At 57.9% G+C, this 57,671-nt stretch carries 48 protein-coding genes, 1 tRNA gene and 1 pseudogene (2 of these 50 running past the window's edge); 13 read left to right on the top strand and 37 right to left on the bottom strand.

The features are described from left to right. The 20 genes and pseudogenes from tssF to dapA form a co-directional block, all read right to left on the bottom strand. Nucleotides 1-1,320 carry the 5' portion of a type VI secretion system baseplate subunit TssF gene (gene tssF / locus JQ845_RS06630; RefSeq protein ID WP_203008786.1) on the bottom strand. 561 nt of this gene lie to the left of the window's left edge, so only the first 1,320 of its 1,881 coding nucleotides appear in the window; the start codon lies at nt 1,318-1,320; its stop codon lies beyond the left edge, outside the window. Further along, complete coding sequence (gene tssE, locus JQ845_RS06625; protein ID WP_161718306.1) at nt 1,313-1,801, bottom strand: type VI secretion system baseplate subunit TssE; 489 nt, start codon at nt 1,799-1,801, stop codon at nt 1,313-1,315. The genes tssF and tssE overlap by 8 nt, the downstream gene beginning before the upstream one ends. A 105-nt stretch (nt 1,802-1,906) precedes the next feature. Beyond that, nucleotides 1,907-2,377: an Hcp family type VI secretion system effector gene (locus JQ845_RS06620; RefSeq protein ID WP_203008785.1), complete on the bottom strand. Its 471-nt coding sequence runs from the start codon at nt 2,375-2,377 to the stop codon at nt 1,907-1,909. An 81-nt stretch (nt 2,378-2,458) separates the two neighbouring features. Next, a complete protein-coding gene (tssC, locus tag JQ845_RS06615) occupies nt 2,459-3,949 on the bottom strand; it encodes a type VI secretion system contractile sheath large subunit (protein ID WP_203008784.1) in 1,491 nt (496 codons plus the stop codon). A 10-nt stretch (nt 3,950-3,959) separates the two neighbouring features. Beyond that, nucleotides 3,960-4,472, bottom strand: coding sequence for a type VI secretion system contractile sheath small subunit (gene tssB / locus JQ845_RS06610; protein WP_127195858.1), 513 nt, complete (start codon nt 4,470-4,472; stop codon nt 3,960-3,962). 29 nt (nt 4,473-4,501) lie between these two features. Then, a complete protein-coding gene (gene tssA, locus JQ845_RS06605) occupies nt 4,502-5,512 on the bottom strand; it encodes a type VI secretion system protein TssA (protein ID WP_236010191.1) in 1,011 nt (336 codons plus the stop codon). Between the two features lie 564 nt (nt 5,513-6,076). Continuing rightward, entirely contained in the window at nt 6,077-6,544 is a 468-nt protein-coding gene (locus JQ845_RS06600) for a hypothetical protein (RefSeq protein WP_203008782.1), read from the bottom strand. Between the two features lie 28 nt (nt 6,545-6,572). Next, a complete protein-coding gene (locus tag JQ845_RS06595) occupies nt 6,573-7,313 on the bottom strand; it encodes a hypothetical protein (protein WP_203008781.1) in 741 nt (246 codons plus the stop codon). Nucleotides 7,314-7,324: 11 nt separating this feature from the next. After that, the gene (locus JQ845_RS06590; RefSeq protein ID WP_161718299.1) at nt 7,325-9,736 is read right to left on the bottom strand and encodes a TcfC E-set like domain-containing protein; all 2,412 of its coding nucleotides are present in this window, start codon (nt 9,734-9,736) and stop codon (nt 7,325-7,327) included. A gap of 176 nt (nt 9,737-9,912) precedes the next feature. Next, nucleotides 9,913-10,404 carry a CS1 type fimbrial major subunit gene (locus JQ845_RS06585; protein WP_203008780.1) on the bottom strand — a complete coding sequence of 164 codons (492 nt, stop codon included), beginning with the start codon at nt 10,402-10,404 and terminating at the stop codon, nt 9,913-9,915. A gap of 51 nt (nt 10,405-10,455) precedes the next feature. Further along, nucleotides 10,456-11,205: a molecular chaperone gene (locus JQ845_RS06580; RefSeq protein ID WP_203008779.1), complete on the bottom strand. Its 750-nt coding sequence runs from the start codon at nt 11,203-11,205 to the stop codon at nt 10,456-10,458. Between the two features lie 1,081 nt (nt 11,206-12,286). Next, a tRNA-Ser gene (locus JQ845_RS06575) sits at nt 12,287-12,376 on the bottom strand. Between the two features lie 195 nt (nt 12,377-12,571). Then, entirely contained in the window at nt 12,572-13,783 is a 1,212-nt protein-coding gene (locus JQ845_RS06570; protein ID WP_161720076.1) for a hypothetical protein, read from the bottom strand. After that, entirely contained in the window at nt 13,780-14,523 is a 744-nt protein-coding gene (locus tag JQ845_RS06565) for a fimbrial biogenesis chaperone (protein ID WP_203008906.1), read from the bottom strand. The genes JQ845_RS06570 and JQ845_RS06565 overlap by 4 nt, the downstream gene beginning before the upstream one ends. 146 nt (nt 14,524-14,669) lie before the next feature. After that, nucleotides 14,670-17,180, bottom strand: a pseudogene (locus JQ845_RS23240) (TcfC E-set like domain-containing protein). Between the two features lie 154 nt (nt 17,181-17,334). Then, nucleotides 17,335-17,820: a CS1 type fimbrial major subunit gene (locus tag JQ845_RS06555; protein ID WP_202210384.1), complete on the bottom strand. Its 486-nt coding sequence runs from the start codon at nt 17,818-17,820 to the stop codon at nt 17,335-17,337. A gap of 689 nt (nt 17,821-18,509) precedes the next feature. Further along, on the bottom strand, nt 18,510-19,223 hold the full coding sequence (gene purC / locus JQ845_RS06550; RefSeq protein WP_003446678.1) for a phosphoribosylaminoimidazolesuccinocarboxamide synthase: 714 nt from the start codon (nt 19,221-19,223) through the stop codon (nt 18,510-18,512). Between the two features lie 28 nt (nt 19,224-19,251). Beyond that, on the bottom strand, nt 19,252-20,010 hold the full coding sequence (locus JQ845_RS06545) for an MBL fold metallo-hydrolase (RefSeq protein WP_003446676.1): 759 nt from the start codon (nt 20,008-20,010) through the stop codon (nt 19,252-19,254). 4 nt (nt 20,011-20,014) lie between these two features. Next, a complete protein-coding gene (gene bamC, locus JQ845_RS06540; protein WP_003446674.1) occupies nt 20,015-21,130 on the bottom strand; it encodes an outer membrane protein assembly factor BamC in 1,116 nt (371 codons plus the stop codon). Nucleotides 21,131-21,147: 17 nt separating this feature from the next. Next, nucleotides 21,148-22,026 (bottom strand): 4-hydroxy-tetrahydrodipicolinate synthase, encoded by an 879-nt coding sequence (dapA, locus tag JQ845_RS06535; RefSeq protein WP_003446672.1) that lies wholly within the window; start codon nt 22,024-22,026, stop codon nt 21,148-21,150. A gap of 326 nt (nt 22,027-22,352) precedes the next feature. Here dapA and JQ845_RS06530 point away from each other — a divergent pair, with 326 nt between their 5' ends. Together JQ845_RS06530 and JQ845_RS06525 are read left to right on the top strand one after the other, a co-directional pair. Beyond that, nucleotides 22,353-22,913: a glycine cleavage system transcriptional repressor gene (locus JQ845_RS06530; RefSeq protein ID WP_003446670.1), complete on the top strand. Its 561-nt coding sequence runs from the start codon at nt 22,353-22,355 to the stop codon at nt 22,911-22,913. Between the two features lie 13 nt (nt 22,914-22,926). Continuing rightward, on the top strand, nt 22,927-23,400 hold the full coding sequence (locus JQ845_RS06525) for a peroxiredoxin (RefSeq protein WP_003446668.1): 474 nt from the start codon (nt 22,927-22,929) through the stop codon (nt 23,398-23,400). A 77-nt stretch (nt 23,401-23,477) separates the two neighbouring features. Here the strand turns inward: JQ845_RS06525 and queF are convergent, their stop codons facing one another. Both queF and copI read right to left on the bottom strand, forming a co-directional pair. Continuing rightward, nucleotides 23,478-24,308, bottom strand: a complete 831-nt coding sequence (gene queF, locus JQ845_RS06520) for an NADPH-dependent 7-cyano-7-deazaguanine reductase QueF (RefSeq protein WP_003446667.1) — start codon at nt 24,306-24,308, stop codon at nt 23,478-23,480. An 81-nt stretch (nt 24,309-24,389) separates the two neighbouring features. Beyond that, a complete protein-coding gene (gene copI, locus JQ845_RS06515) occupies nt 24,390-24,902 on the bottom strand; it encodes a copper-resistant cuproprotein CopI (protein WP_203008778.1) in 513 nt (170 codons plus the stop codon). A 149-nt stretch (nt 24,903-25,051) separates the two neighbouring features. Between copI and JQ845_RS06510 the strand changes: the two genes are divergently transcribed. Both JQ845_RS06510 and JQ845_RS06505 read left to right on the top strand, forming a co-directional pair. Next, nucleotides 25,052-25,732 carry a heavy metal response regulator transcription factor gene (locus JQ845_RS06510; protein WP_003446663.1) on the top strand — a complete coding sequence of 227 codons (681 nt, stop codon included), beginning with the start codon at nt 25,052-25,054 and terminating at the stop codon, nt 25,730-25,732. Then, complete coding sequence (locus JQ845_RS06505) at nt 25,732-27,099, top strand: heavy metal sensor histidine kinase (protein ID WP_328823157.1); 1,368 nt, start codon at nt 25,732-25,734, stop codon at nt 27,097-27,099. Before JQ845_RS06510 ends, JQ845_RS06505 begins: the two co-directional genes overlap by 1 nt. Before the next feature lie 229 nt (nt 27,100-27,328). Here the strand turns inward: JQ845_RS06505 and JQ845_RS06500 are convergent, their stop codons facing one another. The 3 genes from JQ845_RS06500 to JQ845_RS06490 are packed head-to-tail and all read right to left on the bottom strand — an operon-like array spanning nt 27,329 to nt 30,575. Continuing rightward, on the bottom strand, nt 27,329-28,573 hold the full coding sequence (locus JQ845_RS06500; RefSeq protein WP_060781737.1) for a lipoprotein-releasing ABC transporter permease subunit: 1,245 nt from the start codon (nt 28,571-28,573) through the stop codon (nt 27,329-27,331). Between the two features lie 60 nt (nt 28,574-28,633). Further along, the gene (lolD, locus tag JQ845_RS06495) at nt 28,634-29,317 is read right to left on the bottom strand and encodes a lipoprotein-releasing ABC transporter ATP-binding protein LolD (protein WP_165439647.1); all 684 of its coding nucleotides are present in this window, start codon (nt 29,315-29,317) and stop codon (nt 28,634-28,636) included. A 7-nt stretch (nt 29,318-29,324) separates the two neighbouring features. Continuing rightward, the gene (locus JQ845_RS06490) at nt 29,325-30,575 is read right to left on the bottom strand and encodes a lipoprotein-releasing ABC transporter permease subunit (RefSeq protein WP_003446647.1); all 1,251 of its coding nucleotides are present in this window, start codon (nt 30,573-30,575) and stop codon (nt 29,325-29,327) included. A gap of 94 nt (nt 30,576-30,669) precedes the next feature. Between JQ845_RS06490 and JQ845_RS06485 the strand changes: the two genes are divergently transcribed. Then, nucleotides 30,670-31,254, top strand: coding sequence for a PilZ domain-containing protein (locus tag JQ845_RS06485; protein ID WP_003446645.1), 585 nt, complete (start codon nt 30,670-30,672; stop codon nt 31,252-31,254). 31 nt (nt 31,255-31,285) lie between these two features. Continuing rightward, complete coding sequence (locus JQ845_RS06480; protein ID WP_003446642.1) at nt 31,286-32,008, top strand: glycerophosphodiester phosphodiesterase; 723 nt, start codon at nt 31,286-31,288, stop codon at nt 32,006-32,008. A gap of 42 nt (nt 32,009-32,050) precedes the next feature. Here the strand turns inward: JQ845_RS06480 and sthA are convergent, their stop codons facing one another. Further along, nucleotides 32,051-33,445: a Si-specific NAD(P)(+) transhydrogenase gene (gene sthA / locus JQ845_RS06475; RefSeq protein WP_003446640.1), complete on the bottom strand. Its 1,395-nt coding sequence runs from the start codon at nt 33,443-33,445 to the stop codon at nt 32,051-32,053. A 295-nt stretch (nt 33,446-33,740) separates the two neighbouring features. Here sthA and JQ845_RS06470 point away from each other — a divergent pair, with 295 nt between their 5' ends. Both JQ845_RS06470 and tcuC read left to right on the top strand, forming a co-directional pair. Then, nucleotides 33,741-34,304, top strand: a complete 564-nt coding sequence (locus JQ845_RS06470; RefSeq protein ID WP_161720064.1) for a chalcone isomerase family protein — start codon at nt 33,741-33,743, stop codon at nt 34,302-34,304. Between the two features lie 154 nt (nt 34,305-34,458). Next, the gene (gene tcuC, locus JQ845_RS06465) at nt 34,459-35,757 is read left to right on the top strand and encodes an MFS transporter (protein ID WP_003446635.1); all 1,299 of its coding nucleotides are present in this window, start codon (nt 34,459-34,461) and stop codon (nt 35,755-35,757) included. 452 nt (nt 35,758-36,209) lie between these two features. Here the strand turns inward: tcuC and JQ845_RS06460 are convergent, their stop codons facing one another. After that, nucleotides 36,210-37,673: a glyceraldehyde-3-phosphate dehydrogenase gene (locus JQ845_RS06460; protein WP_029612746.1), complete on the bottom strand. Its 1,464-nt coding sequence runs from the start codon at nt 37,671-37,673 to the stop codon at nt 36,210-36,212. Nucleotides 37,674-37,960: 287 nt separating this feature from the next. Here JQ845_RS06460 and mfd point away from each other — a divergent pair, with 287 nt between their 5' ends. Both mfd and JQ845_RS06450 read left to right on the top strand, forming a co-directional pair. Beyond that, nucleotides 37,961-41,410, top strand: a complete 3,450-nt coding sequence (mfd, locus tag JQ845_RS06455) for a transcription-repair coupling factor (protein ID WP_203008776.1) — start codon at nt 37,961-37,963, stop codon at nt 41,408-41,410. Between the two features lie 11 nt (nt 41,411-41,421). After that, entirely contained in the window at nt 41,422-44,124 is a 2,703-nt protein-coding gene (locus JQ845_RS06450; RefSeq protein ID WP_003446629.1) for a DEAD/DEAH box helicase, read from the top strand. Nucleotides 44,125-44,186: 62 nt separating this feature from the next. Here JQ845_RS06450 and nagZ read toward each other — a convergent pair whose 3' ends face one another. Next, nucleotides 44,187-45,185 (bottom strand): beta-N-acetylhexosaminidase, encoded by a 999-nt coding sequence (nagZ, locus tag JQ845_RS06445; RefSeq protein WP_177412936.1) that lies wholly within the window; start codon nt 45,183-45,185, stop codon nt 44,187-44,189. A 160-nt stretch (nt 45,186-45,345) separates the two neighbouring features. Further along, entirely contained in the window at nt 45,346-46,053 is a 708-nt protein-coding gene (locus tag JQ845_RS06440; protein ID WP_003446626.1) for a TetR/AcrR family transcriptional regulator, read from the bottom strand. 254 nt (nt 46,054-46,307) lie between these two features. Here JQ845_RS06440 and lexA point away from each other — a divergent pair, with 254 nt between their 5' ends. Both lexA and sulA read left to right on the top strand, forming a co-directional pair. Continuing rightward, entirely contained in the window at nt 46,308-46,916 is a 609-nt protein-coding gene (gene lexA / locus JQ845_RS06435; protein WP_003446624.1) for a transcriptional repressor LexA, read from the top strand. Nucleotides 46,917-46,926: 10 nt separating this feature from the next. After that, entirely contained in the window at nt 46,927-47,400 is a 474-nt protein-coding gene (sulA, locus tag JQ845_RS06430; protein ID WP_003446622.1) for an SOS-induced cell division inhibitor SulA, read from the top strand. A 75-nt stretch (nt 47,401-47,475) separates the two neighbouring features. Here the strand turns inward: sulA and JQ845_RS06425 are convergent, their stop codons facing one another. The 7 genes from JQ845_RS06425 to JQ845_RS06395 form a co-directional block, all read right to left on the bottom strand. Beyond that, nucleotides 47,476-47,709, bottom strand: a complete 234-nt coding sequence (locus tag JQ845_RS06425; RefSeq protein WP_003446620.1) for a hypothetical protein — start codon at nt 47,707-47,709, stop codon at nt 47,476-47,478. Nucleotides 47,710-47,827: 118 nt separating this feature from the next. Continuing rightward, nucleotides 47,828-48,349, bottom strand: a complete 522-nt coding sequence (locus tag JQ845_RS06420) for a DUF6586 family protein (RefSeq protein WP_003446619.1) — start codon at nt 48,347-48,349, stop codon at nt 47,828-47,830. 186 nt (nt 48,350-48,535) lie between these two features. Then, nucleotides 48,536-51,163 carry a type I DNA topoisomerase gene (gene topA, locus JQ845_RS06415; protein ID WP_003446618.1) on the bottom strand — a complete coding sequence of 876 codons (2,628 nt, stop codon included), beginning with the start codon at nt 51,161-51,163 and terminating at the stop codon, nt 48,536-48,538. Between the two features lie 114 nt (nt 51,164-51,277). Then, on the bottom strand, nt 51,278-51,514 hold the full coding sequence (locus JQ845_RS06410) for a DUF1653 domain-containing protein (protein ID WP_003446616.1): 237 nt from the start codon (nt 51,512-51,514) through the stop codon (nt 51,278-51,280). Nucleotides 51,515-51,600: 86 nt separating this feature from the next. Continuing rightward, nucleotides 51,601-52,776 carry an acetyl-CoA C-acyltransferase FadA gene (fadA, locus tag JQ845_RS06405; protein ID WP_003446615.1) on the bottom strand — a complete coding sequence of 392 codons (1,176 nt, stop codon included), beginning with the start codon at nt 52,774-52,776 and terminating at the stop codon, nt 51,601-51,603. 27 nt (nt 52,777-52,803) lie between these two features. After that, a complete protein-coding gene (gene fadB, locus JQ845_RS06400; protein ID WP_127195845.1) occupies nt 52,804-54,951 on the bottom strand; it encodes a fatty acid oxidation complex subunit alpha FadB in 2,148 nt (715 codons plus the stop codon). 341 nt (nt 54,952-55,292) lie between these two features. Continuing rightward, nucleotides 55,293-55,730, bottom strand: a complete 438-nt coding sequence (locus JQ845_RS06395; protein ID WP_003446613.1) for a hypothetical protein — start codon at nt 55,728-55,730, stop codon at nt 55,293-55,295. Between the two features lie 106 nt (nt 55,731-55,836). On the opposite strand from JQ845_RS06395, the gene JQ845_RS06390 reads away from it, so the two are divergent. Then, the gene (locus JQ845_RS06390) at nt 55,837-56,289 is read left to right on the top strand and encodes a universal stress protein (protein ID WP_003446612.1); all 453 of its coding nucleotides are present in this window, start codon (nt 55,837-55,839) and stop codon (nt 56,287-56,289) included. Nucleotides 56,290-56,363: 74 nt separating this feature from the next. On the opposite strand, the gene JQ845_RS06385 is transcribed toward JQ845_RS06390, so the two are convergent. Further along, a protein-coding gene (locus JQ845_RS06385) for an ATP-binding cassette domain-containing protein (RefSeq protein WP_003446611.1) crosses the window boundary here: on the bottom strand, nt 56,364-57,671 show its 3' portion. The gene runs 609 nt beyond the window's last position; the window shows 1,308 of its 1,917 coding nt (coding positions 610-1,917); its start codon lies off the right edge, out of view; the stop codon is at nt 56,364-56,366.

Raw genomic sequence — 57,671 nt, 5'->3', positions numbered from 1 at the left:
GGCCGCCAATTGATGCAGGTCCGGGCGGTACGGCGGGTGCTCGGGGTCCACCAGGGTGATGGACAGGTCACAGCCCGCGTAGGGCGGCTGGCCATTGAACCCCGTCGCCATGGGCCGTGAAGGCCTGCGCTGGGACTGGAAAAAGCCCGTGCCCCGGGCCTCGGCCTGGCCGGCCAGGGGCGAATACAGAGGGACGAAACGCTGGTGCTCGCGACCGCCGCGAAAGTAACCCTGCACCTGCAGCACCTGATGTATTTCATGATGCAAAGGGTTGGCCTGATCGACCACCACATCGATATCGGTGCGGTGCTGCTGCAGATTGATCCGGTCGGTGCGCTTTTTGAACAGGTTCTGCACCGGCACACAGAACAGGCTGAAAAACGAAGGGTCAAGATCCGCCGGCAGCGGATTTGACAAGGGTGCCAACAAGAACACCAGTTCCAGCGAGTCGGTGCCACAGCGGCGAACCGCAGGTCCCAGGCCGCACAGGCGGATGAAACGCTGGCTTTCGGGGAACGCCAGAAAGCGCCTCAACAGGGCAAAAGCGTCGGCCCCGTCGCCAGCGCGCGGCTTGAGCTGCGCATCCTGCCCGGGCTCCATGTCAACCTGGCTGATGTGCCAGGGTTCGATCACCTCGCACCCGTCTTCATCACTGCCCGACGGCCTGGCGATAATGCCTAGGGTGCGCGACAGCAACGCTTCATGCACCGCCAGCGTCGGCGCTCCGGGGCGCCCCAGGTACAGGCATAAGTGTTCCAGGGCCAATTGATTGAACAGGGTGCCTGCAGTGGTTTTCAAACGCAGCCTGATGGCCGAATGAGCCTCCACGGCGAGCCCGGCGGGCACACCCGAAAGCAGGTTGGCACTGGGCAGGTACTCTGCCGACTCGATCTGCAATGGCCATAGGGTCACGGGCTGCAGGCTGCGCCATTCGCAACGGGCACTCTGGCCCTCAACATCGGCGAAGGCACTCAAAGCGCTGTCGGCCGCCAGAGAGAAACCCTTGACCAGGCTGCCCTGATGCAGATCCGGGGTTAACTGCACCACCGCCATGGACGGCAGTGGCGCTAAAGAGTGGGGTTGAACCCGTTCCAGCAAATTCCTGGTGAAGTGTGGAAACTCGGATTCCATTTGCAATTGAATACGCGCCGTCAGAAACCCCAGGCCCTCCAGCAGGCGCTCGACGCCGGGATCGGGGTCGTGCCGGGAGTCCAGGTTGAGGTGACTGGCGACCTTGGGGTAGATCCGGGCGAACTCACCCGCCCCCTCGCGCAAAAACTCCAGTTCGCGCTCATACAGACGCAACAGGCGCTCATCCATGGTGTTGCACACCGTCAGGGGTGTCGATATGCACCGCACCGCTTTGGGTATTCCACAAAGAACGAAACGTGAAGGGGTACACCTGCATTGCGCAACGCAGCTGCCCTTGAATCAGAAATTGCATGTCGGCCATGGGCTCACTGCCATTGGCAACCCACGACACCTGCAGACTATGGCGAATGATTCTCGGCTCGTAAGTAAAGATGGCCTGCCGAATACGTTGCTCCAGGAGGTGCGGGGCAAGACCGGACAGGGTTTGCCCCGCCACATTGCCGATACCGTAATTAATCACCGAGGTCGCCGCATAAGGGCTGGCACTCAGGTCCTGGCCACCCGCCAGCCCGCTGGTATTGAGCAGCGTGCTCAGGTCCGAGCGCAGCCGCGACAAAAGCGTTTCTCTATTGAAAGAGTGGATTGACGGAACGTGGGGATGAAGACCAAGACTCAAGCGTTCCAGTAATGTACAGGCCCTGCTGTTCATACCAATACCCTGATCGCGTGTCGCACATAAACTGACTGACATGGCACAACTTTTAAATCCAGGGTGCCCTGTTACAACCGGGGCGGGCACCCTGAAGCCAAAGGGTTAAGCCTTGGCAAACACGTCATAAGACTTTTCAACGGAGCCTTTACTCACATCACCGTCAAAGTGGACGTACTTATACTTGATGTTGATAAAGTTCAATGACAGGTGTTCGGTAGGACGATTGTTCGCGGTACATTGCGTAGAAAAAGAGCTGACAACAGGTTTGGTCAGTGTAATTTGCAGCAACTCTTGCGACGTTTTCGACGAGCCGGCCGCATGCAGCACAACAATAGTGGCCGAATCAAATGCAGTGCCCACCAACGACTGGATAAAGAACTCCGGCGAGGTTTTATCGGCACCTTTGGTCAACAAGAATTCAGAGATAAACGCCTGCCCCACATCACGGTCATTGCCTTGCACTTGAACATGGCGCGATACATTCAATGAGTAGGATTCAAACTCAATCCATTCCTTATACTTTTCAACGGTCGAGGTGCCTTTGATTTCTTTATCAAACTTTACCAGTATCATAATGTACTCCCAGGAATAATCACCACAGGGTGAAGAACCACATCAGGGAAAGCCCTGTTGTGCTAACAATGCTGTTAAACGTTATGCTTTAACCGAAGGCAACTTGGAAACCAGTCGCAATGAAACAGTCAAACCTTCCAGTTGGTAGTGGGGCCGCAAGAAGAATTTGGCCCGGTAAAACCCGGGATTGCCTTCATCTTCTTCCACCACCACCTCGGCTGCCGCCAGGGGTTTACGCGCCTTGTCGGCATCGGTGGCAGTGGCCGGATTAAGGTCAACGTATTGATTGATCCAGCCGTTGAGCCAGTTTTCAATTTCCGCGCGCTCTTTAAACGAGCCGATCTTGTCGCGCACGATGCATTTCAGATAGTGGGCAAAACGGCACGTGGCGAACAGATAAGGCAGGCGCGCGGCCAGTCGGGCGTTGGCCGTGGCATCCGGGTCGTCGTATTGCTGCGGGCTATGCAGTGACTGGGCACCGATAAAGGCGGCCACAGAGCTGTTCTTGCAGTGCACCAGCGGCATGAAACCGTTATTGGCCAGCTCCAGTTCACGGCGGTCGCTGATGGCGATTTCGGTCGGGCAGGTCATGTCCACCCCGCCGTCTTCGCTGGGGTAAGTGTGCACCGGCAGGCCGCTGATGGCGCCGCCGGACTCGATACCACGGATCTGTGAACACCAGCCAAACTGCTTGAAGGACTGGTTGATGTTAAGGCCCATGGCATAGGCGGAGTTAACCCACAGGTAGTTGGCCGAGTCGCCCCGGGTCACTTCTTCAAAGTTGAAATCTTCCACCGGTGCGGTTTTGGCGCCGTAGGGAATTCGCCCCAGGAAACGCGGCAGGGTCAGGCCCACATAGCGCGAGTCTTCCGAGCTGCGGAAGTTGCGCCAGGCGGCATGCTCCGGGGTCTGGAAGATTTTGCCCAGGTCCCGCGGGTTGGCCAGCTCTTGCCAGGAGTCCATCAACAGGGCGCCAGGGTCGGCCGCACTGATCAACGGCGCATGGGCCGCCGCGGCAATTTTGGCCATGGAAGCCAGCAGCTCGACATCGGGCGGGCTGTTATCGAAGTAATAGTCTGCGATCAAGGCACCGAAGGGCTCGCCGCCGAACTGCCCGTATTCATGTTCATAAATCTTCTTGAACAGCGGGCTCTGATCCCAGGCCGCGCCTTTGAACTTCTTCAGTTCACGGGCCACCTCGGCCTTGGAGATGTTGATAAAACGGATCTTGAGCTTTTCATCGGTCTCGGTATTGCTCACCAGGTGATGCAGGCCGCGCCACGCCGACTCAAGCTTTTGAAAGGCTTCATGGTGCAGGATCGCATTGACCTGGCTTGAAAGTTTACTGTCGATGGCGGCGATGAGCGCTTCAATGGTGCTCAGGGTGTCATCGGCAATCAGGTGCACAGAACCCAGTGCCTGCTCGGCCAGGGTTTGCACCGCGGTGTGCAGGGCGTCACTGGCCTGTTCGCTGCGGGGTTTGAACTCCCGTTGCAGCAAGCTGCTAAAACTGTCGGCCTCCAGGGTGGTGGCCTGGCTCTCTTGACTTTGAAGCTGTTCAGTTGCAGGCATGATTGGAACCTTATTCAGCGGGGACGGCGGGTTTGGCCTGTTGCAGCAATGAGTTCATCAATGCCGGATCGTCGAGCAGTTGGGCGACCAGTTGCTCGGCACCACTTTTGCCGTCCATATAGGTCAGCAAGTTGGAAAGTTGATTACGGGCCTCCAGCAACTTGCGCAACGGCTCGATATTGCGGGCGATGGAACCCGGGCTGAAATCATCCATGCGCTGAATATCCAGCTGGACCGGCAGTTGCCCTTCACCGGTCAGTTCATTGGTCACGCTGAACTTTAACGCCGGCGCAATGGCACTCATGCGCTCATCAAAGTTGTCGACGTCAATGTCCAGAAACTTGCGATCGGCCACCGAGGGCAACCCCTGGGTATTGGAACCGGAAAGATCGGCAAACACGCCATTGACAAAAGGGATTTCAACTTTCTTTTCGGCGCCATAGAGTTCGACGTCGTATTCAATCTGGACCCGCGGAGCACGATTGCGATTTATAAATTTTTGACTGCTTGCAGTGCTGGACATACTTGACCCTCAATCACGATTAACAACATTTATTCTTCTTGAATACCGGCCAGCGCCCGCATGTCACTGACGCTGGACGGTGCCAGTTCAGCCATGATTTCGAGAAAATCCATACCGGCGAGGCGACGCACTCTTTGCACCAGCATGGGGATGGGACTGCTCGGTTCATGGCGCTGGTAATAGCCGGCAATGGCATCCAGGGCCAGCAGCACCTCTTCCCGCGAGCGGCACTCCCGCACGCTCCCGGCAGAGACAACAGCGGCGGGCGTAGACGCAGACACGGCCACTTCAGGTTCCGGGGCAACGCTGTGCAAGGTACGGCGCAAACGGCTGTCCACCACCTGGATCCATTGCCCCAGCAACCGCGAAACCGGCTGCAGCGGCGAGCTTTCACAGAGCCCGGTTTTCTCATCCAGCCCCTGACCGATGCTGTCCAGCAAGCCCTTGACCCGGTTCAGCGCGCCCAGCCCGCGCATCAGCTCAGTGGAGCATTGCGGCTCGATCTGGCTCTCCAGCCGCAGCAGACAGGCGTCGCGCTCGGGCGACTCTTGACCGCTGGCGATCAACGCCAGATCGGCACAGCACAGGGACTCGCCACCGGGCAGCCTGGCCAACACTTCTTTGCGAAGTGCCGCCACCACCACCGAGGGCACCGCCAGTTCCGCGAGAATATTGATCCGCACCAGAGGGTCGAATTGATCTTCATCACTCAAGCGCGGGTAGGTCTGCTCCCAACGCTCTCGCACCAGATAATCGAGCACCGCCAAGCCCTTGGCCAAACCCGCCAGCCCTTCTCGCTCAAGCCAGGCCAGGGTCAGATATACGGCGACCCGCAGATCAAGCGTACGAGCGAACAAACCCATGCAGCGTGTTTCAACAGAGGCCCAGTCTATGGGCTCCGGAATATGTAGATAATCGCCGTACTGCGACTCTTCCTTGCTGGACACTTCATCCATAAGTGCCAGAAATTCGGAATCATATTCCAGGTTTTCACCCACCTCCTGACTGGAAAGAACGACGATAAAGTCATCGATATTCATCGCCCCGCTGCGCCACATAAAAGTTCTACTCCAAAATTATTCCACTCAGGCCGAGCGCTTTAATTGTGTGGGGCAGTATGACAAAAACACACCTGCACACATTAAGAATAGTCTTAAAGAAGTGGCTATTCCTAAGAGTCATGGGCCAAAACAGAAGTAAAAACCGCCAACAACCAATCAACTTAGGACTCATCCTAAGTTATTGACCCGCACAGGTTTGAGTGCGGCATAGAGAATTAATGAATGACGGGTAAATGATGCGTGGGCAGTAACAGACGCAAGCCTGCCAGGACAAGAATCCGGGGGCCTGGTATTGAGGCTTGGCCCATGCACTTGCGAGCCGGCTTATACAGGCAGGGAAAGTATCAAGGCTGTGTATTGAAAGGCGGCATCAGAAGGATAAGCGCGGCACGAAAGCCAGACGCTGGCGGGAGGATGGGAGGTATTCGAGAGGGCTGCATGGCGGCAGAGAGCGGATATGCGACTGACTGGCCAGCGCCACAGGGTTCAGAGGGAGAACCCCGCAGCCACTGTGGCCGGCCAGTCAGATGACAACAGGCAAGGCTACATATTGGCGTCGAATATCACGGTTACCCGGCCTTTGTACTCGGTAGACGGATGAGTGACCATTTCCTTGATCGGATCGCCATTGACCTCAAAGCGCAGATAGGATGATCGCTGGAACACGGCGCCTTCCCTCATAGGGCTAAATCTCGGTACAAACACGTCTTTCTGCAACGGATAATTCAATGCCTCGGCAATCATACCGCCTCTATGCCCCATCAACCCCGGCATATTGATCGCAATGTCCAGGGGGACGGTTGAGGGGCCATTGGAGATACCACAGCGGCCATCGGGCATCGTGTACTCACAATTGATATCCACCGCAAAGTCGGTGGAGCCACTGACCCGGAACGGTACATCCCTGCGCAATGTCGCAGGCACCTTGCCAAACTCCTGCCACTGGTTCCAGCCACCCAGGGGTTGCAGATTGACCGTTTCGTAACCGGGCGCGAAGTCGAGCGCGAACATGTGGTTTACGGTGAGTTGGAAGTTAATATTAACCCATGGGATCATCGAAAAACGCACCATCACCCATATCAAAATCCGTCCCCGCCCCCCCACGGGAATAAGAGGTAGCCCCGTGGTAGACACCGTTCTTCATATTCAATGGCTCGGGAGTCTCAATCTCATAAATTATATCCCAAGACCAATTACTAAACTCTCTATCAGCGAGCATCTTAAAAGCACAAACGCTGCGACCACCCGCGCCATTATCGTCTCGCGTAATAATTCGCATTATATTACTGGCAGAATCATTATTGGAATATACTCGACTGCACCCCCTTAACTCTGACAAATCGCTTACCCAACCATTCTCAGGCAAGTCATAGTGGCGCAACCTAAATGCCATGCCTGTGATTCGAAAAATTACTTCCGCCGTCTCACCAGTGCCGGACGTCACGGTAATTATACGCTGCTCAGGAAGACCGTAATATATCGAGCCGCGACCAAAATCCGCAACACCATTACCTCTTTTGGTGCCCGTTGACGGTACTCCGATACTGAACACATTGTTAGCTTTGCACCAATCCTTGTGGGTACCGGAGCAAACACCGCTTAAAGGCGAAGTATTGGTAAACGTCTTATTATTAGGATTATTCAGACTGGGGGTGAACTCAGCAAATACACCAACAGTTACCGCCCGCGCCGGTGCCAGCCACACCAGCTGCCCAAGCACCAACAACACCAATAACAGCAAGGCGCTACGACTCTGTTTGATCAAAACTATAATATTCATGTTTATCCTTGCTACTCGGCGTTAGCACTAAGCAACGGTTTGCTGGTGTTCAGATCGTCGCACTTGAGCTTACCCACCATCACCACATCGCCTTCGCGCGGGTAGCGCTTGTCGTCGAGATGGAAAGTGCAGCCCTTGATACTGGGGTGGGACACTTCCAGCATCGGCTGGCGGGCACTCATTTCCAGGGTGAAAAAGCCATCCGCTTCGGCAACGCTGCGCCCGGCGTGGTTGCGCACCTGGGCTCCACGCAGCGGCTTGCCGGCGGCATCCTGCACCTGACCCATTACGGTCAGGGTCTGCATGACCTTGACCTGACGGTAGGCCACGCCTCCTTTGTTCAGGTGGTAACTGGTCATTGACGGGTGAATCGATGCTGCCGGTGCTTCGCGGCCGGAAAAGTCCAGCTGCAGGTTGCCGGGCTTGTAGGCGGTCACCGGCACAAAGTTGCGCCCGGGCTTGAGCTCAGTGGTGGCACCGTTGGTGTCTTGCGCCATCAACCCCAGGTCCGGCAGGTCGGACTCGACATCAATAATCATCCCGGTATGGGCGCCACTGCTGACGCCATTGCCGGCAGTCACCAGTTTGCCGCCACCCATGGCCACGGTGCTTTGCAGGTTGACCCCGCCGCTCAGCCCGCCTTCTAGGGAGGAACGCTGGGCAAACACATCGCCGCGCACCAGGTCGGTGTCAAAGGAAGCCGCACCGTTCAGGCCCACGCCATAGCGGTCGCTCGACACATTGCCGTTGACATTGCTGAACAAGCCGCCTTGCAGGTCCTGGGACACTCCGGCATTGACATACTGGTCACGCCCGCCCGTACTCCCGGTGCGGGTACCGGCACCGACGTTGTAGCGACGGCCGTCACTGCCCAGGGCCATGGTCAGGGTTACATCGACCCCGCGATTGCGCTGGCTGCCACTGCTGGCGGTCGCCGGTCGGTCAAACACCGAGGTGCGCCAGGTGGCATCGCTGCCCAGCAACCTGGAGCGCCGACTGAACGACAGATCCAGCCCCACACCATTGGTCACACCATTGCTGTATGACGCACGGGCCGTCAGGCTGTTGATGTCGTCCAGTCGGTGATTGAGGGCGATGGCCGAGTTCTGCTGGGGGCCGGCCTGGGTCTTGAGGTACTTGTCGGCGTTCTGCCAGTTCAGGCTGTGGTTGAACATTATGCTACCGGTGGCATAGTTGCGGATCGCCTGCACATCCAGCCCCATCCCGTACTCACTGGAGTGAAAAACGTTGGCGTAGAGATTGGCGCTATCGCTGGCGTGCCAGTTCAGCGAGCCACCCACGGACCGCTCTTTACCCACCTGCTGCACCATGGCGCCCAATACTGCGCGCGGGTGAGCCAGATAGTTGACCACCCCGCCCACCGCCAGCTCATTGGCATCGTCGGTGCTGTAGCTGTTCAGCAGGTTACGCTGCTGGCCGACAAACGAACTGTAGCGCCAGCGCTCCTGGGCATTGCTCCAGTGCGCAGGTTTATTGATCAGCTCGGTCTCGCTGGACGTGACATTGCCGTCTTCCACCAGACGCACCTCAACCTCGTAAATACCGCCGGGCAGGCGCCGGGTATCGATCAGCTGCAAACCCGGCTCTACCGGCTGGGTGTAGATAAGGCTGCCATTGCGATAGATTTCAACCGTGCCCTGGCGATTGGCCGTGACATAGACCGGATAAATGCTCGGGCTGGCGCTATCGATGGCCAGGATGTCGGAGGTACCGAGCATAAGCCCGACAATGGTACTGGGCACCGCCCCCGGGGCGCTGGGCTGACGCGCCACGCCCTGGAAGTTGGGCTGGAAAAAGCCGGCGCGCACAAATTGATTCTCGTGCTCGCGCTGGCCGTACAGGCTCTGGATCGACTGCCGGGTTTCGGCGCCTTCATAAGTACTGCGGTCCACCTGGTAATTACCGACCGTGGTCCAGTTACCGATACTGCCCTGAGCATCCACCGAATAACGGCCATTGGTATCCGTGCCGCTGCCACCAAACACATTGAGCTGGTTACGCAGCACCAGGCCGTGACTGCCGCCCTCGGGCAGCTGGTGATAGCGCACTTCTTCAGGGTTGACCTCGGCACCACGGGTTACCAGCGACAGCTGCGAGCTTTCCAGACTGTAATGCATGGCCACCAGGCCATTGTCACAGCTGGCAGTGCACTCGCCGAGCGGGCGCGGCTGGCTGAGGTAATCCGTCCAGCGCTGGCGATCCGCGGCGCTGAGCTTGCTGTCGTGAAACTCGCTCATCTCCAGCAGTTGAAGGGTGTTATTACGGGACAAGACCACGCGACCATCGCCGAGGAACTTGCCGTCTTGCTCAATCCGCACCGCCAGGGGCAGATCGAAAAAATGTTCAAGGAAATCTTTTGGAAGACCCTGAGTCTGCTCAAGCAAACTCAGGGAGGACTTCATTTTTACTGCTGCGGTTTCAGGGGCTGTTGCCGACGCCTGAACAGAGGCGCAACACAACGCAACTGCAACACTGAGGGCATGCAATTTAAACAACACAACAGCTCCTAAAAACAGGGCAAGGGGAATAAAGCCCCGCTTCAGGAGCTTTATTCAATAACCTTTACAGCCTTTATCTATTACGGAGCAGCAGGAGCAGACTCAAACATCATGTGCACAGCACCTGCGTAGCTACCCTCTTTATAACCAGTAGCCGGTTCGATGGCGCTGATTTGAACTTCCTTGATTGCACCCGCGGTAGCTTCTGCAGCGGTAGCCACGTCAACAGCAGCGGCTGAACCCACCTTCAAAGCCACACCACCCACCTTGACTTCCATATCAATAACTTCGCTTGCGTCCAACAATTTTGGTTCAAAAACCAGATAGGACTTAACCGCAGTAGTACCACCTTTAATGTTCAGCGGACCGCCCACAGTTTTGAAGTCTTTTACGTTATGGTCGTAGGCCATATTCAAATCAGTCGTGGACCACCCGGTATTATCCCAGACAGCAAGGCCCGTTGCCGAAGGCACAATAGCCTTGACGTTCAGATCAAAGGGAACAGCTGCAGCAAAGGCAGCACTGGAAGAAGCCAACAAGGTGGCAGCAAACAACGAACGGATCTTCATCATTACATCTCTCTCGGTAGTAAAGTCCCTGCACGGAACAAAAGGTTATTGCATTTACTTGAAACCCAAGCGAACCGGTTTTTCCTGGCTCCCTTCGATAAGTTTGAATTCGTAAGTGTGCTGCTCAGACTTGCTAAAGGTTTGACTGCTCTGTGGCAATAAATGAATTTGCCGACCCGGCTGACAGTCTTTGCCTTTGGCGCCGCACGCCTTGAAGCCGTCCAGCACAATGGTGCTATTACCGTTATTACTCACGGTATAGCCGTCCGCCCCTTCCTTAATATCCGTTGCAAAATGTGCCTTGGACGGATGCACTACAACGATAGTGCCGTAACCGGTCATGATACTGACGCCGGCAGACATTTCTTTCTTATACTGATCACGCTCTTCTGTAGACAGCGAAAAGTCATCGGACTTGTCCGGCATGGCCGGAACAAAGCGCACCCGGTAATACTTCTCATGGGTGCGATCACCGGAATAAAGCAGGCGCGCCGACTGTTGACTGTTCGCCGGAATGATCAACCGCGCCGGACTGGCTACCAGACCATCTTTATCTTCACCCAGACGGGTATTCTCAACAGGCTGCTCAACCGGCTTTCTATCAGCATCGTAGACAATCTCACTGATCTCTACTCTGACAAATGCCGTGGCATCACCACTGTTACGAACACGCTTGAGAAAGGTGCCTTTATCGGAATTAATAAAATCAAACAATGAACCTACATTAATATTTGGGGCCGCCGCCTGCACCGACGACAACGAAAAACCCGCACAACATACTAAAGCCAGCATTACCTTTTTCATCGATTTCTCACTAATTAACTCACCAACTAAACAACCCGGGTTTATGCCCGACTCAAATAATCAACATCGTTATACGACAGCAACTCTTGGCCGAAAAAAACTCAGGACGCCCCAGGTTGTCGTTTTTTTATTATTAGTTTGAGAATCACTAAAACTGACAAGTCGCGTTAAACATTCAATCAGCAGCCACTTAATGTTACCTGTTGTAACTGCGCTGTTGACGAGGGCGAATCTTATAGACGTCCATCACTCCGAAAAATCGGAAAACTCCTAGAAACTGAAAAAAACCCAATAAAATAGGATGCTGAAACAATTCATCCTGCCAACACCTCTAGACCAGCCTGCAGCGCCGTAGTAGACGCCTCATTGCCCGGGCTACGCATGACAAGACACACATCGCCAGCAAGCTGGCTCCTACAGAGAGCGGGGTTCATTTAGGACTTTGCCTGCTTGACTGCAGCCGCCACGGGGTTGCATGGCGGATAGCAGTGTTGCCATCGCCAGCGAGCTGGCTCCTACAGATAAGGGGGCGGGCTCAGGTCGGGCTTTGTCTGATTGACCGCAGGGGTCACGGGGTTGCTTGGCGAACCGCAGTGTTGCCATCGCCAGCAAGCTGGCTCCTACAGATAAGGGGGGGCGGGTTCAGTTCGGGGTTTGTCTGTTTGACCGCAGGGGTCACGGGGTTGCTTGGCGGATCGCAGTGTTGCCATCGCCAGCAAGCTGGCTCCTACAGATAAGGGGGCGGGTTCAGGTCGGGCTTTGTCTGATTGACCGCAGGGGCCACGGGGGTGCTTGGCGGATCGCAGTGTTGCCATCGCCAGCAAGCTGGCTCCTACAGATAAGGGGCGGGTTCAGTTCGGGGTTTGTCTGTTTGACCGCAGGGGTCACGGGGTTGCTTGGCGGATCGCAGTGTTGCCATCGCCAGCAAGCTGGCTCCTACAGATAAGGGCCAGGGGCTGGGTTCAGGCACCGCCAGCACGCTTGCCCCTACTGTGGGAGCCGGCTTGCCGGCGATTCCCGGGCACAACGAAAAAGCCCCTGAAATGCTTGACCATTTCAGGGGCTTCGTCTTGTTCAATAATGGCGGAGAGATAGGGATTCGAACCCTAGGTACTGTCGCCAGTACAACGGATTTCGAATCCGTCCCATTCGGCCACTCTGGCATCTCTCCAACGGCGCGCATCATAACAGCGGTTTATCTTTCTGGCAAAGCCTTATTTCAAAAAAATGCCTGCTATCAATTACTTGCACGCCTTTGGAGCTCAAAACCCTGCGCCACCAATTTCTTCACGGGCCTGGATAAAGTCGCCCAGCCCCTGATGGAAGCGCGCCTTGTTGATTTTACTGGCAGCAGCCTTGCCAGAACCTAAGGGATGTCACCATCCCAGATCACTGTTACATCGCCTTTGTACCGGCTCCCGGCATGTACGATCATCTTCTCCACCCCGTCGCGATCAATTGCAAAATCAAGACTGCCCCTGGCGTTATCCATGTACTGGGTGACATCAATGACAGTCGGTGTGCTGCTGCTCAGTGGAAGGTCTTTAACAGCCCCCCCGGCCAGATGGGTGGAAAAACCCGGGGGCAACGTAACGCGAGTATCTACCGCCACTTGATGACCCACTTCATTTTCCAGTGCGCACTGATTACCAACGGAATATTGACACTGGAGCAGCATTTTGAATGGCATGGATGACCAGAGTGAAAAATTTTGCACTGCCGACAATTTATCCGGGCGCCGACCACGCTCCAACCATTGCTGCCAACCACCTTGGGGTACCAATGCTAAATGTTGCGAGCCCGCAGGAAATGCCACCTGCAGTACATGAGAAACTTCAAGTATAAAATTCAAGGTCAGGCGGTCATCATCAGGCAACATGACGTCACCGAAGTCCAAATCACCTCCGGGACCTACCGAAAGATCAAGTTGCCCCCGATATACCCCTGACTTCATTGAAAGAGGGTTTGGGGTGATGAGCTGATATATGAAAGTGAAATTTTCGTAGCGGAAATCTTCCAGATCAAACCTGGATATTCTCCCGCAGTTGGCTGGCGGGCCAACGCCCCAGAAAAAGCTATAGAAGGTAGTCGACAGCCTGGAATAGCCAGTACCCGAGCATCCTCCAGCACCCGCATACAACCACGAGCCCCCCACCCAAATGTCAGCGTGCCCGCCCCCGCTTATGACACCAACACTTTTATTGAACTGGAGGCGCGCTCCAGCCCCGACTATCTGGAATCCCAGCTGCTGGGTTTGGCCATCCGCAGATACAATGGTTACATTCTTGATCTCTGTTGGCATTTTAAACAAGGCTGACTGGCGCAAATCCGCGGCATTGGCCTTTATGTCAGCGGGCAGGGTTTTAATTTTCGGGGCAAGACTATGACGCCCGGCAGCACATGCAATATTTAAACAATGCCCCGTGTCGGGTGTTGTATTAATGAATTTAGTGTTACCCGGATTTCTTGGGTCCGGGGTGAAGACTGCCGTAATATCGATCGATTCTGCCCAACTGAAAGTGGAATTCAGCACCAGCGCCAGCACGCAGGAAAACCTGGCTATCGCGAGCATCTTCATGGCTTCACATCCACTTTTTTCGAGGCACCACCCTCTATCAAGTTATACGAATATGTTCGCCCGGGTTCTTTGTTGAACGCAAAGTATTTCCCGGGCCGTACATGAATCTTGCGGGTGGCCTTGCAGTCAGTGGCCTGGCTCATCGAGCAGTCTTTGAACCCATCCAGTTCTATGGTGCTGTTTCCCGCATTCTCAACGCGGTATTCAATAGCGCTGTTGTGGACCCGGGTAGTGAACCGGGTATTTTCCGGCCTGACGAAAAACACAGAGCCGTAACCGGTCAGTATATTAACGCCGGCCGACATCGAGTCCTTATAGGCTTTGCGCTCCACCTCGGGCACCGCAAACTGGTCTTCCTTTTCAGGAACGACCGGAACAAATCGCACACGATAGTAACGCTCGACATCCCGATTCCCCAGATAGAGCAGCCGGGTACCTTGCATCCCCTTGCCAGGGATAATCAGTCGCGCCGGGCTCGCCACCAAACCTTTGCGCTCTGCGCTCAAGGGCCCTTGGTTGTCCAGCGCGGTTTCAGTCGCCTTGCCGTCGGCATCAAAGGTCATTTCGTAAATATTGACTCGCACAAAGGCCGTGCTGTCACCGACGTTATTGATGCGCTTGAGATACGAGCTCTTGTCGGAGGCCATATAGTCATAGATGGTGCCGATGTTGATACTGAGCCCTGCCTGGACCGTCGACGCAAACAGGCCCAGGCCCAGCAGGTATAAAAATTTGTGCACGAAGGAGATCCTCGGTAAAAAGCCGGCGACCATCAGCGCTTTGATAAACAAAATGTCACCGCCGGCGTTCAACATTTGAATGTGAAGCCGCTTCAGATTGTGGCAGCGGCCTTGGATTTATGAGGTCTGGTCCAGTGGTTTTGGCGTCAGTTGTGCGCCAGTTTCCCGGCCATCGAGTCCTCGACACAGCGCAGGTCGCCAGCCATCAAAACATCGCCTTCGAGCTTCAGAACCTTGGGGTCAAGATCAAACCGGCACAGCACACGCTCGCCACGAACGATTTCAAGGGTCGGGGTGTCAGCACTGAGCTCCATGGAGAAGAACCCGTCTACCTCGGTTACGCCACGGCTGGCGTGGTTGATTACGTGATGTCCTTTCAGTGGCAGGCCATCAGCATCTACCACACGGCCTAACAGGGTCAGGGTATTGATGACGCTGACGCGCTGGTATGCCACGCCGCCTTTGTTCAAGTGATAGCGGGCGCGGGCAGGCCGAATGGTTGCCGCTGGCGCGTCGACGCCAAGGAAGTCGAGCTGGACTACGCCGTCGCGATAAGCACTGACAGGAATCACGTTGCGGCCCGGGCGCAGAACCGTACCGCTGCCACTCAGGTCGTCAGCCCGCAGCTCCAGATCGTTAATATCCGACTCCACATCGATAATCATGCTGGCCTGATTGCCCGCCTGCTGGCCGCTCAAGGCAATGTTGCCGGCCCCCACTACCAGGCTGCTCGTCAGGTTCAGGCTGCCCGACACTCCCCGGCTGTAAGACGAGCGCTGCACTTGCACATCGCCAGAGGCATAGCGACCTTCAAACTGCGCACTGCCGGCCAGCCCGACACCATAAGTGTCGGTCTGCACGGAGCCGCGGATACTGCGCACCGCGCCCGTTTCAAAGTTTTGCTGATAGCCGAGGGAGGCATTGCGATCTGTATCACCGCTACGCGAAGCGCGGGAGCCGACACTGGCGGTCATACGCTTGCTGGCTTCTCCAAGCGCCATGTTGAAGCTCAGATCGAAACCGCGATTACGCTGTTTGCCGCTACTGACAGCAGCAGCCCGGTCAAATACAGAGAACCGCCAGTTAATGTCATTGGCGAACAATTGAGTCGTACGCATCCATCCCAGGTCCAGGCTAATGCCGCTTATCTGGCCTTCGCTATGGGATATTCGGGCGTTAACACTGTTATGCCCTTGCAGGCGGTGGCTGATACTCAGCGCCGAATTGCTGACGTTGCCGTTATAGGGGGAGCGTTGACGCACCCGGCTGCCGTCAAGGAGGGTTTCCCACGTGTTGCGCGTGTCCAGCCAGCTACGATTGTGGCTGGCAACGACACTGCCTGAACTGTAACTGTGCAGCGCTTGCACCTCCATTCCCGTGCCGTGGTCCTGACTGCGATACACACTGGTGTACAGACTCGTGCGGCTTGCCAGGCCGAGATCCAGAGAAGTGCCGAGTTGATTCTGCCCTTTGGTCTGGCGTGCCGAAACACCGACCACTGCCCGAGGGTGTAAAAGATAGTTGACCGCAGTACCGACGGTGGTGTCGCCATCTTCCTGCTTGTCCCAGTTGCTCAGCAGCCTGGTCTCTCGACCAAAAAACACGTTATAGCGCCAGCGCTGGTTGGTATTGCTCCAATTGCTGGGCTTGTACACCAACTCATCGCTCGTGGAGGTGACTATGCCGTCTTCGATAAGTCTGACTTCAATATCGTAGATGCCGCCTGGCAGAGGGCGCGTATCAAGGGCCTGCAGACCTGGCGCAACTTGCTAACTGTTGATCAGAACGCCATTACGGTAAATTTCTACGGTTGCTTCACGATTGGCAGTCACAAAAACCGGGTAGACAGAAGGTTGCAGTCCACCTTTGGCCAGACTGTCGGAACTGCCCAGCATGACGCCCAGGGTTGTGTCGGGGCTGTTACCAAATGTACGCGGCTGACGGCTGAGACCCACCGACTCCGGGGTGAAGTACCCCAGGCGCAGAAAGTTGTCGCGCCACTCCCTTTGGCTATGCAGTTCGTACACTGAGTGCATCAGCTGGTTTTCGTCCCCCCCCATCTTGCTAAGCTGGCCTCTGACAGTCTGGGTCCAGTTGCCCAGGCTTGAGACGGCCCCTAGTCCCAGGTGCGCAGCGAGATCCTGGCCCTGCCCGCCAGACAGGTTCAATTGATTACTCAGCATCAACCCCCTGCTACCGCCCTGGGGTTGGGCGTAGTGTTCGGATTCGATGGTTTTGCGCTCGGTTTTGCCGGTAAGTATCGAGACTTCTGAGTTGTTGAGGCTGTAATGCACAGCCAACAGATCTTCTGCACACTGACTTGCACAGGGACCCAGTACGACACCTTGCTGTAACAGCAGTTGCCAGACTTCACGTTCGGCCGGACCAATGTCGCTGTCACGGGTATCCGTAAACTCGATAAGCGTCATGCGCTCGTCCCGGCTTAGAACCACCATGGCCTCACCCAGAACTTGATTATCAAGCATTACCCGTACGGCTAATGGCACGTCAAAGAAATGCTCGTGAAACTCTTTAGGCAACCCGTCTGCCTGAACCAGCAAAGTGGTATAACTAGGTGTTGCTGCGATGGAAGCCTGGCAAAAACTTGCAGCACTTGCAAAGGCAATAGCCAATGACAAATCAGTATACCGACTCACTCCGTAACACCTTGCTTATAGCGGCAAAAAAAACTCCGACATGCGCTGCACACGATGTCGGAGAGAGTCAATCAGTCGCTTACTGCCCGCACCGGTACTGACCGATTACGTGATCGCGCAACAAGCCATACAACCGATGCTCAACAACTTGAACTTAGATGACGGCATCAAAAGACAATTGGACATTGCCCAGATAGCTACCCGACTCATAGCCGGTTGCCGGCCTGGTCGGTATAATTTCCAGATTCACTACTTTTACAGTAGCTGCTTCGGCTGCGGTGAGTACCGTCTGGGCGGTAGTGGTCAACGACTTGCCGTTGAACTTGACATCCAGAACAACATTATTGGCACCCGCAGCCAAGTAAGCCGGGGCCAACAGCTGTGCACTGATTGAGCCTGCAGAATGAACAGCGTCAAATGTTTTAACCAATGAAGCCATTTCTTGAGTGTTTATATTGTAAGAGAGCGCCTGAGTCTCGCCGATCCAGCTGCTGTCACTTGGCAATACATAAAAATCTGCTGTCGGAACGAAGGAAGACAACTGAACCGTATGATTGATCGGTGCAGCATGGGCCTGAACACTCAATACCCCGACAGCAAGTACAAAGGGCGTCAGAATAGTTTTCTTGAAAAGGGACATAGAGACTTCCGAGCCGAGACGTATTACGCCTTAGATTACTTAAAAATACTTAATATTCGTGCCCCGACCGGCCCAACCAAGCATGTCGCGCAACGAGCGGTAACCTTAGCGAAACATTCCTAATCGTTATATCGGAATACTCCTAATACCCCTGATATTCCTAATGCCTTTAGTCCACCTAAAAGTATTGATACTTCTTCTGGTGTAAAAATAAACCTGCGTTTTGATAAATCGCGGGAAGCTAGGAGTTATTGCAGGATATACCTGCGCTCAGCAGATCGCTGATGGGGCAGCACGTCTCAACGAATCGACTGACAGCCTTTATGCGAACGCAGGAGGACACAGCAAGGGGAGGACTTCGACGCCTGAGAGCAGAGCTCGGCGAGTCACTGAAGAGAGATATCGGGTCGTCAGATTGATGCGCATTGAAGATCTGCGCTCCACGACAGGAAGTACGGAGGCAAACCAGCCTGTGCCTGGCGCGGATGATACGCCAGTAGCCTGCACTGCCTTTTGGCTTGTGATTGCGGTTGCGGTTGCGATTTGTGTCCGGAACAGCGGTTGGATTGCATTGCCAGGCGACGGCGTACCTAGCGTACGCCGCGCCTCTAACCGACAGCTTGCGCTGTCGGCGTGAGGCTCTGGCAGAGGCGGTTGCGCGAACCCGCCTCCAGGCGCTTTATGACCGCTTAAAGCGGGACGCCGAGGCGCTGTGCAACTTCTTCGTAGGCTTCGATCACGTCGCCCAGACCCTGACGGAAGCGGTCCTTGTCCATCTTCTTGCCGGTGGCCTTGTCCCACAGACGGCAGCCGTCCGGGCTGAATTCGTCACCCAGCACGATGCTGCCGTCGTGGAATACGCCGAACTCGAGCTTGAAGTCCACCAGCAGCAGGCCGGCGTCATCGAACAGCTTGTTCAGCACTTCGTTGACCTTGAGCGACAGTTCTTTCATGCGCACCAGTTGCTCGGCAGTGCCCCAACCGAACGCCACGACGTGGGATTCGTTGATGAACGGGTCGCCCTTGGCGTCGTCCTTGAGGAACAGCTCAAAGGTGTAAGGGTTGAGCTTCATGCCCTCTTCCACACCCAGACGCTTGACCAGACTGCCGGCCGCGTAGTTACGCACAACGCACTCGACCGGGATCATGTCGAGTTTTTTCACCAGGCATTCGTTATCGCCCAGCAGTTTGTCGAATTGGGTCGGCACGCCGGCTTCTTCGAGTTTCTGCATGATGAAGGCGTTGAACTTGTTGTTCACCATGCCTTTGCGGTCCAGCTGTTCGATGCGCTTGCCGTCGAACGCTGAGGTGTCGTTGCGAAACAACAGGATCAAGCGGTTGGCGTCGTCAGTTGTGTAAACCGATTTCGCTTTACCGCGATAGAGTTCTTCACGTTTTTCCATGATGGGCTCCGCATGCTAAGTAGGTGGGCTAGGCGATTGTGCGCCAGTCGAGCCCTGAATCTTGATCGGCCAGTTGCAGCCAGTCCGGGTCGCACCCGAGGGTGTCGACAAAACATTGCCGGGCCAGCTGCGGCAGGTTGTTCTTGCTGCTGAGGTGGGCCAGTACCAGGTGTTGCAGGTGTTTCCAGCCCAACTCGGCCACCAGGCTTGCGGCCTGGTGGTTGTTCAAATGTCCTTCCTGACCACCTACCCGTTGTTTGAGAAACCAGGGGTAGTGACCACGGGCGAGCAGGTCGCGGCAATGGTTGGCCTCGATCATCAACGCGTCCAGGCCGCGATAGCTGTCCAGTACGCCATCGCAGTACGAACCCAGGTCGGTCAGCAGGCCGAAACGCCGCTTGCCGTCACTGAATACGTATTGGGTGGGTTCCTGGGCATCATGGGCAACCAGGGTCACGCTGATGGTCAAGGCACCGATCTGCAACGTTTCGCCACCTGCCACGAAGCCGGCAGGTTCAAGCGGCTTGCGCATCCCGCGCTGGGTACCACGACTCATGTACACCGGCACATTGTAGCGCCGGGACAGCATCCCCACGCCATGCACATGATCAGCATGTTCGTGGGTGACCAGAATCGCGCTCAGCTGGTGCGGGCTGATACCCAGACGCACCAGGCGGCGTTCGGTTTCCCGCAACGAGAAACCGCAATCCACCAGTACACAGGTGCTGTCGCTGGCTACCAGCGTGCCATTCCCTTGGCTACCACTACCGAGAACGGCAAAACGCACAGGATCAGCCCAGGTTGTCTTGAATAACGCCCAACACTTTGCGCGCCACTTCTGGCGGTGCAACCTTGTTGATGTTTTCTTCGACAGTCACCTGCACGCTGTCCCCGACCTTGCTCAGGCGAACCTGATAGCGCTGGGCGCGGGCTTCCACTTCTTCCTTGGCCGGTTTGCTGCCGAAAAGGCTGGAGAAGAAACCGGGTTTCTCGTCCTTCTTCTCGGCTTTTTCGGCCAGGTTGATGTAGTACAGGCCCAAGGTGCGGTTGATATCTTCAACCCGCCACTCGCCCTGTTCAAGTGCGCGACCTACGCCGGACCAAGCACGATCGAGGTCTTCGGTCAGGCTCAATACCGGGTTGCCACTGCCGTCTTCGCTCAGGCTGACGCGGGTCGGGGTGTCAAAATCACGTGCTGCGAGCAACGAAACCGAACCGCCCTTCTCGGCGCTGCGGCTCATGCTGATGAGCATTTCGTCCACCAGTGCCGCGTCCAGGCCGGTATTGACCGAACGCTGGCCGAAATCGACGTTGGCGGTGCTGCCGGCTGGACGATTGGCGCTCACCACATAAATTTCGCTGGTGTTGCGCTGTACGCCCGGCTCGATACGGACACGCACGCGGGTTTCGCTGTCAGCTGCCAGGCCACTGGTGCCGAGGTGGCGAGCCATTGGCGCGGACAGTTCGTCAGCGCGCTGCCAGGTGGTGGTGAACTCGCCGGTTTGCGGGCGCTGCTCATCGATACGGAAGCCGTTGTCCTGGAAGAACTGCATCGCTACCGGCCAGACTTCTGACGGTACGTGCTGCGCCATCACCCAACGGCTGTCGCCGCTTCTTTGCAGGGTGTAGTCGCTGGCACCGGCAACTGTCGCCAGCGGCAATGGCCGCGGAACCTCGAACTCGCCCTTGACGGTGTCATCGGGCACGTTGCTCGGGATCGGCAACAGCGGCACAAGGCGCTTGTCAGTCACTACACCTGGCGGCAGTTTCATTGGAGCGGTTTGTTGCGCCTCCAGATAGTCGCTGCCACGGTCCCGGAAGTACCCGTCTGGACCCCACAGCCAACCGCAGCCGCTGGTGCTCGAAATAATCACGGCTAGTGCGGAAAGTCCGGCCAATCGCTTCATGCGTAATGCTTCCTCAATTAAACCAAAACACCGGACTGGCGCAGGGCCTGACGCAGCGGTTCGTGGCAGGGTGCGCTGAGCCAGGTGAGCGGCAGACGGATACCGTCCGGCATCAAGCCCATTTCATGCAGCGCCCATTTCACGGGGATAGGGTTGGATTCGATAAACAGGGTTTTATTGAGCGGCATCAGCTTTTCGTGAATCGCGCGGGCGGTGACGGCGTCACCACGCATCGCAGCGGCGCACAGTTCGCTCATGGCACGCGGGGCGACGTTGGCGGTCACCGAGATATTGCCCTTGCCGCCGAGCAGGATCAGCTCGACTGCGGTGGCGTCATCACCGGAGTACACCAGGAAGTCATCGCTGACACCGGCCAGGATGGCAGTGACGCGCGACAGGTCGCCGGTGGCTTCCTTGATGCCGATGATGTTCGGCACGCTCGACAGGCGCACAACCGTGGCCGGCAGCATGTCGCAGGCGGTACGGCCCGGCACGTTGTAGAGGATCTGCGGGATGTCGACCGCTTCGGCGATGGCCTTGAAGTGCTGGTACAGCCCTTCCTGGGTCGGCTTGTTGTAATACGGTGTGACCAGCAGGCACGCATCGGCGCCGGCAGCCTTGGCATTGGTGGTCAGCTCGATCGCTTCACGCGTCGAGTTGGCGCCCGTGCCGGCAATGACCGGGATACGTCCTGCCACCTGTTTGACCACGTGACGAATCACTTCAATGTGTTCGTTCACATCGAGCGTTGCCGATTCACCTGTAGTGCCAACGGCAACAATGGCGTTGGTGCCCTCTTGCAGGTGAAAGTCCACCAGTTTGCGCAGTGCGTCCCAGTCCAGACGGCCTTGTGCATCCATAGGTGTGACCAGTGCCACCATACTGCCCGCAATCATGCAACCGCTCCTGCCGGAAAAAGAGAGCCGTAATGGTACTGGCGCCATGACCCTTGCACAAGCAACAGCGCGCCCGATGAGCATTCCCCTTGGCGCTGCTTTTCGCTACCCTTCAGCCTTTGATTGGTACTGATGAGTGCGCAAGGCTGTTTCACAGGTCTTTATCCAGCGCCAAAAGCCCGCCCCAAACACCGCCAGGAGCGGTTTGCAGAGCCTGCAGACTGTCTACGACGGCGTATTGGCAGGGTTCAGGCATTTGTTGAGAGCCTGCTAGTCGCGACGCATTCATCCACCGTACTGACCGCTCATCGCTTTAGGAAGGTTGCATGTCCACCCCCACAGTCCGCGAACAATTCCTTGTCATCAGTGCCCTTGGCGCCAACCCAATGGAGCTGACTAACGTCCTGTGCCGCGCCAGCCATGAAAATCGCTGCGCCGTCGTGACCTCCCGCCTCACTCGCCACGGCGAATGCAGCGCACTGGTTCTGGAAATCACTGGCAGCTGGGATGCCCTGGCCCGCCTTGAAGCCGGCTTGCCCGCACTGGCCAAAAAACACGCGTTCAGCGTCAATGTGGTGCGCAGTGCCGCCCTTGAGACCCGCCCGCAGGCGCTGCCGTACGTGGCCTATGTCAGCTCGGCCTACCGCTCGGACATCATCAACGAGCTGTGCCAGTTCTTCATGGACCACAACGTCGAACTTGAAAACCTGACCTGCGACACCTATCAGGCGCCGCAAACCGGCGGCACCATGCTCAACGCAACTTTCACCGTGACCTTGCCGGCCGGTATCCAGATCAGCTGGTTGCGCGATCAGTTCCTGGACTTCGCCGACGCGCTGAACCTCGATGCGCTGATCGAACCCTGGCGCCCACAAAACCCAATGTAAGGAAGCTCCCCCCATGGCCGTTGCAATTGACCAACCCGTAGGCGACTTCCAGATCCCGGCTACCAGTGAGCAAACCGTCAGTCTGGCGGCACTCAAGGGCAAGCAGGTGGTGATTTACTTTTACCCCAAGGACAGCACGCCGGGCTGCACCACTGAAGGCCAGGGCTTTCGTGACCACTACGCCGAATTCCAGGCGGCCAACACCGAAGTGTTTGGCGTGTCGCGCGACAGCCTCAAGTCCCATGAGAACTTCAAGGCCAAGCAGGGTTTTCCGTTCGAATTGCTGAGCGACAAGGACGAAGCCCTGTGCCAGCTGTTTGACGTGATCAAGCTGAAGAAGCTGTACGGCAAGGAATACCTGGGCGTGGACCGCAGCACATTCCTGATCGACAAGAACGGCGTGTTGCGTCACGAATGGCGCGGCGTGAAAGTGCCGGGCCATGTTGAAGCGGTGCTGGAACAGGCCAGGGCGCTGAACCAGGCCTGATACTCCCGCTGCAGGAGCGAGCTTGCCTCGCGATCTTTTAAAAGATCAAAAGCTCGCCCCTGCAGGGTCACAGGACTTTACTGACGTACCAGCCGCAGGTTCTGGAATTCGACCGCTTCGGTACTGCGGTACGGGTTGATATCCAGCCCGCCACGACGCACATAGCGCGCATACACGGTCAATTTTTCCGGCTTGAGCAAACGCTGCAGGTCGAGAAAAATCCGCTCCACGCATTGCTCATGGAAATCCGAGTGCTGACGGAAGCTCACCAGATACGCCAGCAAACTGGCGTGATCCAGTGCCGCTCCACGGTACTCCACCACCACTGTGCCCCAGTCAGGCTGACTGGTGACCGGGCAGTTGGATTTGAGCAGGTGGCTGTAGACGCTTTCTTCGATCACCCGCGTCTCATCGCACTTGAGCAATTCAGGTCGCGGCTGCTGGTAATCGCTGACACTGATGTCCAGATCATCGATACACAGACCGGGCAAAACCCCTGTGCCATCTGCCTGAACCTCATCCAGGCTACGCACGCGCACGCCGACGGGCTTGCCGGATGCGGCTGACAAATCTGCCTGCAACGTCTGCACCAGGCTTGGTGTATCGGCGAAAACGCTCTGATTGAGCGAGTTCAGGTACAGCTTGAAAGACTTGGACTCGACGATGTTCGGCGAATCGGCGGCAAAGCAGAACTCGCCAATGGCCACCACCGGCTTGCCTGACGGCAACAACCATGAGAGCTCGAAGCAATTCCAGAAGTCCACCCCGACATACGGCAGGGTCTCGGCGCTGAGCCCCAGCTCGGCCCATTTCGCCGCACGCGGGATAGGGAACAGCAAGGACGGGGTGTAGGTACTGATGTATTCACTGGACTTGCCCAGCGGCGAATGTTCGGCTGCGGGATGCATGACAAAAACCTGGCTAGAAAAACCCGGCAATTCTATCGGGTTTACGCCAGGCTTTCAGCGCCAGCAGACGATCAGGGCTGATTAAGGCTCAACTTTGACCTTGCCGACCATTCCGGCCTGGTAGTGACCGGGCACATTGCAGGCAAACTCCAGGTTGTCGGCGCGACTGAAGGTCCAGGTCAGCTCGGCAGTTTTACCCGGCCCGACCAACACACTGTTGGGGTCGTCGTGCTGCATGCCCATGGCGCCGTGGTCCATGCCGGCGTGACTCATCCCGGTCGGCGTGAGCATGCCGCTTTGCTGCATTGCGAGCATTTCTTTCTGGTGCGCCCCGTGCATGGCTGCATTGCCCAGGTTGAATTCGTGCAACAACTGCCCTTTATTGACCAGTACAAAACGCACGGTCTCCCCTGCTTTCACGTCCAGTGTTGTGGGAGTGAAGGCAATATCGGTCATATCCACTTGCACGGTGCGCGTGGCACTGGCGGCCGGGGCCGGCTGACCAAAATCAAAATGGCCGGCAGGCGCTGCCAGCACCGGCACGCTCAACATCAATAAACAACCCGCGAGGGCCAAACGGTTACGCGCAGTCATACTGACTCCCGGGAATGTACAAATTTTCAACGACTTTAGAACTGCGCCGCTGGCATTCAACTGACCGTAAGATTACAACTTTGTCAGCTTGCCCCTGCCTGCCCAAGGCCAATGTATAAGGCTGAGGATATTTTTGTGATGAGCCACCGATGAAATTGCTGATAGTCGAAGACCAGGCCAAAACCGGCCAGTACCTGCGCCAGGGCTTGAGCGAAGCCGGGTTTACCACCGAACTGGCCGCTGACGGCATCACCGGCCAGCACCTGGCCCTGACCGGCGATTACTCATTGCTGATTCTCGATGTAATGCTCCCGGGCCGTGACGGCTGGCAAATACTGCAAGCGGTGCGCAGTGCGGGGCTGGACATGCCGGTGCTGTTCCTGACCGCCCGCGACGCCGTCGAAGACCGCGTGCACGGCCTGGAACTGGGGGCAGACGATTATCTGGTCAAGCCCTTCGCCTTTTCCGAGTTGCTGGCCCGGGTGCGCAGCTTGCTGCGCCGCGGCAGCAGCACCACGCAAGAGACCCACCTGCAACTGGCCGACCTGCGCCTGGACCTGATCCGGCGCCGGGTTGAGCGCAATGGCCAGCGCATCGACCTCACCGCCAAAGAGTTCGCCCTGCTGGAATTGCTGATGCGACGCCAGGGAGAAGTACTGCCCAAGTCCCTGATCGCCTCACAAGTGTGGGACATGAATTTCGACAGCGACACCAACGTTATCGAAGTCGCGATACGCCGCCTGCGCCTGAAAATCGATGACAGCCATGAACACAAACTGATCCACACCGTGCGCGGCATGGGTTATGTGCTGGAAGAGCGTGCTCCGTGATCCGTCGCCTGTCCCTGAGCAGCCGCCTGGCCCTGCTGTTTGCCGGCTGCACGGCGGTGGTTTCACTGTTTGCCGGGGTGCTGTTCGGGCGCGCCAGCGAGGTACATTTCGTCGAACTCGACCAACAGCTGATGGAAAGCCGCCTCACCGTGCTGCGCGACACCCTGCAAGGCGCCGACACCCTGGAAAGTTTCACCCGGCGCCTGCCCGCCCTGCTCCTGCACCTCAACCAGCAACCAGACCTGACGGTGCGGGTGCGCGGCCCGGACGGGCACCTGTGGTTTGACAGCGCGCCAAGTTTGCCGGAACAGCTTGCTGTGCGCCCCGGCCTTGGCAGCCTGCAAATCAACGGCATTGATTACCGGGTTCTGAACCCCATTCCTGACACACAAAACGCACCGCGCCTGACACTGCTGCTGGACATCACCCACCATCAACACTTCCTGCAGCGCATGCAGCACCTGATCTGGATGACGGTCGGCCTCTCGGCGCTGGCTACCGCCATTCTGGGGGCCTGGGCTGCCCGTAGCGGCCTGCGCCCGTTGCGGCGCATGAGCGCGATTGCAGCCAGCGTCTCGGCCGACTCCCTCAACGCACGGCTGCACCAGCAGCAGATGCCCGCCGAGCTGGCAGAACTGGCCAGCGCCTTCAACGCCATGCTGGAACGGCTGGATGATTCATTTCAGCGACTGTCTGCGTTCTCTGCCGATATTGCCCATGAACTGCGGACCCCGCTGTCGAACCTGCTGACCCATACCCAGGTCACCCTGACCCGGCCCCGGGGCATCGATGAGTACCGCGAGGCCCTGCACAGCAACCTCGAAGAACTGCAGTGGATGGCACAACTGGTCAACGACATGCTGTATCTGGCCAAGGCTGACCATGGCCTGCTCACTCCGCGCCGCGAGCCGCTGGATCTGGGCCGCGAGGTGGACGCTTTACTGGAGTTTTACGCACTACTGGCCGAAGACTCGCAAATAGCCTTGACCCGCGAAGGTGACGGACAGATTGCAGGCGATCGCAGCATGTTGCGCCGCGCGCTGTCCAACCTGCTGGATAACGCCTTGCGTTACACGCCGGGGGGTGGAGCCATCAAGGTGCTAATCGAAGAAACGGCGAGCCACGTGCGCATCAGCATCGAAAACACCGGAGCTGGGATCGCTGCCGAGTTGCTGCCACGCCTGTTTGATCGCTTCTACCGGGCCGATCCGGCACGGCGCGAAGGCAGCAGCGAGCATGCGGGGCTGGGGCTGGCCATCACCCAGTCAATCATTCGCGCCCATGGCGGGCAGATCAGGTGTGAAGCCCAGGAAGGCGTGACACGGTTTGTGCTTGAACTGCCCACTATCAAGGCCGGGAGCACCTGAAGCCTCCTGTAGGAGCGAGCTTTTCAGCACTCAGGAAGAGCTCGCGAGACAAGCTCGCTCCTACAGGTCAGGTCAAGGGCGGTCAGGAGTAGCGCGTGGGCCAGCTGGATTTCCGTCGCGCGATACGTGCTAGAAATTGAGCGGCCGTATGTACTGTAGGAGCGAGCTTGTCTCGCGAGCTTTTCAATACGCAGAAAGAGCTCGCTCCTACAGGTCAGGCTAAGGGCGGTCAGGAGTAGCGCAGCGCGTGGGCCGGCTGGATTTTCGCCGCGCGATACGCAGGGTACAGCGTCGCCAGAAAACTCAGCAAAAAGCCTGCACCGCAGATCAACGCCACATCGCCACCTTGCAGCTCTGATGGCAGGTTGCTGACGAAGTACACGTCGGAGCTGAATATGTGCTGCCCGGAAACCCGTTCCATCCAGCCCACCAGCTCGCTGACATTCAGCGCCGCAATCACCCCCAGCACGCCGCCAATCAAGGTACCGACAATACCGATCACCGTGCCCTGGACCATGAAAATGGCCATGATCTGACGCGGCGTGGCGCCGATGGTGCGCAAGATGGCGATGTCGGCCCCCTTGTCGTTCACCACCATGATCAAGGTGGCGATGATGTTGAACGCAGCCACGGCCACAATCATCAGCAACAACAGGCCGATCATGGTTTTTTCCATCTTCATGGCGCTGAACAGGCTGCCCTGGGTGTGGGTCCAGTCATCCGCCCGGTAGCCGTCGCCCAGGCTGGCCGCCACCTGCTTCGACACCTGGGGCGCCGCGTACAGATCCTTGACCGCCAGGCGCACGCTTTGCACCTGATTCGGCTGCCAGTGCTGCATGGCAGCGGCATCGGCAACGTGGATCAGGCCCATGGAGCCATCCAGCTCGGCCCCGACCTTGAAGATACCGACCACATTCAAGCGCTGCAGGCGCGGGGTAATTCCCCCCGGTGCGGTGCTGGCCTCGGGGACGATCAAGGTGATTCTGTCACCGATACCCAGGCGAAACCGTCGTGCGGTAATGTCACCCAGCACCACGCCAAACTCGCCGGGCTTCAGGTCTTCTAGCCGGCCCTGCACGATGTGCTGGGCAACGATCGAAACCTGACCTTCCAGCGCCGGATCAACCCCGCTGACCTGAATCGGCTGCATCGAGCCCTTGTAGGACAACATGCCATCCATCTCGGTAAACGGCACAGCGGCCGTGACCTCGGGATTCTTCATCGCCGCTTCGGCCACCGGGCGCCAGTCATCAATGGGCTTTACGCCGACGATGGTCGCGTGGGGCACCATACCGAGAATGCGGTTGCTCATTTCACGCTGAAAACCGTTCATCACAGACAACACCACAATCATCGCCAGTACGCCCAGGGCGAGACCGATCATCGAAGTCATGGAGATAAACGAAACAAATCGGTTGCGGCGCTTGGCACGGGTATAGCGCGTGCCGATAAAAATCGATAACGGTCTGAACATTCGCGGGCACCGTATAAAAATAAAAGACCCGGCGCCGGAATACGGCGCCGGGCTTGGCGATTACATCGCGCTCAGACGACCTTCCTGAAGGTGCAATACGCGATCCATCTGGCGGGCCAGGTTCATGTCATGGGTCACCACCAGGAACGCTGTGCGCATCGAGGTGCTGAGCTCCAGCATCAAGTCCTGAATGCCCTGGGCGGTGTGCGAATCGAGGTTGCCGGTGGGCTCGTCGAGCATCACCAGCCCCGGGTTGTTCACCAGTGCACGGGCAATCGCCACGCGCTGGCGCTCGCCACCCGACAGTTCTGCCGGCTTGTGCTCCAGGCGATGGCCCAGGCCAACCCGGGTCAGCAACGCAGTTGCACGCTCACGCGCCTCGGGGATCGGGGTTTTACCGATCAGCAATGGCATGCAGACGTTTTCCAGCGCGGTGAATTCGGCCAGCAGGTGGTGAAACTGGTAAACGAAGCCCAGCGAGCGATTACGCAACAGGCCGCGGGCCTTTTCGCCCAGTGCCGACAGCTCTTCGCCTGCCAGCCACACGCTGCCCGAAGACGGGGTATCGAGGCCGCCGAGCAAATTGAGCAAGGTACTTTTGCCCGAACCCGAGGTCCCGACAATCGCCACGCGCTCGCCCGGGTGCAGCTCCAGCTGCAGGCCGGACAACACCACCACCGACTCCGGGCCTTCCTCGTAGCTCTTGCCCAGGTCGCGGCAACTCAACACTGCTTGTTCTTTCATGCCCAACTCACTCATAACGAAGCGCCTGCGCAGGCTGGGTGCGCGCAGCACGCCAGGCCGGGTACAAGGTCGCGAGGAAACTCAGAACCAATGCCGCGCCACACACCATCAACACATCCTGCGCCTGCAATTGCGACGGCAGGTAGTCGATAAAGTACACGTCGGCGTTGAGAAACTTGTGCCCGATCAAGCCTTCAAGGGCCGAGATCGCAGCACTCACATTGAGTGCCGCCAACATGCCGAGCACGGCGCCGATGGCGGTCCCGACCACACCGATAACGGTGCCCTGGACCATAAAGATGGCCATGATGGTGCCGGGCGTGGCGCCCAGGGTGCGCAAAATCGCGATGTCGCCTTTCTTGTCATTGACCACCATCACCAGGGTGGAAATGATGTTGAAGGCGGCCACGGCGACAATCAGCAGCAACAGCAAACCGATCATGGCTTTTTCCATGCGGATTGCCTGATACAGATTGCCATGGGTGCGGGTCCAGTCGCGGGCGTAATACTGGCTCTCGCCCAGCTGCTGGGCGATTTCCCATGCCGTACGCGGCGCCTGGAACAGATCGTCAAACTTGAGACGCAACCCCTGTACCTGATCAGGCTTCCAGCGTTGCAAACGGGCCAGATCCTGCAGGTTGGTCACGCCCAGGTAGCCGTCAATTTCACCCGCGCCGACATGGAAAATGCCCTGCACGGTGAAACGCTTCATGCGTGGAAACATCCCGGCCGGGGTTACGGTGACTTCCGGCGCAACAAAGGTCAGCTTGTCACCGATGGCAACCCCGAGCTTCCTGGCCGCCTTGTCACCAATGATGATGCCGAAGCTGCCCGGGGTCAGCGAGTCGAGCTGTCCTTCGAGCATGAACTTGTCAATGATCGAAACCTTGCGTTCCTGCACCGGATCGATGGCATTGAGCATTACTTTCTGCACATTGCCGTCATGGGTCAGCAGCCCCTGCATCTGGGTGAACGGCGCTACCGCCTCCACCTTGGGGTTCTGCCGGACTTTGGCGGCCAGGCTTTGCCAGTCGCTGATCGGTTGATCACCAACGATGGTCGCGTGGGGCACCATGCCCAGCACGCGGGTGCGCATCTCATGATCGAAGCCGTTCATCACCGAGAGCACCACAATCATTACGACCACGCCGAGGGCGAGTCCGATCATTGAAGTCAGAGAAATGAACGACACAAAATGATTGCGGCGCTTTGCACGGGTATAACGCGTGCCGATAAATACGAAGAGAGGTCTGAACATGTCGGGGCTTGTTCGAGGGAAAAGAAGACGTCCTTGTGGCGGGGCCTGATAAGCAGCTTTACACTCAGACCACAGCCGCCATCACGGGTTCGCCATGTCGACATTAAATGACGCAGATCGCCGCGAATACTACCGTATCGAAGATCTGATCGCACTGGAAATAACCCCGCTAAGGGCCTCCGAAGCCGCTACCAGCGAAGTGTTGCAAGATGCGTCTCCACTGTTCAATTTACTCAGTGAGCTGCACCTTAGCGAATTCGAGTCCCAGCACCTGCTGCGCCAGATCAGCGAGCGCGACCGCACTGTTTCCAGCTACCTGAAAACCCTTAACAAACGCGTCGATCTGCTGAGCCAGATCGTGGCGCAAACCGTGCTGGGCCAAATCGGCGAGCTACAGCCGGTGACGCTGTCCGAAGGCGGAATCGAGTTTCATCACCCGCACCCCTACCCGACCGACAGCCACCTTGCAGTCAAACTGGTACTGATGCCACAAGCCCTTGGGCTGCTGCTGCGGGCCCGCGTCGTGCGATGCCTGGCGCAGGACGGCGGCTACAGCATCGACACCGAATTTGAATCCCTTAACGACACCCAACGTCAGTTGTTAGCGCGCCACATTTTGCAAAAACAGGCACAGGCACGCCGCCTGGCCCGCGAACAACACGAATCCGCGCCCGAATGAATACTCAGGCGCTACCTACCAAGGAGCAATTGTGACTCTGATTTACGGCCATCGCGGCGCCAAAGGCGAAGCACCTGAAAACACTCTTGCCAGCTTTGAGCAATGTCTCAAACACGGCGTACGTCGCTGCGAACTTGATCTGCACCTGTCCAAAGACGGCGAGCTGATGGTGATCCACGACTCGACCCTCAAGCGCACCACCGACCGCCGCGGCAAGGTCAGTGAACATACCGCAGCGGATCTGGCGACCTATGACGCGCGCAAAGGCGGCCCCGGCTGGATGCAGCCATGCCCGATCCCGCGTCTTGAAGAGCTGTTCGAGAAATGCAACTTCGAGCACTGGCAGCTGGAAGTCAAAAGCGCATCCCGCACCCGGGCTGCAAGCACGGTACTGGCCATTCGTGAAATGGCGGTGCGCCACGGCATCATGGACAAGGTCACCGTCACCTCAAGCTCCCGTGAGGTGCTCAAGGCCGCGCTGGAGCTGACCCCGGACCTGTCCCGCGGACTGGTAGCCGAATACGCCTGGCTCGACCCGATCAAGGTCGCGCAAGGTTATGGCTGTGACATGCTGGCGCTGAACTGGACGCTATGCACCCCCGAGCGCCTTGAGAAAGCACAACAGCAGGGTTTGCATGTATCGGTGTGGACGGTCAACGAGCCTGCACTAATGCGCAGGCTCGCCGACTTCGGCGTAGATAGCCTGATTACAGACTTTCCCGGTTTGGCCACTGCCACCCTCGGGAAAAGCTGAAATCGGTCTCCCCGGCCGGCTCAGGCCACCGGCCGGAGCCGCTCAAAAAAGCCGGTTAAGGCCATCGTAAGCGGCTACCCGATAGGCTTCGGCCATGGTCGGGTAGTTGAACGTGGTATTGACGAAATACTTCAGGGTATTGAGCTCGCCCGGCTGGTTCATGATCGCCTGACCGATGTGCACGATCTCGGATGCCTGGTAGCCAAAGCAGTGAACGCCCAGCACTTGCAGGGTTTCACGGTGGAACAGGATTTTCAGCATGCCCTGGGGCTCGCCGGCAATCTGTGCCCGCGCCATGCTCTTGAAGAACGCCTTGCCCACTTCATACGGCACTTTGGCCTGGGTCAGCTCCTGCTCGTTCTTGCCGATCGAGCTGATCTCCGGAATCGTGTAAATACCGGTTGGCACGTCGTTCACGAAACGCCAGCTGCCGTTATCCACAATACTGCCAGCGGCGGAGCGGCCCTGGTCATGGGCAGCACTGGCCAGGCTTGGCCAGCCAATCACGTCACCGGCACCATAGATATTGGGCACTGTGGTGCGATAGTTTTCATCGACACTGATCTGGCCGCGGCCATTGACCTTGATCCCGATGTTTTCCAGACCCAGCTGATCGGTGTTGCCGGTACGCCCGTTGCACCAGAGCAAGGCATCTGCCTTGATCTTTTTGCCGGACTTGAGGTGCAGAATCACGCCGTTTTCGACGCCTTCAACCCGCTCGTATTCTTCGTTGTGGCGAACCGTGATGTTGTTGTTGCTGAAGTGGTAGCTCAGCGCCTGCGAGATCTCGGAGTCGAGGAAACTGAGCAATTGCTCACGGTTGTCCACCAGCTCGATCAATACCCCCAGACCGCTGAAGATCGACGCGTATTCGCAGCCGATCACCCCGGCGCCGTAAACAATCAGCTTACGCGGGGTATGTCCCAGGCTGAGAATGGTGTCGCTATCGTAGATACGCGAGTGAGAGAAATCGATATCGGCCGGGCGATACGGACGCGAGCCGGTGGCGATAATGATTTGCTTGGCCATCAGGGTTTCGACGACACCGTTGCTGCACACCACTTCAATGGTTTGCTCATCGGTGAAGCTGCCGGTACCGAAGAACAGGTCTACGCGATTGCGCGCATAGAAGCCGGTACGCGATGCCACTTGTTTGGAGATGACTTTTTCGGCGCTTTTCAGTACGTCCGGAAACGAGAACCAGCGCGGCTCACCAATGGCCCGGAACATCGGGTTGGTGTTGAACTGCATGATCTGGCGAACCGAGTGACGCAAGGCTTTGGAAGGGATAGTGCCCAAGTGCGTGCAGTTGCCGCCCACCTGGCGCCGGCTATCGACCATCGCCACTTTGCGTCCCGCTTTTGCGGCGTTCATTGCCGCACCTTCTCCCGCCGGGCCGGAACCCAGTACCACTACGTCGTAGTTGTAGACAGCCATGCGTACTCCTCAGAACAGGCCGCGGCCCCCATTTGGGCACCTGCGGCTAAATCATGTCGCGGCCAGCGGCATGAAGGATCAAAACGTGGGGCACAGTCTATAGAAGCCTGAAGGCCACGAACATTAACCCTTGGTCTGGTCGAAAACTATTTTTGTCCGCGGCGCATCGTTCAGACGCGCGCACCCCCTGCAAGAGCTAGCCTGCTCGCGGGCAAGCTCGCTCCTGCACAGATCTTCGTCATGCTTTCACAAAACTGGCATAACCTTTAACCACCCATCGATCAGGATTGCGTCCATGCGCCAGCTGTTGATCGTCCTGGTGCTGACTTTTAGCGCCGCAGCCCTCGCCGATGAATCCGCGCAGCTCAAACAAGCCGGCTTTGCCGCACAGTGGCAGGGAGGCTCGCAGCCCATGGAGCGCAGGGGCCAGATCGTACTGACGTATCTGTGGGCCGACATCTATGCCGCAGCACTGTTCACCCGGCCCGGCCTCACCCCGCAACAAGCGTTCGATGAACAGCGCGCCATGCGCCTGGAACTGTTCTATCTGCGCGACCTCGATCACAGCGATGTAACCCGGGCTTCTGCAGCCATTCTCAAACGCCAGCAGCCGGCAGCCACCCTCGCCCGCCTGGAACAACCGCTGAAACAACTGCAGGCCAGCTTTGGCCATATCAAACGGGGCGATCGCTACGCCCTGGACTATGACCCGCAACGCGGCCTGAACCTTGAACGCAATGGCAAAGTCATCTTCAACAGCCCTGACCCGGAGCTGGCCAAGGCCTATCTCGGCATCTGGCTCGGCCCGGACGGACTTCCTGAAAAGCTGCGCCAGACCCTGCTGGCGCATACCCCCTGAGCCATCCTGTAGTTGCAACTACAGTTGCCTACAGCAACGGATACACATATCGTTACAAAACTGTTTTGCACAACGGCACAAGCCTTGATCTTGCAGTGTGGACGAGTAAAAAACATGGATTACGCATAAAACAGATAACAGCGGGTGATTTCTGATGGGCTCCAGTACGGGCAAAGGCAAGGCGATTTTTCGCGTTGTCAGCGGTAACTTTCTCGAGATGTTCGACTTCATGGTCTTTGGCTTCTACGCCACAGCCATTGCCAAAACCTTCTTTCCGTCCGACAGCGCCTTCGCTTCATTAATGCTTGCCCTGGCTACTTTTGGCGCAGGCTTCCTGATGCGCCCGCTGGGTGCAATCTTTCTCGGCGCCTACATCGACCGTCACGGTCGGCGCAAAGGCCTGATCATTACCCTCGCCCTGATGGCCATGGGCACAGTGCTGATTGCCTGTGTGCCGGGTTATGCCACCCTGGGTGTCGCAGCCCCGTTACTGGTGTTGCTGGGGCGCTTGCTGCAAGGTTTTTCAGCGGGCGTGGAACTGGGCGGCGTTTCGGTGTACCTGGCGGAAATCGCTACCCCGGGTCGCAAAGGCTTCTTCGTTAGCTGGCAATCGGCTAGCCAGCAAGCGGCAGTGGTGTTCGCCGGCCTGCTCGGGGTTGGCCTCAACCACTGGCTGAGCCCAGAAGACATGGGTGACTGGGGCTGGCGCATCCCGTTCCTGATCGGCTGCATGATCGTGCCGGTGATCTTTGTCATCCGTAAATCGATGGAAGAAACCCCTGAGTTCGAAGCCCGAACGCATCACCCTACCCTGCGTGAAATAGTTCGTTCCATCGGTCAGAACTTCGGACTGGTGCTGGGCGGCATGGCCCTGGTGGTGATGACCACCGTGTCGTTCTACCTGATCACCGCCTACACCCCGACCTTCGGCAAGTCAGAACTGCACCTGTCGGATTTCGATGCCCTGTTGGTGACGGTGTGCATTGGCCTGTCGAACTTCTTCTGGCTGCCGGTGATGGGCGCACTGTCCGACAAGGTAGGACGTAAACCGTTGCTGCTGGGCGCGACCCTCCTGGCGATCCTGACTGCTTATCCGGCGCTGTCCTGGCTGGTGGCCAACCCGAGCTTCAGCCATCTGCTGATCGTCGAGTTGTGGTTGTCGTTCCTGTATGGCTCGTACAACGGCGCCATGGTGGTGGCCCTTACCGAAATCATGCCGGTCGAGGTGCGCACCACAGGCTTCTCCCTGGCTTATAGCCTGGCCACTGCGACCTTTGGCGGCTTTACTCCGGCGGCTTGCACCTACCTGATCCACGTACTGGACAACAAGGCGGCACCGGGCCTGTGGCTGACAGGCGCAGCGGTACTGGGCCTGATTGCCACCGTAGTGCTGTTCCGTGGCAATAAACACGAACTGCGTACCGCTCAAGCCGCAATCCCGGCTAACAGCTAAAACCATGTAGGAGCGAGCTCGCCTCGCGATGTTTTGATCTTCTAAAAGATCGCGAGACAAGCTCGCTCCTACTAGCCTGGCGACTGCACCGGGCCTGATTGCCACCGTAGCGCTGTTCCGTGGCAATAAACACGAACTGCGCACCGCTCAAGCCGCAATCCCGGCTAACAGCTAAAACCATGTAGGAGCGAGCTCGCCTCGCGATGTTTTGATCTTCTAAAAGATCGCGAGACAAGCTCGCTCCTACTAGCCTGGCGACTGCACCGGGCCTGATTGCCACCGTAGTGCTGTTTCGCGGCAATAAACACGAACTGCGCACCGCTCAAGCCACAATCCCGGCTAACAGCTAAAACCATGTAGGAGCGAGCTCGCCTCGCGATGTTTTTGACAATTTTACAGCGCACACAAAAACGCCCCGAACCAGTCGGGGCGTTTTCAGTTGCGGCGGTTGCTTAGCGCGGGAACGCTGGCGGGTTGACCCCGGCCATGTCTTCCATCACGCGAACTACCTGGCAGCTGTAACCGAATTCGTTGTCGTACCACACGTACAGAACAACGCGGTTGTCATTGCAGATAGTCGCTTCAGCATCGACCACACCGGCGTGACGCGAACCTACGAAGTCAGTGGAAACCACTTCCTGGGAGTTCACGTAGTCGATTTGCTTGTGCAGATCGGAGTGCAGCGCCATGTAGCGCAGGTACTCGTTCATTTCTTCACGGGTAGCCGGCTTCTCAAGGTTCAGGTTGAGGATGGCCATCGAAACGTTTGGCGTCGGAACGCGGATCGCGTTACCGGTCAGCTTGCCGGCCAGCTCGGGCAGAGCCTTGGCAGCAGCGGTGGCAGCGCCGGTTTCGGTGATAACCATGTTCAGCGCGGCGCTACGGCCACGGCGGTCGCCCTTGTGGAAGTTGTCGATCAGGTTCTGGTCGTTGGTGTACGAGTGAACCGTTTCAACGTGACCGTTGACGATGCCGAACTTGTCGTTGACAGCCTTGAGCACCGGCACGATGGCGTTGGTGGTGCAGGATGCCGCCGAAACGATCTTGTCGTCTGCGGTGATTTCGCCGTGGTTGATACCGTGAACGATGTTTTTCAGCTTGCCTTTGCCCGGTGCGGTCAACACCACACGGTCAATGCCAGGGCAAGCCAGGTGCTGGCCAAGGCCTTCGGCGTCACGCCATACACCGGTGTTGTCCACCAGCAATGCGTTCTGAATGCCGTACTGGGTGTAGTCCACTTCAGTCGGGTTCTTCGCGTAGATCACCTGGATCAGGTTGCCGTTGGCGGTGATGGTGTTGTTGACTTCATCAATAACGATGGTGCCATCGAACGGACCATGTACCGAGTCACGACGCAGCAAGCTTGCACGCTTGACCAGATCGTTTTCGGCGCCTTTGCGCACAACGATGGCACGCAGACGCAGACCGTCGCCACCACCGGTTTTTTCGATCAGGATGCGCGCCAGCAGACGGCCGATACGACCGAAGCCGTACAGCACAACGTCAGTGCCTTTGCGGGCAGAAGCATTTTGCTGACCCACTACATCGGCCAGTTCTTCGCGCACGAACTGCTCGGCAGTACGGCCATTGGCTTCGGCCTTGAATTTAACGGCCAGCTTGCCCAGGTCTACCGAAGCAGCACCGAGCTTGAGCTCGCTCATTGCTTTAAGCAGAGGGAAAGTTTCGTGTACGGACAATTCGCTGTCATCGGACTGGCGATGACGGGCAAAGCGATGAGCTTTGAGAATCGCGATGACTGAACGGTTGATCAGGCTGCGGCCATAGATCGAACTCACCACATTGTTATTGCGGTAGAGCTGACCGATTAGCGGGATCATCGCTTCTGCGAGTGCTTCACGGTCGATCCATTCACCAAGACACTGGTCGGGCTTCTGAGTCACGGGAACCTTCCACATGTAGGGGCTGAAAAAAGGGGCTACATTATGCAGTTGCGCCCCTGCCTGGGCAATGCACGCCTGTCACACGCCCGAACTGAAACGTTTAAGCCCCAGCAAATAAAGGTAAAAAAATTTATAACACCCTGGTTTTCATGGGTTTTCAGCCCTTGATCCTCCCCCGCGACAGCCCCATGTCCGGTATCACGCACAGAATTCACCCCCCCTTTAAAGACTGCAACTGACAGCCAGCCCCTTGGCCCGTTACAATTGCCGACTTTGTCGCAACGCTTGGAGCTCAACCTTCCGTGCCCGTCCTGCGTCTACCGAAACTCCCTGCCACTGCAGGTAAACAGCACTGGGGCAATCTGCCCGGTGCCGCCCTGAGCCTCGCAATCGCCGAAGCTGCCAGCGCCGCCCAGCGCTTCACCCTGCTCCTGACCGCCGACAGCCAAAGCGCCGAACGCCTGGAGCAGGAATTGAGGTTTTTCGCGCCCGAGTTGCCGGTGCTGCATTTTCCCGACTGGGAAACCCTGCCCTACGATCTGTTCTCGCCGCACCAGGACATCATTTCCCAGCGCATCGCCAGCCTGTACCGGTTGCCGGAACTGAGTCATGGCGTTTTGGTAGTGCCGATCACCACCGCCCTACATCGCCTGGCTCCGACCCGGTTTTTGCTGGGTAGCAGCCTGGTGCTGGATATCGGCCAGAAGCTGGACGTCGAGCAAATGCGCACCCGGCTTGAGGCCAGCGGTTATCGCTGCGTCGACACGGTGTACGAACACGGCGAGTTCGCGGTACGTGGTGCCTTGATCGACCTGTTCCCGATGGGCAGCAAACTGCCCTACCGGATTGACCTGTTCGACGACGAAATCGAAACCTTGCGCACTTTCGACCCGGAAACCCAGCGTTCCATCGACAAGGTCGAATCGGTACGCTTGCTGCCGGCCCGGGAGTTTCCGCTGCAAAAAGATGCTGTAACCCGGTTCAAGGCGCGCTTTCGCGAACGCTTCGATGTGGATTTCCGCCGTTGCCCGATCTTTCAGGACCTGAGCAGCGGGATCACCCCGGCCGGTATCGAGTACTACCTGCCGCTGTTTTTCGATGAAACCTCGACCCTGTTCGACTACTTGCCGGGGGATACGCAAGTGTTCTCGCTGCCCGGTATCGAGCAGGCCGCGGAGAATTTCTGGTCTGACGTGCGCAACCGCTACGAAGAACGCCGCATCGACCCGTCCCGCCCGTTGCTGCCCCCTGCCGAGCTGTTCCTGCCGGTGGACGACTGCTTCGCCCGGCTGAAAAACTGGCCACGGGTAGTCGCCAGCCAGGACGACGTAGATGCCGGCAGCAGCCGCGAGCGCTTCCCGGCCCGGCCGTTGCCGAATCTGGCGATAGAAGCCAAGGCCAATCAGCCACTGGCGGCATTGTCCGGCTTTCTAGAGCAGTTTGATGGCCGCGTGCTGTTTACCGCCGAATCTGCCGGTCGCCGCGAAGTGCTGCTCGAACTGCTGGAACGTCTGAAACTTCGCCCGAAAACCGTCGAAAACTGGCCCGACTTCGTCGCCAGCAAACACCGTCTGGCCATTACCATTGCGCCGCTGGATGAAGGCCTGCTGCTGGACGACCCGGCCCTGGCCCTGATCGCCGAAAGCCCCTTGTTCGGGCAACGGGTGATGCAGCGTCGCCGTCGCGAAAAACGCGCCGACGCCAACAACGATGCAGTGATCAAAAACCTCACCGAACTGCGCGAAGGCGCACCGGTGGTGCATATCGACCACGGGGTCGGCCGCTATCAAGGGCTGGCGACGCTGGAAGTCGACAATCAGGTGGCCGAGTTTCTGACCCTGGAATACGCCGAGGGCGCCAAGCTCTACGTGCCCGTGGCCAACCTGCACCTGATCGCCCGCTACACCGGCAGCGACGATGAACTGGCACCGCTGCATCGTTTGGGCTCTGAAACCTGGCAAAAAGCCAAGCGCAAAGCCGCCGAGCAGGTCCGTGACGTGGCTGCCGAGCTGCTGGACATCTATGCCCGCCGGGCTGCCCGTGAAGGCCATGCGTTTGCCGATCCGAAGGCCGATTACGCAACTTTCAGCGCCGGCTTCCCGTTCGAGGAAACCCCGGACCAGCAAACCACCATCGAAGCCGTGCGCGCCGACATGTTGTCGCCCAAGCCAATGGACCGGCTGGTGTGTGGCGATGTGGGCTTCGGCAAAACCGAAGTGGCCATGCGCGCCGCCTTCATTGCCGTGCATGGCGGCCGTCAGGTGGCGATTCTGGTGCCCACCACCCTGCTCGCCCAGCAGCACTACAACAGCTTCCGCGACCGCTTCGCCGACTGGCCGGTAACGGTAGAGGTAATGAGCCGCTTCAAATCGGCCAAAGAAATCAACGCCGCCGTGGCCCAGCTGGCCGAAGGCAAGATCGACATCGTGATCGGCACCCACAAGTTGCTGCAGGACGACGTCAAAATCAAAAACCTCGGCCTGGTGATCATCGACGAAGAGCACCGCTTCGGGGTACGTCAGAAAGAACAGCTCAAGGCCCTGCGCAGCGAGGTCGACATTCTGACCCTCACCGCAACGCCAATCCCGCGCACCTTGAACATGGCCGTGTCCGGCATGCGCGACCTGTCGATCATTGCCACCCCGCCTGCCCGCCGCCTGTCGGTGCGCACCTTTGTCATGGAGCAGAACAACAGCACCGTCAAAGAGGCGTTGTTGCGTGAACTGTTACGCGGCGGCCAGGTTTACTACCTGCACAACGATGTCAAAACCATCGAGAAATGCGCCGCCGAACTGGCAGAGCTGGTGCCAGAAGCACGGATCGGTATCGGACACGGGCAAATGCGCGAGCGCGAACTCGAACAGGTGATGAGCGACTTCTATCACAAGCGTTTCAACGTGCTGATCGCCTCGACCATCATCGAGACCGGCATCGACGTGCCGAGCGCCAACACCATCATCATCGAGCGCGCCGACAAGTTCGGCCTGGCTCAGTTGCACCAGTTGCGCGGCCGGGTTGGACGCAGTCACCACCAGGCTTACGCCTACCTGCTGACACCCCCGCGCCAGCAAATTACCGGCGACGCGCAAAAGCGTCTGGAAGCCATCGCCAATACCCAGGACCTGGGGGCCGGCTTTGTGCTGGCCACCAATGACCTGGAAATCCGTGGTGCGGGCGAGCTGCTCGGTGACGGCCAAAGCGGCCAGATCCAGGCCGTCGGCTTTACCCTATACATGGAAATGCTCGAGCGCGCGGTGAAGTCGATCCGCAAGGGCGAACAGCCCAACCTCGACCAGCCCCTGGGCGGCGGGCCGGAAATCAACCTGCGGGTACCGGCGCTGATTCCTGAAGCCTATCTCCCGGATGTGCACACCCGGCTGATCCTCTACAAACGCATTGCCAATGCCAGCGACGAAGACGGTCTCAAGGATTTGCAGGTCGAGATGATCGACCGCTTTGGCCTGCTGCCCGAGCCAAGCAAAAATCTGGTGCGCATTACCCTGCTCAAGTTGCAGGCCGAACAACTGGGGATCAAAAAGGTCGATGCCGGCCCCCAGGGCGGACGCATCGAGTTTGCCGCGGACACGCCGGTTGACCCGCTGGTGCTGATCAAGCTGATTCAAGGCCAGCCCAACCGTTACAAATTCGAAGGCGCCACCGTGTTCAAGTTCATGGTGCCGATGGAACGTGCCGAAGAACGCTTCAACACTATTGAGGCGCTGTTTGAGCGCCTGACACCGAAGTCGCCCTGAATGAAGTACCCATGTCCGTGAGCCTGACCCCGCAACTGACCAAGCCGCTCGCACCGACCTGGGTCAGTCGCTTCAAAGAGCAAAGCCTGGAACGTGGCCGCAGCTACGCCAGGCAAAACCGCGTCAGGATTGTGCAGATCGGTGACAGCCTGATTACTGCCAGCTGTCAGGGTTCGGGCGAAAACACCTACCGCCAGACCATTGAATTGCGCGACTCGGCCAAAGGCACATTGCTGCTGGTGAGCGCCAACTGCACCTGCCCGGTGCGGGCCAATTGCAAGCACACTGCTGCCGTATTACTGAAGATTGAAGAAACCTTGAACTACCCTGCCGCCGCCCAGGACGCCGAGCTTCTGGAAAAACTCCAGGCCGTACTCGACTCGCGTCGCCCTGCCAACCTGCCCGAAGTGCTGATCGATGACGTGCAACCGGTGCCGCGCCTATGGCTGGCCAGTGCCGAGTTCAGCGCCTTTGAACCGCGCAACGGCAAGATGCAGCGTTATATCCAGCACCGCGCCGCGCTGTCGTTCAATTACCTCGAGCAATACGCCAGCGGGCAAAAAAACGCCGACATCCTGATTCGCCAGGAACACCAGACCCTGCGCATCAAACGCCAGCCGGAGGCGGAAAACGCCTTTCGCGAGCAACTGCGCACCCTGGGTTTCAAAATCGCCACCCGCCAGAGCAAGGCGCTGCCTGAAAGCGCCGGCGAGCTGTTTGAAATGGTCAACGACAGTGCCTGGCTCAACTTCACCCTCAATCAAATGCCCGGCCTGCGCGAACAGGGCTGGGAACTGCAGATCGATGAAGACTTCGGTTTTGACCTGAGCCCGGTGCAAGACTGGTACGCCAACGTCGACGAGGCCCCGGAGCACGACTGGTTCGACCTGGAACTGGGGATCATCGTCAACGGCCAGCGCCTGAGTTTGCTGCCGATCCTGTTGAACCTGATGCGCTCCCATACCGATCTGCTGAGCCCGGAAAAACTGGCCAGGCGCCGGGACGACGAACTGATTCTGGTGAACATCCCCACCACTCCCAACAGTGGCCACGGCCCGCTGCAAGTGGCTCTGCCCTATGGCCGCCTGAAACCGGTGCTGGCGACCCTGGACGAGTTTTATCTGGGAGAGCCGGGCGCCACCAGCCTGCGGATCAAAAGTGCCGACGCTCCGCGGCTTAACGCCCTGGATGCATTGCCCCTGCGCTGGGAAGGCGGCGAGCACATCCGCGGCTTTGCCCAGCGCCTGCGGGATATCAAGGACTTCAGCGTCGAAGCTCCCGAGGGCCTCAACGCCAACCTGCGCCCCTACCAGCTGGAAGGCCTGAGCTGGATGCAGTCACTGCGTCAACTGGAGGTCGGGGGGATTCTTGCCGATGACATGGGGCTGGGTAAAACCCTGCAAACCCTGGCGCATATCCTCTGCGAGAAAAATGCCGGGCGCCTGGATCGCCCGGCCATGGTGGTCATGCCCACCAGCCTGATCCCCAACTGGCTCGACGAGGCAGCGCATTTCACCCCGCAGCTCAAGGTGCTGGCGCTGTATGGCGCGACGCGTAAAAAGCACTTTGAGCACCTCAACGACTATGACGTGATCCTGACCACCTATGCGCTGCTGCCAAAAGACATTGAACAGCTGGCAAAACTGCCGCTGCATGTACTGGTGCTGGATGAGGCGCAGTACATCAAGAACCCCGGCAGCAAGGCCTCACAGGCGGCCTGCGAACTGAATGCACGTCAGCGCCTGTGCCTGAGCGGCACACCGCTGGAAAACCACCTGGGCGAGCTGTGGTCACTGTTCCACTTCTTGCTGCCCGGCTGGCTGGGCGATGTCAAAACCTTCAACCGCGATTACCGGGTGCCCATCGAGCGCCAGGGCAGCGACGAGCGTTTGCAGCACCTCAATGCACGGATCAAGCCTTTTCTGTTGCGCCGCACCAAGGAGCAGGTGGCGACCGAACTGCCGCCCAAGACCGAGATCATCCACTGGGTGGATCTCAACGAAGCCCAGCGCGATGTGTACGAGACCATGCGCCTGGCCATGGACAAAAAGGTCCGCGACGAAATCACCCGCAAAGGTGTGGGTCGCAGCCAGATCATCATTCTTGAAGCCCTGCTAAAACTGCGTCAGGTGTGCTGCGACCTGCGACTGGTCAGTGACACCCCGCCGAAAAAAGGCAGCACCTCCGGCAAGCTCGACAGCCTGATGCTGATGCTTGAAGAATTGTTCGCCGAAGGCCGGCGCATCCTGCTGTTTTCGCAGTTCACTTCGATGCTCGGGCTGATCGAAGCCGAACTGCAGAAACGCAAGGTGCGCTACGCCATCCTCACCGGGCAAACCCGTGACCGTCGCGCACCGGTGAAGGACTTCCAGAGCGGCACCCTGCAAATCTTTCTGATCAGCCTGAAGGCTGGCGGCGTGGGCTTGAACCTGACCGAGGCTGACACCGTGATCCACTACGACCCGTGGTGGAACCCGGCGGCGGAAAACCAGGCGACCGACCGCGCCTACCGCATCGGCCAGGAAAAACCGGTGTTTGTGTACAAGATGATTGCCCGCGGCACCGTGGAGGAGAAAATCCAGCACTTGCAGCAGGAAAAATCGGATTTGGCCGCAGGGGTTCTGGATGGCCGCATAGCCGGAGACTGGAAACTGCAGGACGACGACATCGATGCGCTGTTTGCACCGTTGCCGCCGAAAATCGAAAAGCGCTGAAACAACGTGAATGCTGCAGGAGCAGCCGGTCGACGCTCCTGCAGTTTTATTGCATTGGCCCTTCAATCAATCAGCTGGGCATCTCTAAGCGCACCCATCGCCACCAGCCAGCGCGGGCTCTCGCGATAGTCGGTGCTGGCCCATGCCTGGCCACGCATGCGTGCAATCCGCGGTGAAGGGGTCACCTTCAGACGCTGCGCTGCACTGAGTGCCAGCTCGGCCGCTGCCCGGTCGTTGCACACCAGGCCCATGTCGCAACCGGCCGACAGCGCCGCTTCGATACGGCTGGCAGCATCGCCGACCACATGGGCGCCGGCCATCGACAGATCGTCACTGAAGATCACGCCGTCAAACTCAAGCTCGCCGCGCAAAATATCCTGCAACCAGCGACGGGAAAATCCGGCTGGCTGGCTGTCCACTTGCGGATAGATCACATGGGCCGGCATGACTGCCGCCAGGTGCTTGCTCAACAGGGCAAATGGCACCAGGTCATGGCTGCGGATCTGCTCAAGACTGCGTTCGTCTACGGGAATCGCTACATGGGAATCGGCCTCGGCCCAGCCGTGACCGGGGAAATGCTTGCCGGTTGCAGCCATGCCCGCATCATTCATCCCGCGAATGAACGCCCCGGCCAACACTGCTGCACGCTGCGGGTCACCCTCGAATGAACGGCTACCGACCACAGCACTGCGCTGGTAATCCAGATCCAGTACCGGGGCGAAACTCAGGTCCAGCCCGACAGCCAGCACTTCGGTGGCCATGATCCAGCCACACTGTTCGGCCAGGTACTCGGCATTGGGGTTATCGGCAATTGCGCGCATGGCCGGCAGACGCACGAAGCCCTGACGCAGACGCTGAACCCGCCCGCCTTCCTGGTCGACCGCCAGCAGCAAGTCAGGACGAATGGCGCGAATCGACGCACTGAGCTCACGCACCTGGCGCGGGTGCTCGATGTTACGGGCAAAAATGATCAACCCGCCCACTTCAGGCTGGCGCAACAATTGCCGATCTTCGGCCGTCAGCCAGGTACCGGCGACGTCCACCATCAAGGAGCCTTGCAGGGCAGAACTCATGGATAATCCTTTGAATAAAAAATAGCGGACACAGGGCTACGGGCCTCACCTGAATGAGACAGCAGCGAGTCGGCAACAGGAAATGGATCAGGAACGAACATGGCAGCTAGCTTAGCGGAACTCAGCTGCCACGCCCACCCGCAGCAGGTCAAACCTTGACGCTGACCTGCGGGGTTTTGCTGCGGGGACGAAGCTGTGCGGCGGCCATTGCCGGATCAACCACGCCGCTTTCAGCACGCATGCCTGCGGCGAGGAAAGGCACCATCAGACGCATCACCTGTTCGATCGAGGTGTTTACCCCGAAGTCGGTTTCGGCAATGGCCCGCAATGCCTTGATTCCGGACATGCTGAAAGCCGCCGCGCCGAGCATGAAATGCACGCGCCAGAACAGTTCGATCGGGGGGATTTGCGGGGCGGCCTCGTTGACCAGCAACATGTAGCGGCGGAAAACCTTGCCGTACATGTCTTCAAGGTAGCGCCGCAAATGCCCCTGGCTCTGACTGAATGCCAGCCCCAGCAAGCGCATGAAGATAGACAGGTCATTGCCGCTGCGGGGCTGGATTACCAGCGCCTGCTCCACCAGCATTTCCAGCAGTTCTTCAAGGGTGGGCCGATTCTCCGGCCTGGCCTGACGGCGCTCCAGCTCTCGATCGAGGTTGGCGCAAAAAGGCCCCAGAAACCGCGAAAAAACTGCCTGGATCAGCGCTTTTTTTGAACCGAAATGGTAATTGACAGCCGCAAGATTAACCCCGGCCTTGCTGGTAATCAGCCGCAATGAGGTTTCGGCAAACCCTTTTTCCGCGAACAGCTGCTCGGCAGCATCAAGGATACGTTCAACGGTTTCCGACTGGGCCATGGCTACTCCGCCTGACAAACATTTAAACAGTTGTTTGAAACATACGTTTCAGCTTGTAAAAAGTCAAGGTGACGTATTCACATTGCGACCGGGCGGTTTCGCATTTAACCACAGCCTCGGCCCGCCGGGTCGCAGCTGATAAAGTGCGTAGCCTGACAGGCGACCGTCCGGCGGACTCCTGAAAATGGGTGATTGCCAATCAGCTATCACTGTATATAATCCCAGTCACTGTATAAAAAGACAGAGCGATCAACATGCTAAAACTGACGCCACGCCAAGCTGAGATCCTGGCCTTCATCAAGCGATGCCTGGATGACAACGGATACCCGCCCACCCGTGCCGAGATCGCACAGGAGCTGGGCTTCAAGTCGCCGAACGCCGCCGAAGAACACCTCAAGGCCCTTGCCCGCAAGGGTGCCATCGAGATGACTCCGGGAGCATCGCGGGGCATTCGCATCCCCGGTTTCGAAGCCAAGTCCGACGAATCCACCCTGCCCATCATCGGCCGGGTTGCTGCCGGCGCCCCGATCCTGGCGCAGGAGCACGTCGAAGAGTCATGCAATATCAACCCGACCTTCTTCCATCCGCGCGCTGACTATTTGCTGCGGGTGCAAGGCATGAGCATGAAGGACGTCGGCATCTTTGATGGCGACCTGCTTGCCGTTCATACCTGTCGCGAAGCCCGTAACGGCCAGATTGTCGTGGCCCGCATCGACGACGAAGTGACGGTAAAGCGCTTCAAGCGTGAAGGTAACAAGGTCTGGCTAATCGCCGAGAACCCTGACTTCGCCCCGATTGAAGTCAACCTCAAGGACCAGGAACTGGTCATTGAAGGCTTGAGTGTCGGCGTCATTCGCCGCTAAAGGAGGCTTCATGCAGTTCCCACACACACCGCTGCCAGCACAACTCAATCTTTTCGAGGCGTTCATGGCAAAACCAATGACCCCCGCGATCAAAGACGTGCTCGATTCACCCTGGAGCGTCGAACCCGAAGCATTCAGTGAACTGTCGCTGCGCGGTGCTGCCGGAAACTGCCTGAACCTGCTTGCGCCCATGCTGCGCGAACTGAGCGAACAACCGGACGACCGCTGGCTGACACTGATAGCGCCACCCGCCAGCCTGACTCAAAGCTGGCTACGGGATGCCGGCCTCAACCGTGAACGTATTTTGCTGCTGCAGCCCAACGGCAATAAAAGCACGCTGCAACTCACCTGCGAAGCTCTGCGCCTGGGCCGAAGCCACACGGTGGTCAGCTGGATCAATCCACTGAATGCCGCAGCCCGCCAACAGCTGATTGGCGCAGCACGCACCGGTCACGGGCAAAGTTTAAATATTCGTCTGGGCTAAACAGCGGACGTTGTCACAGGGCTTTTGCTGAATACAAAAGCCGGTCCGTGACACGCCTGGGGCATGGATCGCGTCTTAATGAAGAATACGCGGTCCGTCATCCTTTTCGAGTTCGCCTTCGGCCAGTCGGCCCGCCATCTGCACACCTACGCTAAGCATGGCCTTGGCCACCTCTACGTGCTGACCCTGAAGAAAAGCCTTGGCATCTTCAGAGAAGTTCAGCGTCACCAAAGACCCCTCGTCTTCAGCCCGACGCAACTCGATACGGCCGTCTGGCAATTCGACAATTTCAAGAAAGGACGTTGGCATAAAAGTTTGTTCTCCACGAAAGCGCGGGATTATATCAGTCATCCACTGGGAATTTGCCAGGAACTGTGCTGGTTTCATTACAGACTGATGAATGACTGTACAGTTTTGCCTTCGACCATCAGCACTCATTGAGCCCGTCGCGAAAGCGGACAGCCAGGGATTTCAAGTTCTGGCGCCACTCTTCCAGGGTTTCCCGGCCTAACTCCCCGGGTGTCTCGTCCTCCAGATTGACCGCTACGATCAAGGGCTGGAAGACATCTGCCTTGACCTTTTTCGGAGCCTGCAACGGCTGGTACAACGCCCCATGGGCGGCGATCAATTGGGCCAGCCAGGTTTGCGGCGCACGCGCCAGCTCGACCATTTCTGCCAGTTCGGGGATGGCTATTGCCTCCAGCACCTCCTGAGTGAGCAACAGTTCAACCCTGGGCGCGCCGGCCTGAGGCAGACGGTAGAAACCCGCGATTTCATGGCACAGCCCGAGCAATGCACCATACAAATGGAACACCGCTGATTCGCGTTCGGCCTGTACCAGCGCCTGAGCATTCATGGCCCGACCTTCGCCGGCCTTGTTCATGGCATCCAGGGCCAGACCGGCGAAGTAAATTTTCTGATTGGTGCGGGTATAGAGTTCATGAGCCATGCGGGCGCGCTCCACAGCGAATTGGATAAGTGCAGACTGAGCAGTCTCAGGGATCAGGGGCTACGGGAGCAAGCGCCAATCCTGCGCTTTTGTTGCAGTTGCCACAGGCCCGTACAGGACAATCACAAAAAAACCGCGCAAGGCATGCAGCCCTTGCGCGGTTTTTTGTTAAGCCGTCACGCTAAATCAAGCGTCTTTCTCTTTACGCTTGTCTTCAACCTTCCAGCTTTTGCCGTCGTAGAAGGCACGCCAGCCTGTCGGCTTGCCTTCAACTTCAGTCTGCACGTACTGCTCCTTGGTTTTGCGGCTGTAGCGAATCACCGCTGGACGACCATCCGGGTCCTTCTTCGGCGCTTCACACAGGAAGTGGTACTTGGGATCGATCTCGTCCTTGTGCGGCACGATTTCAATCACCAGCGGCGCACGGGTCTCGCGGTTTTTCGGGAACTGGCTGGCCGCCAGGAACAACCCCGAAGCACCGTCACGCAAAATATACGTGTCGTTGACCTTCTCGCACTTGAGCTCCGGCATTTTTACCGGGTCCATTTTCGGCGGCGCAGCTTCACCACTTTTCAGCAGTTTGCGGGTGTTTTTGCATTCGGCGTTGGTGCAACCGAAGAACTTGCCGAAACGACCGGTCTTGAGCTGCATCTCGCTACCGCACTTGTCGCACTCCAGGCTTGGCCCTTCGTAGCCCTTGATGCGGTAGCTGCCTTCTTCGATTTCGTAGCCGGTGCAATCCGGGTTGTTACCGCAGATGTGCAGCTTGTGCTTCTCATCCAGCAGGTACGCATCCATCGCGGTGCTGCAAATCGGGCAGCGGTGCTTGCCCAACAGCACCAACGATTCGGACTCACCCTCGTCGTCGGCAGCAATTTCGTCGCCAGGCACCAGGTTGACCGTGGCCTTGCAGCGCTCTTTAGGCGGCAAGCTGTAGCCCGAGCAACCCAGGAATACACCGGTCGACGCGGTACGAATCTGCATCGGACGCCCGCACTCTTTGCACGGGATGTCGGTCATTACCGGCTGGTTGGCACGCATCCCGCCTTCCGGCGCGGCCGCTACTTCAAGTTTCTTTTTGAAGTCGCCATAGAACTCGTCCAGCACGTTTTTCCAGTCGCGCTCACCGTGCGCCACATCATCGAGATTTTCTTCCATCCCGGCGGTAAAGCCGTAGTCCATCAGGTCAGAGAAGCTCTCGGACAAACGCTCGGTAACGATGTCGCCCATTTTTTCGGAGTAGAAGCGGCGGTTATGCAGCGCCACGTAACCACGATCCTGGATGGTGCCGATGATCGCGGCGTAGGTCGAAGGACGACCGATACCGCGTTTTTCCATCTCTTTTACCAGGCTGGCTTCGGAGTAACGCGCAGGCGGCTTGGTAAAGTGCTGGCTCGGATCGAGTTCGATCAGTTTCAGCACGTCGCCCTGGGCCATGTCCGGCAGTACATCGTCGTCGCCAGGCTTGGCAATTTGCGGCATGACCCGGGTGTAGCCGTCGAACTTCAGGATGCGGCCCTTGGCACGCAGCTCAAAGTCACCAGCAGCGACGCTGACGGTGGTCGACAGGTATTTGGCCGGCAGCATCTGGCAAGCAACAAACTGGCGCCAGATAAGCTCGTAGAGCCGCTCAGCATCACGTTCCATGCCCGACAGCTTGCTTGGATCGGTGTTTACGTCAGAAGGACGAATGGCTTCGTGAGCCTCCTGCGCGCCTTCCTTGCTGCTATATACGTTGGGGGCCGGCGGCAGGTAGGCAGCACCGAACTCACCCTCGATGTAAGTGCGCGCCATTTCCACGGCATCAGCCGAAAGGTTGGTGGAGTCGGTACGCATATACGTGATGTAGCCGGCTTCGTACAGACGCTGGGCCATCATCATGGTTTTCTTCACCCCGAAGCCCAGGCGGTTACTCGCGGCCTGTTGCAGGGTGGAAGTAATGAATGGCGCAGAAGGCTTGCTGCTGGTTGGCTTGTCTTCACGCTTGGAGATGGTGTAGCTGGAGGCTTTTAGCTTCTCCAGCGCCGCCATGGCCTGAGTTTCGTTCAGCGGCTTGAAGGCTTCGCCTTTTTCACGGGCAACGTCGAAGCGCACTTTCGCGCCCTTGGCAGTGCCCAGATCGGCGTGGATTTCCCAGTATTCTTCAGGGTTGAAGGCACGGATCTCACGCTCACGCTCAACCACCAGCTTCACGGCAACCGACTGCACCCGACCGGCCGACAGGCCACGGGCGATTTTCGCCCACAGCAGCGGCGAAACCATGTAACCCACCACGCGGTCGAGGAAACGACGCGCCTGCTGGGCGTTGACACGGTTGATGTCCAGCTCGCCCGGCCTGGAGAAGGCTTCCTGAATCGCCTTCTTGGTGATTTCGTTGAACACCACACGCTTGTAGCGGCTGTCATCACCACCGATGGCTTCGCGCAGGTGCCAGGCAATGGCTTCCCCCTCGCGATCCAAGTCGGTTGCGAGATAGATGGTGTCAGCATCCTTGGCGAGCCGGCGCAGCTCTTCGATGACCTTTTCCTTGCCCGGGAGGATCTCGTACTTGGCTTTCCAGCCATGTTCCGGATCGACACCCATGCGCGAGATCAGCTGCTTTTGAGCCTTCTCTTTTGGCGACAGGGCCGGCACTTCACCAGCCGCCGCCTTGCCGCGCTTGGCAGCAGGTTCTTTGCTGGCGCTAGCCGAACCGCTGGTGGGCAGGTCTCGGATATGGCCGATACTCGACTTCACCACGTACTCGTTACCCAAGTACTTGTTGATGGTCTTGGCCTTAGCCGGGGATTCCACAATGACCAGCGATTTGCCCATGGATCAGAAAATTCCTGAATTCTAGAAGTGAAAGGCGGTTCGCGCCTGACGCGGCACCGCTATATATAGTGGCTACAAGGTGAGGTCAAGCACAGGGTTCTGCGCGACCTCGCCTCATGGCTTGGGAAAAATACTCGGTTCAGCCTTTACCAGAGCGAATCGGGGGACTGTTTTGCCCTCATATTCGACCGTTTCAATAAACATTTTCAGCGGACGCACCCAATAGCCGAATTCACCATGCAAGGCCTGGTAAAACACGACCTCCTCTTCGGTCTCGGAGTGGCGCGCCACATTGAACACCCGATATTGCGGGCCTTTATAGTGTTGGTAGAGCCCAAGTTGTACCGACATGTTGCGCTCCCTAAAAGAAAAAAATTCAAAACATCCAAAAAACAAAAACCGGGGCACATGGCCCCGGCTTCCATCAACGCAACGCTTTAGACGCGTTCGAAGACAGTGGCAATGCCCTGGCCAAGACCAATGCACATGGTGGACAACCCGAAAGTGCCGCCATTTTGCTTCATTACATTGAGCAAAGTGCCGGAGATGCGAGCACCCGAACATCCAAATGGATGGCCCAGGGCGATGGCACCGCCGTGCAGGTTAACCTTCTCATTCATCTTGTCGAGCACTTTCAAATCTTTCAGCACCGGCAGGGCCTGTGCAGCGAAAGCTTCGTTGAGCTCGATGAAGTCGATATCGGCCATATTCAAGCCTGCGCGCTTCAATGCTTTTTGCGTGGCCGGTACAGGACCATAGCCCATGATCGCCGGATCCACACCGGCAACAGCCATCGAGCGGATCACTGCCAGCGGCTCAAGACCCAGGTCTTTTGCACGCTGGGCCGACATTACGATCATGCACGAGGCACCATCGGTAATCTGCGACGAAGTGCCCGCAGTCACTGTCCCGCCCTTGGGGTTGAAGGCCGGCTTCAACGCAGCCAGGCTTTCCATGCTCGTATCCGGACGAATGGTCTCGTCGTAGTCGAACATTTTCAGGAAGCCATTTTCGTCATATCCCTGCATCGGGATGATTTCGTCTTTGAACTTGCCTTCAATGGTCGCCTTGTGGGCCAACTGGTGAGAACGCACGGCAAAGGCATCCTGCTGCTCGCGGGTGATGCCATGCATCTTGCCCAGCATTTCAGCGGTCAGACCCATCATGCCCGAGGCTTTCGCCGCGTACAGCGACATGTGCGGGTTAGGATCAACGCCGTGCATCATGCTCACGTGACCCATATGCTCGACGCCACCGACCACGAAAACGTCACCGTTACCGGTCATGATCGCCTGGGCAGCAGTGTGCAGGGCGCTCATGGACGAACCGCACAGCCGGCTCACGGTTTGCGCGGCCGAAGTATGTGGGATCTGGGTCATCAGCGACGCCATGCGTGCGATGTTCCAGCCCTGCTCCAGGGTCTGGTTTACGCAGCCCCAGATCACGTCTTCCACTTCGTTCGGGTCAACCTTGTTGTTGCGCTCCAGCACTTTGCTGATCAGGTGCGCAGACATGTCTTCAGCACGGGTGTTGCGGTGCATGCCACCCTTGGAGCGGCCCATCGGGGTGCGACCGAAGTCAACAATCACCACGTCTCTAGGATTCAAGCTCATAATTTCACTCTCACTCTAATGGGGCGCTTAACCGAAGAAGCTCTGACCGTTCTTGGCCATCTCGCGCAGCTTCGCAGTCGGGTGGTACAGCGCGCCCAGTTCAGCGTACTGATCAGCCAGGGCCACGAACTGTGCAACACCGATCGAGTCGATGTAGCGCAATGCGCCGCCACGGAACAGCGGGAAGCCAATGCCGTAAACCAGACCCATATCGGCCTCGGCCGCAGTTTCAACGATGCCGTCTTCCAGGCAGCGTACGGTTTCCAGACACAGCGGGATCATCATCCAGTTGATGATGTCTTCGTCAGTCACGTCGCGCTGCTCGTAGACAATCGGCTTGAGCACTTCAAGTACGCTGGAATCAACGACTTTCTTCTGCTTGCCGCGCTTGTCTTCTTCGTAGGCGTAGAAGCCCTTGCCGTTCTTCTGGCCCAGGCGCTTGGCTTCGTACAGAGCGTCAATCGCCGAGCGGCGATCGTCTTTCATGCGATCAGGGAAGCCTTCAGCCATCACGTCACGACCGTGGTGACCGGTGTCGATGCCGACCACGTCCATCAGGTACGCCGGGCCCATCGGCCAGCCGAATTTTTCCATCACTTTGTCGATGCGCACAAAGTCGACACCGGCGCTGACCAGCCTGGCGAAACCGCCGAAGTACGGGAACAGCACGCGGTTGACCAGGAAGCCCGGGCAGTCGTTGACCACGATCGGGTTTTTACCCATTTTCTTGGCGTAGGCAACGGTGGTTGCTACAGCCAGGTCGCTGGATTTCTCGCCACGAATCACTTCAACCAGCGGCATCATGTGCACCGGGTTGAAGAAGTGCATGCCGACAAAATTCTCCGGACGCTTGAGGGCCTTGGCCAGCAAACTGATGGAGATAGTCGAAGTGTTGGACGCCAGAATCGCGTCTTCGCGGACGTGGTTTTCCACTTCAGCCAGTACGGCCTGCTTGACCTTCGGGTTCTCGACTACAGCTTCGACCACCAGGTCGACGTTGCCGAAATCACCGTAAGACAGGGTCGGACGAATACCGTTGAGCACTTCGGCCATTTTCGCCGGGGTCATGCGACCTTTATCAACGCGACCTACCAGCAGCTTGGCGGCTTCTGCCAGACCTTGCTCGATGCCGTGTTCGTTGATGTCTTTCATCAGGATCGGCGTGCCTTTGGAAGCCGACTGATAGGCAATACCGCCGCCCATGATGCCAGCGCCGAGTACGGCTGCCTGCTTCACGTCTTTGGCGATCTTGTCGTAGGCCTTGGCCTTTTTCTTCAATTCCTGGTCGTTGAGGAACAACCCGATCAGGCATTGCGAAGCCGATGTTTTTGCAAGTTTGGCGAAACCTGCGGCTTCAACTTCCAGCGCCTTGTCACGACCGAAGTTCGCGGCTTTCTGGATAGTCTTGATCGCTTCAACCGGGGCCGGGTAGTTTGGTCCGGCCTGGCCGGCGACGAAACCTTTGGCGGTTTCGAAAGCCATCATTTGTTCAATTGCGTTCAGCTTGAGCTTTTCAAGCTTTGGCTGGCGCTTGGCCTTGTAGTCCAGCTCGCCACTGATGGCGCGCTTGATCACGTCCAGCGCAGCTGCACCCAGTTTGTCCAGGGTGACAACAGCATCAACGGCGCCGACTTTCAGGGCGTCTTCAGCGCGGTTTTCTTTACCCGAGGCAATCCATTCAACAGCGTTATCAACGCCGATCAGACGCGGCAAACGTACGGTGCCGCCGAAGCCCGGGTAGATGCCCAGTTTTACTTCAGGCAGGCCAATCTTGGCGCTGTCGGCCATGACGCGGAAGTCCGCTGCCAGGCACATTTCCAGACCGCCACCCAACGCGATGCCATTGATGGCCGCAACGGTAGGTACATTGAGGTCTTCGAAAGCACTGAAGATTTTGTTGGCTTCGAGGTTACCCGCGATCAGCTCAGCATCCGGCAACTTGAAATTTTCGACGAATTCGGTGATGTCTGCGCCGACGATAAACACGTCTTTGCCGCTGGAAACGATAACACCCTTGACCGAAGCATCTGCCTTGATCGCATCCACTGCCTGACGCAATTCGTTCAGGGTTAGACGGTTGAACTTGTTGACGGACTCACCCTTGAGATCGAACTTGAGTTCGACGATGCCACTTTCAAGAGCCGTAACCGTGATGGCTTTACCTTCGTAAATCATCAACTGATCTCCACGATATGGAAGCTGAACAGTACACGTCGGACGCTAGCGTCTGGCTGTCACTGACCTTTGCGTCAATGTTGATGCCAGGCCGCCAGGCACACCCGCCAACGCGATAGTCGGGGTTCTGTGAGCGCCGTCGAGGAAGACAAACGCTCAATTCATACGCCCGTTTGATTTGGGTGTCGACACCTTCAGGGAAAAGCCCGCGATTGTCAATTGTCCAAAACAACGATGACAAAACCACCCTGCAGCAGCGGGCTTGCCCCGCCATTGCATCACCGCGGTGTTTCAAGCAAAACGCAGTGCCTGCATCGCGAGGCAAGCTCGCTCCACAAGCGCTACGCCAGCGCCCGGAGCACTTGATCAATGGCCTTCAAGACCGCAGGATCGCCCCGTTCGCCCCATACCAGCACGATCATTTGCGCATCGGCCTCAACTTTGTAGACGTTGGCCGGCAACTTTTCAAACTGCGCCAGCAAGCGCTCATCCACACATTCTTCCTGCCAGCGATTGAGCCATTTCCCCGGAGCCGATTGCCAATAGCACCATACATCAGGCTTAGTACTGCGGCGCGGGCGATGGTATTGCGCACAGGAACTCGGCGGCTCCGGCTCAAGCCAGTGCGGCCACTCCTGGGGCGCCAGTTGCATGGCCAGCCCCATGCGCCGCGCCTCCATGCGCAGATCCATCCGGCCACTCTGATTACGTGAAGGCCGCAACCATGCCAGGGGGCTAAGAACCAGCGCCAGGATTGACACCACTATCCATACCGTCATATCTGTACTCTCATTACCTGACTAAACGAGTTGACCCTGACTTGAACCAAGGCTCTACAAAAAGGGCCATACTCATAACAATTCACCATTTACAGGAGCGCCGCACATGTCCACGCCAAAGCCCTACACCCACATTCTAGTCGCCGTCGATCTGACCGAAGAATGCGATCCGGTGATCTATCGCGCCAGCGCCAGCGCCGAGGCCAACGGTGCCAAACTGTCGCTGATCCACATCGTCGAGCCTATGGCCATGGCCTTTGGCGGCGATGTTCCGATGGACCTGTCGCAACTGCAACAACAACAGTTTGATCAGGCCAAGGAACGCCTTGAACGCCTGATCGATATCTACCCGCAACTGTCCAAAGACAACTGCAAACTCGCCTATGGCCAGCCGCGCCAGGAAATCCATGGCTTCGCGAAAGCCGAAAACTGCGACCTGATCGTGGTCGGCAGCCATGGCCGTCACGGCCTGGCACTGCTGCTGGGTTCCACTGCCAACGATGTGCTGCATGGTGCTCCGTGCGATGTGCTGGCGGTCAGCCTGAAAAAACCTGATTAAGCCTCCCGCAACAGTAAAAAAGCCCGGCCCCCTTGTTCAAAGGGCCGGGCTTTTTCAGTTCAGCAGGTGCTCAATCAGGCATCCAGCTCGGCCCAACGCTCAACCAGCTGCTCAAGCTCGGCTTGCAACTTCTCAAGCCGGGCGATGACTTCAGCCGTTTTGGCGGCTGGCAGCTGATAGAAGCCCGCATCAGCCATTTCGGCTTCAACGGCGGCAATTGCCTGCTCTTTCGCATCGATATCGCCTGGCAAGGCTTCCAGCTCGCGCTGCAGCTTGTAGCTCAGCTTCTTTTTCGCTGCCGGTGCAGGTGCAGCGGCGGCCGGAGCCGGTGCTGCAGTGACCACTGCCGAAGTCAGGTCGGCCTTACCGGATTTGCTCTCGGTAACACCCAACAGGCGCGGCGAGCCGCCCTGACGCAACCAGTCCTGATAACCACCGACGTATTCACGGACCTTGCCTTCGCCCTGGAATACCAGGGTGCTGGTCACCACGTTGTCGAGGAATGCCCGGTCGTGACTGACCATCAGCACGGTGCCCTTGAAGGTCAGCAAGACCTCTTCCAGCAGCTCCAGGGTCTCAACATCCAGGTCGTTGGTCGGCTCATCGAGCACCAGCAGGTTGGCTGGCTTGCTGAACAGCTTGGCCAGCAACAGACGGGCACGTTCACCACCTGACAGCGCCTTGACCGGCGTGCGGGCACGCTGAGGGCTGAACAGGAAGTCACCCAAGTAGCTGAGCACGTGGCGGCTCTGACCGTCGATATCGATAAAGTCGCGGCCTTCGGCCACGTTATCGATCACGGTTTTTTCCAGATCCAGCTGATGGCGCAACTGGTCGAAGTAAGCCACGTCGATGCGCGTACCCTCTTCAACCGTGCCTTCGGTAGGCACCAGGCCGCCCAGCATCAACTTCAGCAGGGTAGTTTTACCGGTACCGTTAGCGCCCAGCAGACCGATACGGTCGCCACGCTGCAGCACCATGGAGAAGTCCTTGAGCAGGAACGGACCACCCGGGTGAGCAAAGCTGACGTTTTCCAGCACCATCACTTGCTTGCCGGACTTGTCGGCAGTATCAAGCTGGATATTGGCCTTGCCGGTGCGTTCGCGACGCTCACTGCGCTCAACGCGCAGCTCTTTGAGGGCGCGAACACGGCCTTCGTTACGGGTGCGGCGCGCCTTGATGCCCTGGCGGATCCACACTTCTTCCTGGGCCAGACGCTTGTCGAACAGGGCGTTAGCCGTTTCTTCAGCTGCCAGGGTGGCTTCTTTGTGCACCAGGAAGCTGGCGTAGTCGCCGTTCCAGTCGATCAGGCCGCCACGGTCCAGTTCCAGAATCCGGGTGGCCAGATTCTGCAGGAAGGAACGGTCGTGGGTAATAAACAG

It is taken from the genome of Pseudomonas paraversuta, assembly GCF_904063065.1.
In the GTDB taxonomy this organism is placed as follows: Bacteria; Pseudomonadota; Gammaproteobacteria; order Pseudomonadales; family Pseudomonadaceae; genus Aquipseudomonas; species Aquipseudomonas paraversuta.
This window is presented reverse-complemented; position numbering and strand designations above follow the sequence as displayed.

Bases quoted from the DNA above. Each gene is read 5' to 3' on its own strand.
- tssB (WP_127195858.1), bottom strand. From the start codon at position 4,472: ATGTCCAGCACTGCAAGCAGTCAAAAATTTATAAATCGCAATCGTGCT.
- JQ845_RS06525 (WP_003446668.1), top strand. From the start codon at position 22,927: ATGGCCGTTGCAATTGACCAACCCGTAGGCGACTTCCAGATCCCGGCT.
- JQ845_RS06420 (WP_003446619.1), bottom strand. From the start codon at position 48,349: ATGGCTCATGAACTCTATACCCGCACCAATCAGAAAATTTACTTCGCC.
- JQ845_RS06470 (WP_161720064.1), top strand. From the start codon at position 33,741: ATGCGCCAGCTGTTGATCGTCCTGGTGCTGACTTTTAGCGCCGCAGCC.
- JQ845_RS06590 (WP_161718299.1), bottom strand. From the start codon at position 9,736: ATGAAGTCCTCCCTGAGTTTGCTTGAGCAGACTCAGGGTCTTCCAAAA.
- JQ845_RS06570 (WP_161720076.1), bottom strand. From the start codon at position 13,783: ATGAAGATGCTCGCGATAGCCAGGTTTTCCTGCGTGCTGGCGCTGGTG.
- JQ845_RS06390 (WP_003446612.1), top strand. From the start codon at position 55,837: ATGTCCACGCCAAAGCCCTACACCCACATTCTAGTCGCCGTCGATCTG.
- fadA (WP_003446615.1), bottom strand. From the start codon at position 52,776: ATGAGCTTGAATCCTAGAGACGTGGTGATTGTTGACTTCGGTCGCACC.
- JQ845_RS06510 (WP_003446663.1), top strand. From the start codon at position 25,052: ATGAAATTGCTGATAGTCGAAGACCAGGCCAAAACCGGCCAGTACCTG.
- JQ845_RS06585 (WP_203008780.1), bottom strand. From the start codon at position 10,404: ATGATGAAGATCCGTTCGTTGTTTGCTGCCACCTTGTTGGCTTCTTCC.
- tssC (WP_203008784.1), bottom strand. From the start codon at position 3,949: ATGCCTGCAACTGAACAGCTTCAAAGTCAAGAGAGCCAGGCCACCACC.
- JQ845_RS06620 (WP_203008785.1), bottom strand. From the start codon at position 2,377: ATGATACTGGTAAAGTTTGATAAAGAAATCAAAGGCACCTCGACCGTT.
- JQ845_RS06580 (WP_203008779.1), bottom strand. From the start codon at position 11,205: ATGAAAAAGGTAATGCTGGCTTTAGTATGTTGTGCGGGTTTTTCGTTG.
- JQ845_RS06450 (WP_003446629.1), top strand. From the start codon at position 41,422: ATGTCCGTGAGCCTGACCCCGCAACTGACCAAGCCGCTCGCACCGACC.
- tssA (WP_236010191.1), bottom strand. From the start codon at position 5,512: ATGAATATCGATGACTTTATCGTCGTTCTTTCCAGTCAGGAGGTGGGT.
- JQ845_RS06440 (WP_003446626.1), bottom strand. From the start codon at position 46,053: ATGGCCCAGTCGGAAACCGTTGAACGTATCCTTGATGCTGCCGAGCAG.
- dapA (WP_003446672.1), bottom strand. From the start codon at position 22,026: ATGATTGCGGGCAGTATGGTGGCACTGGTCACACCTATGGATGCACAA.
- copI (WP_203008778.1), bottom strand. From the start codon at position 24,902: ATGACTGCGCGTAACCGTTTGGCCCTCGCGGGTTGTTTATTGATGTTG.
- JQ845_RS06410 (WP_003446616.1), bottom strand. From the start codon at position 51,514: ATGTCGGTACAACTTGGGCTCTACCAACACTATAAAGGCCCGCAATAT.
- tcuC (WP_003446635.1), top strand. From the start codon at position 34,459: ATGGGCTCCAGTACGGGCAAAGGCAAGGCGATTTTTCGCGTTGTCAGC.
- JQ845_RS06500 (WP_060781737.1), bottom strand. From the start codon at position 28,573: ATGTTCAGACCGTTATCGATTTTTATCGGCACGCGCTATACCCGTGCC.
- JQ845_RS06600 (WP_203008782.1), bottom strand. From the start codon at position 6,544: ATGTTCGCGCTCGACTTCGCGCCCGGTTACGAAACGGTCAATCTGCAA.
- JQ845_RS06485 (WP_003446645.1), top strand. From the start codon at position 30,670: ATGTCGACATTAAATGACGCAGATCGCCGCGAATACTACCGTATCGAA.
- lexA (WP_003446624.1), top strand. From the start codon at position 46,308: ATGCTAAAACTGACGCCACGCCAAGCTGAGATCCTGGCCTTCATCAAG.
- sthA (WP_003446640.1), bottom strand. From the start codon at position 33,445: ATGGCTGTCTACAACTACGACGTAGTGGTACTGGGTTCCGGCCCGGCG.
- sulA (WP_003446622.1), top strand. From the start codon at position 46,927: ATGCAGTTCCCACACACACCGCTGCCAGCACAACTCAATCTTTTCGAG.
- tssE (WP_161718306.1), bottom strand. From the start codon at position 1,801: ATGAACAGCAGGGCCTGTACATTACTGGAACGCTTGAGTCTTGGTCTT.
- topA (WP_003446618.1), bottom strand. From the start codon at position 51,163: ATGGGCAAATCGCTGGTCATTGTGGAATCCCCGGCTAAGGCCAAGACC.
- JQ845_RS06555 (WP_202210384.1), bottom strand. From the start codon at position 17,820: ATGTCCCTTTTCAAGAAAACTATTCTGACGCCCTTTGTACTTGCTGTC.
- JQ845_RS06425 (WP_003446620.1), bottom strand. From the start codon at position 47,709: ATGCCAACGTCCTTTCTTGAAATTGTCGAATTGCCAGACGGCCGTATC.
- bamC (WP_003446674.1), bottom strand. From the start codon at position 21,130: ATGAAGCGATTGGCCGGACTTTCCGCACTAGCCGTGATTATTTCGAGC.
- JQ845_RS06490 (WP_003446647.1), bottom strand. From the start codon at position 30,575: ATGTTCAGACCTCTCTTCGTATTTATCGGCACGCGTTATACCCGTGCA.
- purC (WP_003446678.1), bottom strand. From the start codon at position 19,223: ATGGAAAAACGTGAAGAACTCTATCGCGGTAAAGCGAAATCGGTTTAC.
- JQ845_RS06460 (WP_029612746.1), bottom strand. From the start codon at position 37,673: ATGTGGAAGGTTCCCGTGACTCAGAAGCCCGACCAGTGTCTTGGTGAA.
- lolD (WP_165439647.1), bottom strand. From the start codon at position 29,317: ATGAAAGAACAAGCAGTGTTGAGTTGCCGCGACCTGGGCAAGAGCTAC.
- JQ845_RS06595 (WP_203008781.1), bottom strand. From the start codon at position 7,313: ATGAATATTATAGTTTTGATCAAACAGAGTCGTAGCGCCTTGCTGTTA.
- JQ845_RS06530 (WP_003446670.1), top strand. From the start codon at position 22,353: ATGTCCACCCCCACAGTCCGCGAACAATTCCTTGTCATCAGTGCCCTT.
- queF (WP_003446667.1), bottom strand. From the start codon at position 24,308: ATGCATCCCGCAGCCGAACATTCGCCGCTGGGCAAGTCCAGTGAATAC.
- fadB (WP_127195845.1), bottom strand. From the start codon at position 54,951: ATGATTTACGAAGGTAAAGCCATCACGGTTACGGCTCTTGAAAGTGGC.
- JQ845_RS06395 (WP_003446613.1), bottom strand. From the start codon at position 55,730: ATGACGGTATGGATAGTGGTGTCAATCCTGGCGCTGGTTCTTAGCCCC.